At 66.9% G+C, this 48,119-nt stretch carries 39 protein-coding genes (1 of these 39 cut by a window edge); 17 read left to right on the forward strand and 22 right to left on the reverse strand.

Going from position 1 to position 48,119, the window contains the following annotated elements:
- Positions 1-26, reverse strand: partial view of a peptidyl-tRNA hydrolase gene (locus CVV68_RS07755; protein ID WP_110500420.1) — the 5' portion only. The gene continues 652 nt to the left of window position 1, outside the view; the window shows 26 of its 678 coding nt (coding positions 1-26); it begins with the start codon at positions 24-26; the stop codon falls past the left edge of the window.
- Between the two features lie 206 nt (positions 27-232).
- Between CVV68_RS07755 and CVV68_RS07760 the strand changes: the two genes are divergently transcribed.
- The 3 genes from CVV68_RS07760 (at position 233) to CVV68_RS07770 (ending at position 4,810) form a co-directional block, all read left to right on the forward strand.
- Positions 233-967, forward strand: a complete 735-nt coding sequence (locus CVV68_RS07760) for an HAD family hydrolase (RefSeq protein ID WP_110500421.1) — start codon at positions 233-235, stop codon at positions 965-967.
- Positions 968-1,039: 72 nt separating this feature from the next.
- Entirely contained in the window at positions 1,040-3,406 is a 2,367-nt protein-coding gene (locus tag CVV68_RS07765; RefSeq protein WP_110500422.1) for a glycoside hydrolase family 65 protein, read from the forward strand.
- 192 nt (positions 3,407-3,598) lie between these two features.
- Entirely contained in the window at positions 3,599-4,810 is a 1,212-nt protein-coding gene (locus CVV68_RS07770) for an aminotransferase class I/II-fold pyridoxal phosphate-dependent enzyme (RefSeq protein WP_110500423.1), read from the forward strand.
- A 636-nt stretch (positions 4,811-5,446) separates the two neighbouring features.
- On the opposite strand, the gene purB is transcribed toward CVV68_RS07770, so the two are convergent.
- Positions 5,447-6,889, reverse strand: a complete 1,443-nt coding sequence (gene purB, locus CVV68_RS07780; protein ID WP_110500425.1) for an adenylosuccinate lyase — start codon at positions 6,887-6,889, stop codon at positions 5,447-5,449.
- Positions 6,890-7,121: 232 nt separating this feature from the next.
- Between purB and CVV68_RS07785 the strand changes: the two genes are divergently transcribed.
- Positions 7,122-7,514 carry a hypothetical protein gene (locus CVV68_RS07785; RefSeq protein ID WP_110500426.1) on the forward strand — a complete coding sequence of 131 codons (393 nt, stop codon included), beginning with the start codon at positions 7,122-7,124 and terminating at the stop codon, positions 7,512-7,514.
- Positions 7,515-7,524: 10 nt separating this feature from the next.
- Positions 7,525-9,087, forward strand: a complete 1,563-nt coding sequence (locus tag CVV68_RS07790) for a PGAP1-like alpha/beta domain-containing protein (RefSeq protein WP_110500427.1) — start codon at positions 7,525-7,527, stop codon at positions 9,085-9,087.
- Between the two features lie 15 nt (positions 9,088-9,102).
- Here CVV68_RS07790 and CVV68_RS07795 read toward each other — a convergent pair whose 3' ends face one another.
- Positions 9,103-9,516 carry a phage holin family protein gene (locus CVV68_RS07795; RefSeq protein ID WP_110500428.1) on the reverse strand — a complete coding sequence of 138 codons (414 nt, stop codon included), beginning with the start codon at positions 9,514-9,516 and terminating at the stop codon, positions 9,103-9,105.
- A gap of 62 nt (positions 9,517-9,578) precedes the next feature.
- On the opposite strand from CVV68_RS07795, the gene CVV68_RS07800 reads away from it, so the two are divergent.
- The 4 genes from CVV68_RS07800 to CVV68_RS07815 all read left to right on the forward strand — a co-directional run bounded on the left by CVV68_RS07800 (position 9,579) and on the right by CVV68_RS07815 (position 14,496).
- The gene (locus tag CVV68_RS07800; protein ID WP_110500429.1) at positions 9,579-10,700 is read left to right on the forward strand and encodes a histidinol-phosphate transaminase; all 1,122 of its coding nucleotides are present in this window, start codon (positions 9,579-9,581) and stop codon (positions 10,698-10,700) included.
- 307 nt (positions 10,701-11,007) lie between these two features.
- Entirely contained in the window at positions 11,008-12,123 is a 1,116-nt protein-coding gene (pdhA, locus tag CVV68_RS07805) for a pyruvate dehydrogenase (acetyl-transferring) E1 component subunit alpha (protein WP_110500473.1), read from the forward strand.
- A complete protein-coding gene (locus CVV68_RS07810) occupies positions 12,120-13,094 on the forward strand; it encodes an alpha-ketoacid dehydrogenase subunit beta (RefSeq protein ID WP_110500430.1) in 975 nt (324 codons plus the stop codon). Before pdhA ends, CVV68_RS07810 begins: the two co-directional genes overlap by 4 nt.
- A 10-nt stretch (positions 13,095-13,104) precedes the next feature.
- A complete protein-coding gene (locus CVV68_RS07815; protein WP_110500431.1) occupies positions 13,105-14,496 on the forward strand; it encodes a dihydrolipoamide acetyltransferase family protein in 1,392 nt (463 codons plus the stop codon).
- Positions 14,497-14,573: 77 nt separating this feature from the next.
- Here the strand turns inward: CVV68_RS07815 and CVV68_RS24175 are convergent, their stop codons facing one another.
- From CVV68_RS24175 to ald, 6 genes are all read right to left on the reverse strand, one after another.
- Complete coding sequence (locus tag CVV68_RS24175; RefSeq protein WP_245933410.1) at positions 14,574-14,825, reverse strand: GNAT family N-acetyltransferase; 252 nt, start codon at positions 14,823-14,825, stop codon at positions 14,574-14,576.
- A 344-nt stretch (positions 14,826-15,169) separates the two neighbouring features.
- Positions 15,170-16,477, reverse strand: a complete 1,308-nt coding sequence (locus CVV68_RS07825; protein ID WP_438502619.1) for an aminotransferase-like domain-containing protein — start codon at positions 16,475-16,477, stop codon at positions 15,170-15,172.
- A gap of 100 nt (positions 16,478-16,577) precedes the next feature.
- Positions 16,578-17,234 carry a hypothetical protein gene (locus CVV68_RS24180; protein ID WP_245933411.1) on the reverse strand — a complete coding sequence of 219 codons (657 nt, stop codon included), beginning with the start codon at positions 17,232-17,234 and terminating at the stop codon, positions 16,578-16,580.
- A gap of 155 nt (positions 17,235-17,389) precedes the next feature.
- Complete coding sequence (locus CVV68_RS07835; protein WP_110500432.1) at positions 17,390-18,019, reverse strand: dihydrofolate reductase family protein; 630 nt, start codon at positions 18,017-18,019, stop codon at positions 17,390-17,392.
- Positions 18,016-18,807: an alpha/beta fold hydrolase gene (locus CVV68_RS07840; RefSeq protein WP_110500433.1), complete on the reverse strand. Its 792-nt coding sequence runs from the start codon at positions 18,805-18,807 to the stop codon at positions 18,016-18,018. Before CVV68_RS07840 ends, CVV68_RS07835 begins: the two co-directional genes overlap by 4 nt.
- 163 nt (positions 18,808-18,970) lie before the next feature.
- The gene (ald, locus tag CVV68_RS07845) at positions 18,971-20,083 is read right to left on the reverse strand and encodes an alanine dehydrogenase (protein WP_110500434.1); all 1,113 of its coding nucleotides are present in this window, start codon (positions 20,081-20,083) and stop codon (positions 18,971-18,973) included.
- Between the two features lie 236 nt (positions 20,084-20,319).
- Between ald and CVV68_RS07850 the strand changes: the two genes are divergently transcribed.
- On the forward strand, positions 20,320-21,549 hold the full coding sequence (locus CVV68_RS07850) for a PucR family transcriptional regulator (RefSeq protein ID WP_110500435.1): 1,230 nt from the start codon (positions 20,320-20,322) through the stop codon (positions 21,547-21,549).
- A gap of 87 nt (positions 21,550-21,636) precedes the next feature.
- On the opposite strand, the gene allB is transcribed toward CVV68_RS07850, so the two are convergent.
- From allB to CVV68_RS07875, 5 genes are all read right to left on the reverse strand, one after another.
- Entirely contained in the window at positions 21,637-23,013 is a 1,377-nt protein-coding gene (allB, locus tag CVV68_RS07855; RefSeq protein ID WP_245933412.1) for an allantoinase AllB, read from the reverse strand.
- The gene (locus CVV68_RS07860) at positions 23,006-24,160 is read right to left on the reverse strand and encodes a glycerate kinase (protein WP_110500437.1); all 1,155 of its coding nucleotides are present in this window, start codon (positions 24,158-24,160) and stop codon (positions 23,006-23,008) included. The genes allB and CVV68_RS07860 overlap by 8 nt, the downstream gene beginning before the upstream one ends.
- Positions 24,161-24,169: 9 nt before the next feature.
- On the reverse strand, positions 24,170-25,960 hold the full coding sequence (gene gcl / locus CVV68_RS07865; protein ID WP_110500438.1) for a glyoxylate carboligase: 1,791 nt from the start codon (positions 25,958-25,960) through the stop codon (positions 24,170-24,172).
- A 138-nt stretch (positions 25,961-26,098) separates the two neighbouring features.
- Positions 26,099-26,977: a 2-hydroxy-3-oxopropionate reductase gene (locus CVV68_RS07870; protein ID WP_110500439.1), complete on the reverse strand. Its 879-nt coding sequence runs from the start codon at positions 26,975-26,977 to the stop codon at positions 26,099-26,101.
- 34 nt (positions 26,978-27,011) lie between these two features.
- Complete coding sequence (locus tag CVV68_RS07875) at positions 27,012-27,803, reverse strand: hydroxypyruvate isomerase family protein (protein ID WP_110500440.1); 792 nt, start codon at positions 27,801-27,803, stop codon at positions 27,012-27,014.
- Between the two features lie 707 nt (positions 27,804-28,510).
- Between CVV68_RS07875 and CVV68_RS07880 the strand changes: the two genes are divergently transcribed.
- A complete protein-coding gene (locus tag CVV68_RS07880; protein WP_146238853.1) occupies positions 28,511-28,813 on the forward strand; it encodes a hypothetical protein in 303 nt (100 codons plus the stop codon).
- A 98-nt stretch (positions 28,814-28,911) separates the two neighbouring features.
- On the opposite strand, the gene CVV68_RS07885 is transcribed toward CVV68_RS07880, so the two are convergent.
- The 5 genes from CVV68_RS07885 to CVV68_RS07915 form a co-directional block, all read right to left on the reverse strand.
- Entirely contained in the window at positions 28,912-30,417 is a 1,506-nt protein-coding gene (locus tag CVV68_RS07885) for an AAA family ATPase (protein ID WP_110500442.1), read from the reverse strand.
- 1,002 nt (positions 30,418-31,419) lie between these two features.
- On the reverse strand, positions 31,420-32,235 hold the full coding sequence (locus CVV68_RS07900) for a bifunctional allantoicase/(S)-ureidoglycine aminohydrolase (protein WP_110500444.1): 816 nt from the start codon (positions 32,233-32,235) through the stop codon (positions 31,420-31,422).
- A 10-nt stretch (positions 32,236-32,245) separates the two neighbouring features.
- A complete protein-coding gene (locus CVV68_RS07905) occupies positions 32,246-33,517 on the reverse strand; it encodes a DUF6986 family protein (protein WP_211320754.1) in 1,272 nt (423 codons plus the stop codon).
- Positions 33,517-35,142, reverse strand: coding sequence for a malate synthase A (gene aceB / locus CVV68_RS07910; RefSeq protein ID WP_110500445.1), 1,626 nt, complete (start codon positions 35,140-35,142; stop codon positions 33,517-33,519). Before aceB ends, CVV68_RS07905 begins: the two co-directional genes overlap by 1 nt.
- Complete coding sequence (locus CVV68_RS07915) at positions 35,139-36,542, reverse strand: NAD-dependent malic enzyme (protein WP_110500446.1); 1,404 nt, start codon at positions 36,540-36,542, stop codon at positions 35,139-35,141. Before CVV68_RS07915 ends, aceB begins: the two co-directional genes overlap by 4 nt.
- A gap of 218 nt (positions 36,543-36,760) precedes the next feature.
- Between CVV68_RS07915 and CVV68_RS07920 the strand changes: the two genes are divergently transcribed.
- On the forward strand, positions 36,761-37,516 hold the full coding sequence (locus tag CVV68_RS07920; protein ID WP_110500447.1) for an IclR family transcriptional regulator: 756 nt from the start codon (positions 36,761-36,763) through the stop codon (positions 37,514-37,516).
- Between the two features lie 225 nt (positions 37,517-37,741).
- Here the strand turns inward: CVV68_RS07920 and CVV68_RS07925 are convergent, their stop codons facing one another.
- Complete coding sequence (locus CVV68_RS07925) at positions 37,742-39,115, reverse strand: 8-oxoguanine deaminase (protein ID WP_110500448.1); 1,374 nt, start codon at positions 39,113-39,115, stop codon at positions 37,742-37,744.
- 396 nt (positions 39,116-39,511) lie between these two features.
- Between CVV68_RS07925 and CVV68_RS07930 the strand changes: the two genes are divergently transcribed.
- From CVV68_RS07930 to CVV68_RS07945, 4 genes are all read left to right on the forward strand, one after another.
- On the forward strand, positions 39,512-39,997 hold the full coding sequence (locus CVV68_RS07930) for a nucleoside deaminase (RefSeq protein WP_110500449.1): 486 nt from the start codon (positions 39,512-39,514) through the stop codon (positions 39,995-39,997).
- 17 nt (positions 39,998-40,014) lie between these two features.
- On the forward strand, positions 40,015-41,517 hold the full coding sequence (locus CVV68_RS07935) for an NCS2 family permease (RefSeq protein WP_110500477.1): 1,503 nt from the start codon (positions 40,015-40,017) through the stop codon (positions 41,515-41,517).
- 142 nt (positions 41,518-41,659) lie between these two features.
- Entirely contained in the window at positions 41,660-42,565 is a 906-nt protein-coding gene (locus tag CVV68_RS07940; RefSeq protein ID WP_110500450.1) for an FAD binding domain-containing protein, read from the forward strand.
- 3 nt (positions 42,566-42,568) lie between these two features.
- Entirely contained in the window at positions 42,569-45,487 is a 2,919-nt protein-coding gene (locus tag CVV68_RS07945) for a molybdopterin-dependent oxidoreductase (protein ID WP_110500451.1), read from the forward strand.
- A gap of 180 nt (positions 45,488-45,667) precedes the next feature.
- Here the strand turns inward: CVV68_RS07945 and nboR are convergent, their stop codons facing one another.
- Both nboR and CVV68_RS07955 read right to left on the reverse strand, forming a co-directional pair.
- A complete protein-coding gene (gene nboR, locus CVV68_RS07950; RefSeq protein WP_110500452.1) occupies positions 45,668-46,279 on the reverse strand; it encodes a nicotine blue oxidoreductase in 612 nt (203 codons plus the stop codon).
- Positions 46,280-46,436: 157 nt separating this feature from the next.
- The gene (locus CVV68_RS07955) at positions 46,437-46,877 is read right to left on the reverse strand and encodes a winged helix-turn-helix transcriptional regulator (RefSeq protein WP_110500453.1); all 441 of its coding nucleotides are present in this window, start codon (positions 46,875-46,877) and stop codon (positions 46,437-46,439) included.
- A 43-nt stretch (positions 46,878-46,920) separates the two neighbouring features.
- Here CVV68_RS07955 and CVV68_RS07960 point away from each other — a divergent pair, with 43 nt between their 5' ends.
- Positions 46,921-47,817 carry an alpha/beta fold hydrolase gene (locus CVV68_RS07960; protein ID WP_110500454.1) on the forward strand — a complete coding sequence of 299 codons (897 nt, stop codon included), beginning with the start codon at positions 46,921-46,923 and terminating at the stop codon, positions 47,815-47,817.
- The last annotated feature ends 302 nt before the right edge of the window (positions 47,818-48,119 follow it).

Raw genomic sequence — 48,119 nt, forward strand, 5'->3', positions numbered from 1 at the left:
GACGGGGCGCCGGCGACTTCATTCACCGCACCAGCCTATGCCGCCGCGGGGGCCCGCTCCGGACCGCTGGGGAGTTGTGGGAAAGAATTTATCCTGCCCGGGACTGCCTGCCCGCAAAAATATGGCGTGGCTGGCCGGATCCGAAGGGCGCCGGCGGGCCCGTCCGGCATATGCTGGGAGTGTTGGACAATGAACGCAAGGCCAGCCCGCAAGCAATGAAGGGACCGCGACCATGACCGAAGCCACCGTCCACACGGACACCGCTTGGACCAACGCCACCGCACTGTTGTTTGACCTCGACGGCGTGCTGACGCCGACCGCCCTCGTGCACGAACAGGCATGGCAGCAACTCTTTGACGGCTACCTGGCAGAGACCGGCCATGCCGGCTACCGGGGAAGCGACTACTTTGACTTCATCGACGGCAAGCCCCGTTTTGACGGCGTCCGGGACTTCCTTTCCTCCCGGGGGATTACCCTGCCGGAAGGGCCCCTGGATGACGATCCGGCCCACAACACCGTCCATGGGCTGGGCAACCGCAAAAACCTCGTTTTCAACTCCATCATCGAGTCCAACGGTGTGGAACCCTATCCCGGATCGGTGAGGTTCGTGGAAGCCGCACTGGCCCGCGGCCTCAAACTCGCCGTCGTCTCCTCCTCGCGGAACGCACCCGCCGTGCTTAAAGCCGCCGGACTTGACCACCACTTTCCCGTGGTGGTGGACGGCCAGTTCGCGGCCGGCCACGGGCTGCCGGGCAAACCGGACCATGCCACCTTCAGCTACGCCGCGGAACTGCTGGGAGTGCCCACGCAGGACTGCATTGTGGTGGAGGACGCGGTCTCCGGCGTCCAGGCCGGGAGCGCCGGAGACTTCCGTTCCGTGATCGGCGTGGACCGGGGTGCCGGCCGCCAGACACTGCTCGACGCCGGCGCCACCGTGGTGGTCAACGACCTGGCCGAGCTCCTCTAACACCAGTACTGTCGCCCTGCCCGCCTTTGCAGATGCACCTGCCCAAAGAATCCCCCAAAAGGAGACCAATCCATGGCATTGATCAGCTCCGACCGCCAGCGCTTTCCCTGCGATCCCTGGAAGCTTGTGGAGGCGTCCCACCGGCCGGACGACGACGGCACACTGGAAACGCTGATGGCGCTGGGCAACGGGCATCTGGGAACCCGCGGTTCACATGCCTTTTCCGGCCCCGGGGTGCTGCCGGGCACGTTCATCAATGGCTTTTATGAAACCTGGGACATCCAACACGCCGAGAACGCCTTTGGCTTTGCCCGGACGGGCCAGCGCATTGTCTACGTCCCGGACGCCAGCAATTTCACTGTCATCATCGACGGTGAACACCTCCAGCTGGCCGAGTCCACGGTCCTGGACTACCGGCAGAGCATTGACTTCGCCACCGGAGTCCACGAATCCGCCATTGTTTGGGAGGCCCGCTCCGGTGCCAAGGTCACCACAGTGTTGCGGCGCGCCGTTGGCTTTCAATCCCGGGGATCCCTGGGCATTGAACTGACGATCTTGGCGGACCAGGAGGTCTATGTCGACGTGACGAGCGCTGTCGTGGATCGGCAGGACCAGCCTGCCACCGAGCCGTCCCTCAACGATCCCCGAAGGCCCGGCCGCCACGCGGACAGGATCCTGCAGCCGCTCTACCTGGAAGGGTCCGGCGGCGCCCTGGACTTGGCGTGGGAGACGGCATCCTCGCACCAGCGCGTGGCCTTGGCCGTCCGCCACCAGATCAATTCGGAGGAGCAGCCGTTTGAGACCCTGGTGGCCGAAGACGTTTCCACTGTCCGCTACGTCCTGGCCCTCGAGGAAGGCGGGACGTTCCGGCTGGAAAAGTCCGTGAGCTATGCGGTGGGCGGGGAAAGCAACGCTGAAGACCGGGGAGAGGTGCTTGCCGCCGAAGCAGGGGCCGCGCTGCTGGACGTCGAGGCCATCTTCGCCGACAGCGCCGACCATTACCGCCGCTACTGGGACGTGGCGGACATTGTCATCGGCGGCCAGCCGGAGTTGCAGCAGGCGGTTCGCTGGAACCTGTTCCAGCTGGCCCAGGCCACCGCGCGGGCCGGCGTCTCCGGCATCCCGGCCAAGGGCGTCACAGGTGCCGGGTATGAGGGCCACTATTTCTGGGACCAGGAAATTTATCTCCTGCCATACCTGACTTATACGAACCCGTTGGCGGCCCGGCAGGTCCTTGAATCGCGCCACCAGATGCTCCCCACGGCACGCCGCCGTGCCGCCGAACTCAGCGTGGACGGGGCATTGTTCGCCTGGCGGACCATCAACGGGCTGGAGGCCAGTGCCTACTATGCTGCCGGGACGGCGCAGTTCCACATCGCCGCCGCCATTGCCTTTGCCGCCAACCGCTACGAGTGGGCCACGGAAGATCCCGCCTTTCGCGACGAAATCGGCGCGGACCTGCTCATTGAGACGGCCCGCATGTGGGCGTCCCTGGGCTTCTTCGGCAAGGACGGCATGTTCCACATCCATGGAGTCACCGGCCCCGACGAATACACGGCTGTGGTCAACGACAACCTGTACACGAACGTCATGGCCCGCTTCAACCTGCGCAAGGCGGCCGCCGTCCGGGGACGCCCAGACGTCACCGAGCGCGAGCAGCAGGTCTGGCAGCAGGCCGCAGACCGCATGTGCCTGCCCTACGACACGCACCTTGAGGTTTTCAGCCAGGACGCGGACTTCATGACCTTGGAGCCTTGGGACTGGACCACGCCCAGGGACAAGTATCCCCTGCTGCTGCACTTCCACCCGCTGGTGATCTACCGCCACCAGGTGCTCAAGCAGGCCGACACCGTGCTGGCGATGTTCCTGCAATGGCGGGACTTCACGCCTAAGGAAAAGCAGCGCGCGTTCGACTTCTACGATCCCATCACCACCGGGGATTCCACCCTGTCAGCCTGCGTGCAGGGCATCATGGCGGCGGAGGTGGGTTACGGCCAAACCGCGCTGAAGCACTTCACCGAGGCGGTCTTCATTGATCTCGACAACACCCACGCCAACACCGTCGACGGGGTGCACATCGCCTCAGCTGGCGGGATCTGGAGTTCGCTGGTGTGCGGCTTCGCCGGCATGCGCGACCAGGCGGAGATGCTCCACTTTGACCCGCGCCTGCCTGCCAACTGGGACAGCCTATCCTTCAAGCTGAACGTGCGCGGGGCCCTGCTGTCCGTGTCCCTGGCCTCCGATTCGATCACCTTCAACCTGCAGGACGGCCACGAATTCGGACGGCTTGCCGTCGACGTTCGCGGCACCACGGTGCAGCTCAGCCCGGACGAGGACGTCAAGGTGGCCCTGGATCCGGCGCCCGTGGCAACGCGCGCCGTCTTCCCCAGTTCCTTCCCCACCACCGGCATCCCCATCATCGGAAAGGGGCTGTCCTAGGCGGCGGACACGGCATTCCTCCCCCGCGTCGAGAGTGCAGCTCAGCCGGCCCGCCAGAGCTGCACTGTCGGCGCGAGCAGGGATCCGCCGGCCCGCCGTTTCCGCGCCCTCAGGCGCTGATGGGCCCGTGTGGCAAGCTGGATGGTGCGGCACCGCCGCCGCACAGTCATTGTTTGCCGCCAGGAGCCCGCCATGTCCCGTCCACTCACCGTCGCCGCCCGGGCACAGGTGCCGCCGTTCCAAGTCATGGACATCCTGGGCCGCGTTTCGCAGATGCGCGCCGCAGGGCGCGATGTCATTTCGCTGTGTGCCGGGGAGCCGGGAGGTGGTGCGCCGTCGGGGGTCTCCGCCGCGGCCGCTGCCATCCACGCGGCCGGAACCCCGCTGACCTACACTCCCGCGCTGGGCATCGCCGAACTCCGGGAGGCCATCGCCGGGCACTACCGGCGCTGGTACGGACTCGACATTCCGGCCCGAAACGTGGCAGTGACCACGGGGTCCTCCGGCGCGTTCCTGCTGACGTTCCTCTCAGCCTTCAATGCCGGCGACCGCGTGGCGCTGGCCCGGCCGGGCTATCCCGCCTACAAGAACATCCTGCGAGCTCTCGGGGTCGAGGTGGTGGAGCTGGACTGCGGCCCGAACACCCGTTTCCAGCCCACACCTGAACTGCTCGACGCGGCCGTCCGGACACACGGTCCGCTGGCCGGGCTGGTACTCGCCTCCCCGGCCAATCCGACGGGCACGATGGTCTCGCGGGACGAGCTTTCGGCACTGACCCGATGGTGCGTGGATAATTCGGCGCGGCTCGTCAGCGACGAAATTTACCACGGGATCACCTATCCGGCCGCGGGTTCATCGGATCCCCAAGGGGTGTGTGCGTGGGAACTGCACCGGTCCGGCGTCGTGATCTCCAGTTTTTCCAAGTACTGGGGCATGACGGGATGGCGGCTGGGGTGGGCCCTGGTGCCGGACGACCTCATCGGAGTGGTCGACGCGCTCGCCGGGAACGTGGCGCTGTGCCCGCCGGCCCCGGCCCAGATGGCGGCCGTGGAGGCGTTCAGCAAGGAATCGTATGCCGAGGCGGATGCGGCCGTGGCGGAATTCGCCCGCACTCGCGCCTACGTGCTGGCGAACCTGGAACGGCTGGGCTGGGCCGATGCCGCCCCGGCCGACGGGGCGTTCTACTTGTACGCGAACCTTGGTGCGGCCATGGACGGCTTTGCCGGCTCGGCCGCCTACTGTTCGGCGCTGCTGGAGGGAGCCGGTGTGGCGGTGGTGCCCGGCCAGGACTTCGACGCCGTAGGTGGCCGGGCCACGGTCAGGCTCAGTTTCGCGGCCGGGTATGACGCCGTCCGCGAGGGCCTGGAACGGATCGTCGCCTTCCAGACGCCCCAGACCGTGTGAGGACTGCGCGCTTATTCCTCCACAGATGGGGGAGTGGGGCGCGTGTTCCACAAAACGGTGCCATGCCCTTTTGCAGGCGCCCCTGCGTTGCCATTGTTGTTCCATGGAAAGGAAAACCCATGGATGAATTTAGCGACCCCAACGATGACGGAACCGCGGAAGGTGAGGTGGATCGGCAGTTTTGGCAGCTGCCGAATTCGCTTGCGACCCCTTTTTACAACGAGTGCCTGGTGTGCTTCCTGGTTCGAGTCGTGCCCATGTTGGAGCCGGCGGGTTTCGCCATGACCCTTGTATTCCGGGAGACTAATGCTCCGCGTGCCACCAATCTTGGTCCCCGGTTACAGCAGTTGGGCATCCATGGTGACACGCAGCTCCTCCAGTGGGGTGTCGTGGCCAATGAGTCCTTCTGGGAGACAAGAACGCTGCGCCGATTGTGGAATTCCCCTGGGAGCACCGGATTGTCTCGGTGTCAGAAAAGGATCCACGCAACCTTGCGATTTGTGGTCTTGGCGGCGCGACCCGACGGCAGAACGTTTCGAGGACTGGCTGGATCGCAGATACTGAGACGGGCTTCACTGGTTTGATGATCAGCGGCACCCAAGCTGCGCTTCAAGCGCAAACCGGGTACCGCCGTAACTACTTTTGCAGGTGATCCACCAGGGACTCGGCGATGCCGATGTACGTGCCCGGGGTCAGGGCCAGCAGGCGGTCCCTGGCGCCGTCGGACAGGCCCAGACCGGAGACAAATTCCTGCATGCGGGCGCCGTCCACGCGGTGGCCACGGGTCAGGTCCTTCAGGCGCTCGTAGGGGTCTTCCATGCCGGGAACCCCGGCGACGGCCTCGGCGCGCATGACCATCTGGATGGCCTCGGCCAGCACCTCCCAGTTGTGGTCCAGATCTTCGGCGAGCACGGCCTCGGCCGTGTCCAGCCGGCCCAGGCCGCCGAGAACGTTGTTGATGGCCAGCAGGGAGTGGCCGAAGGCGACGCTGATGTTGCGCTGGCTGGAGGAGTCGGTGAGGTCGCGCTGCCAGCGGCTGGTCACCAGAGTGGCGCCCAGGGTGTCCAGAAGGGCGTTGGAGATCTCCAGGTTCGCCTCGGCGTTTTCGAAACGGATGGGGTTGACCTTGTGCGGCATGGTGGAAGAGCCGGTGGCGCCCGGCACGGGGACCTGGGCAAAGTAGCCGATCGAGATGTAGCTCCACACGTCTGTGCACAGATTATGCAGGATGCGGTTGAAGCGGGCCATGTCGGCGTAAAGTTCAGCCTGCCAATCATGCGACTCGATTTGCGTGGTCAGCGGGTTCCAAGCCAGCCCCAGGGACTCCACGAAGCCGCGGGCGACATCCTGCCAGTTGGCGGACGGAACGGACGCGTAATGGGCAGAGTAAGTGCCGGTGGCGCCGTTGATCTTGCCCAGGAATTCGGTGTTGGCGATGCGGTCCAGCTGGCGGGTCAGGCGATGGGCCGTGACGGCCAGTTCCTTGCCCAGCGTGGTGGGCGTGGCTGGCTGGCCGTGCGTGCGGGACAACATTGGCACGGCGCGGTTTTCCTGCGCCATTGCCGCGATCCTGGCCACGAGGGCCCGGGCTGCCGGGAGCCAGACGTCCTCCACAGCGCCCTTGATGCCGACGGCGTAGGAGAGGTTGTTGATGTCCTCGCTGGTGCAGCCAAAGTGGACCAGGGGCTTGAGGCGCTCCAGACCCAGGGCGGCCAGGCGGTTGCCGATGAAGTATTCCACGGCCTTGACGTCGTGGAAGGTGACCCTTTCAATCTCTGCCAGTTCGGTGATGGAATCGGCATCAAATTCGGTGACGATGCTGCGCAGCCCGGCCTGCTGTTCGGCGGTCAACGGCTCCGCGCCGGGCAGCACGTTGTTGCTGGTGAGGTGAATGAACCACTCCACCTCAACACCCACGCGGTCGCGGTTCAGTGCTGCCTCGGAGAGGTAGTCCACCAGCGGCGCCACGGCTGCTGCGTAGCGTCCGTCGAGCGGGCCCAAGGCGATGCGATCTGGGGAGGCGGCCAGGGACAGGCGGCCGGAAGGGATATGGGCAAGGGCGGGGGCGGAATCAGACATGGCCCAATTCTTTCATGAACCGCCGATTCTTCGTCCAGTGTGTCCCTGTTGCAATGTGGCCGCAGCGGCGGCCGGGCTGCTCGGCCGCGGGGTGAGGCCTGAACCGCCCGTCGGTCGCACTGCTTCCTGCACAGCGCGGGTCAGCCAACGCCTTGTCCCCGATCCGCGGCGGGGGCATGGCGTCGGCATTTGGCGGTGCTTAGTGTCGGAGGATGAGGAAGGAAAACACCGCATGGGCAACTCAATGACCGGACTGGCTGGGCAGGTCAGCGGGTCGGCGCAGCTGGCACCCCAGGTTCCGGCGGGGCCGTCGCCGGACGACGTGGACGTCGTCGGGCAGCGGGTGTGGGAAATCGCCCAGGAAATTGATGAGCTGCGGCGCGAACTTGCCAGCCTGCACGCCACCGAATGGCAGTCCGCCGCTGCGGACGCCTTTCAGGACCGGCTGGCCGAACGCACCACCGCCTTGGCTGCCGTGGTGCAGGATGTACAAGCCGCCGCAATGGCAGTTGTCGCCTATGCGGCCAGCCTGCGCGCTGAAGCCACACTCCGCCCGGGCCCGGTGTTCGTTCCGCTCCCCGGGGCGGATTTTGGTGCTGGACCCGGCTCGGGAGCACAAGGCTAGGAGAGCTGCCATGACACAGGACCACGAACCCGGGACATCGTTTACCACCACCGGCGGCGTTGGGTCCGTGCGCTACGTTCTGGGCGAGGTTTCCGCGGCCGGTGCCCGGCTTGGCCGCGTGGCATCCCGCCTGGAACCGCTGGTGGACCGACTGCAGTCCGAATGGGGGTTGCTGGGCTCGGCCACGGCCAACGCCCCCAACCACCCCTATGCCGCGCTTGACGCCATGAGGGCGTGCGTATGGTCGTCCATGCGCGGTCAGGCCGAGGTCGCAGACCTCGCACGCCGAACAGCCGATGCCGCCAAAAACTACGACGCCGCCGAGGCGCACAACGCTGCCGCGGCAGCCCAGAAGGCCCGGCTGGGGGCACTCGCGGCGGGAATCCAAACCTGGACGCTCGGCCCCTTCTCCGCATTCAAATTCTGGGGTGACACTGCCGCCACCTGGTCACATGCCCGGGAATATGGCCTGCGCGACGCCACGGAGGACCTCTTGAACAAGGGCGGCGGCTACGCGGCCGGCGTGCTGGGGCCCGGATTGGGCCTCTTCTATCTTTTGACGCATGCCGGACTCCCGGATCAGGCAGGAGCTGGAACCGCGGCGGCAAATGGCGCCCGAAAGTTCTTTGACTGGGCCGGACTGTCCAAACCGGGACACCTCGAAATGAGAAAAGTTCCGGCCGGTGAGTGGAACGCACAGGCCGGGGACTGGCGCCCGGGCCACGCAGTCCCGGACCCTTCCGAAGCCGTGGAGATGGAGGTGGGTCCGCAGGTGGCAGGTCTGCTGGCCGGAAGCCAGGATGCCTACACGTACCCTCCCGGTTCCATCATTGTTGACCGCCTGGAACGGGCCGGCGGCTCTCATGCCTGGATTGTGCATTTGCCGGGCACCGAGGACTGGTCACAGGTGGACAGCGAAAATCCGTGGGACCTCGAAGGGGACCTGGAAGGCATGACTTCCATGCAGCAGGCCCAGTTCAAGCAGCAACAAATTGTGGTGCAGGAGATGATGAAACAGGCACTCCAAGACGCAGGCGCGCTCCCCACAGAGGATGTGATGATCACCGGCCACAGCGGAGGGGGCATTCACGCGGCCGCAGCCGCTGCAAGCCCGGCTTTCCTGGCCCAGGTCAATGTTAAGATGATCATCATTGCCGGAGCCCCCGCCAAGAACCAGCCTGTTGCACCCGGCATCGACGTACTTGACCTTGAAAACGAAAACGACATCGTCCCCGCGTTGGACTACGGCCCGCCGCCGGACTCAGCGAACTGGGTGACGGTGACATCCCACCGGCCCGGCGCCACCGAAGGCGTGGGGCCGATCGGTACCATCAAGGACGCCCATGACCTGGGCAACTACATTGATGACGCCGCAGCGCTTGAGCGCAGCGATGACCCTGGCATCAAGGGCGCACGGGACGCAGCGGCAAAGTTCATGGGTGCCGGCGTGGGGAGTGTCGGGGCCATGCGCGTGGCCCGGACACTCTACCAGGGCCGCGACGTCAATGACCCGAAGCCCGCAAAGCCCAAGCCCCCGACGAAGAAGGAAAGCACGTCGCCGGGATACCGGTGATGCGGACGGGGCCGGCTACTGGCGTACGCGCGACCTGGTCAGCCCGCTCATCAGCATCGAGACAACGCTGATGATCAGGGCCGCGAGGATGGCCGTCCAGAAGAAGTGGTCAATGGTGAAGTGCACCGGTGTGTAGGAACTCAGCCACGAGGTCAGCCACAGCATGGCCGCATTGATGATGATGGTGAACAGTCCCAGCGTCAAGATGGTGACGGGGAGCGCCAGCACCTTCACGACCGGCTTCACCAGGGCGTTGACAACACCGAAAACCAGGCCGATGAAAATGAAGGCCAGCACCGTGTTGAGCGTTGCGTTGGACGTTTCCAGACCGCTGGTGCCGGTGGCCGTCACTGCCATGCCGGGAAGAATCCAGCCCGCAATCCACAGGGCAACAGCATTGACAAGCACCTGCAACACAATTCTCTTCATGCTGCCATGCTTTCACAGACCGCGTTCCGCTGGCAGCCCCCGCGCTGAATTAGGCTAGGGGCATGACCTTGAACAGCCACGCCCAGCAGCCCGGTGTCCGCCCCCGTCCCGTGGTGGGCCGGCTGCCCAAATATGCGGCGGGCAAGCCGCCGCTGACGATACCCGGGCTGGATAGCTTCAAGCTCTCATCCAACGAGAACCCGCTCGGCCCGGTTCCAGCGGTCCTGGACCTCCTGCGCGGGGGGCTGGAGGTGCACCGCTACCCGGACACCAGCTGCACCGCCTTGCGCCATGCACTAGGCACGTTCCTGGACATACCGGCCGACGACGTCGTCACGGGCGCCGGTTCCCTGGGGGCACTGAACCAGATCCTGGCGGCGTTTGCCGGAGCGAACGACGACGGCACTCTCGACGAGGTTCTCTACGCGTGGCGTTCCTTCGAGGCCTACCCCATCTGCGTGGGCCTGGCCGGCGCGCAAAGCGTCCAGGTGCCGGTGCGCGCCGACGGCACGCACGATCTTCCGGCGATGGCGGCGGCGGTCACCAAAAACACCAGGGTGGTGTTGCTGTGCACGCCCAACAATCCCACCGGTCCGGTGCTGCGGACCGCCGAGACGGAAGAATTCATCAGGCAGGTGCGCTCCGACGTTGTCATTGTCATCGATGAGGCGTACCAGGAATTCGTCCGTGCAGCCGACGCCGTGGACGGCATCGCCATGTACCGCAAGTACCCCAACGTGGTGGTGTTGCGTACCTTCTCCAAGGCCCACGGGCTGGCCGGTTTGCGGGTGGGCTACTCGGTGTCCGGCCCGGACATCACCGCATATCTTCGCTCCGCCGCCACTCCGTTTGCCGTCTCCGGCATCGCCGAGCAGGCTGCCGTTGCGTCCTTGGAAAATTACGGCCAGGTTGTGGAAAGGGTACAAAGCCTGGTGGACGAACGCGACCGGGTCACCGCGGGCCTGAAGGCGCTTGGCTGGGACATTCCGGAGGCGCAGGGCAACTTTGTGTGGCTCAACCTTGGCCCCGACACTCCCGAATTTGCCGCCCTCGCTGACAGTCATGCCTTGTCCGTGCGGGCGTTTGGCGCCGAAGGTGTCCGGGTCAGCATCGGTGAGGTTGAGGCCAACACGCGGTTCCTGGAGATCTGTGCGTCCTATACAAAAGCGCCACGGCGTTCCTAGCGATTAACAAAGGCATGAAAAGCCTGACTGTACCGATACAGTTGAAAATCGAAAATGGAAATATATGCACATGACGGAATGCATTCCCGTTGAGGCATATATCGACACCAACGAGCCGGCGCAGCGGGTCCTTGCGGAACTGCTGCGGCCCGGCAAACGAGGAGACGGTATGGGCTCTGCCCAGCAATCTGCCACCGGCACGCGGCCTTCCGGCGACGGCACCGAACGCACCGGCGAGGCTCAAACGGGCCGGTACGCCGGCGCTTCCACAGGCGTGCTGCAGGCCAACGGGGTGGGCGAGGAGGACATGGTCCAACTCCTTGACGCCGGCGGAACGCGCCACGCGGACGGCACGTTCAGTCCGTACATCGACGCCCTCGACGCGGAAACCCTGCGCGGCTTTTACGCTGACATGGCCACCGTGCGCCGCTTCGACGCGGAGGCCACGGCGCTGCAGCGCCAGGGCGAGCTGGCCCTGTGGGTTCCCGTCGTCGGCCAGGAGGCCGCCCAAATTGGCTCCGGCCGAGCCATGCGCCCGGCCGACTACGCCTTCCCGACCTACCGTGAGCACGGCGTCGCCCTGACCCGCGGCCTGGACCTGGCGGACCTGCTCGCCCTGTTCCGCGGCGTTTCCAACGGCGGCTGGGACCCCCGCGAAAAGAATTTCCACCTGTACACCCTGGTGCTGGCCGCCCAAACGCTGCACGCAGTGGGCTACGCCATGGGCATCCAGCGTGACCTGGTGGCCGATCCCGCGACCGAGCCGGCCGCCGTCGTGGCTTATTTTGGGGACGGGGCCAGCAGTGAGGGCGACGTCCACGAATCCATGGTGTTCGCCGCCTCCTACAACGCACCGGTGGTGTTCTTCTGCCAAAACAACAACTGGGCCATCTCCGTGCCCTTTGAAGTCCAGTCCAAAATTCCGCTGGTCAACCGCGCCGGCGGCTACGGCTTCCCCGGCATCCGCGTGGACGGCAACGACGTCCTGGCGGTGTATGCGGTGACCCAGTGGGCGCTCGAGCATGCCCGCGACGGCCGCGGCCCGGTCCTGATCGAGGCTTCAACGTACCGGGTCGGCGCGCACACCACGGCCGACGACCCCACCAAGTACCGCCTGAACGCGGAGGAGGAGTCGTGGAAGGCGAAGGATCCGCTGGCGCGCCTGGAAACGTACCTGCGCGCCGCGGACCTGGCCGATGACGCCTTCTTCGACCAGGTAAAGAACGACGACGACGAGCTGGCTGCCCATGTGCGCCAGGCGACGCTGGCCCTGGGCGGGGCGGACATCCGGCAAAAGTTTGCCACCGTCTACGCCGAGGCCCACCCGCTGGTGGCCGAGGAACTGGCCTGGTTTGAAAATTACGAGGCATCCTTTGCCGATGCGGACACGCAGGCGTCCACAACGCAGGGCGGTGCCGCATGAGCACAATGACCATTGCCAAGGCGATCAACGAAGGCCTGCGCGCCACCCTGGCCAACGACCCCAAAAGCTTCCTCATGGGCGAGGACATCGGTGCCCTGGGCGGCGTCTACCGCGTCACGGAGGGCCTGCAGGCGGAATTTGGCGGGCACAGGGTCATGGACACGCCGCTGGCCGAGTCCGGCATCATCGGCACCGCGATCGGCATGGCGCTGCGCGGGCACCGGCCGGTCTGCGAAATCCAGTTCGACGGCTTCGTGTTTCCCGGGTTCAACCAGATCACCACGCAGCTGGCCAAGATCCACACCCGTTCCGACGGCCAGCTCAGCGCCCCGGTGGTCATCCGCATTCCCTATGGCGGCGGCATCGGCTCGATCGAGCACCACTCCGAATCCCCGGAGGCGTTGTTCGCCCACACGGCGGGGCTGCGCATCATCACCCCGTCCAACGCGAACGATGCCTACTGGATGATCCAGCAGGCTGTTGCGTGCAAGGATCCCGTCATCGTCTTTGAGCCCAAGCGCCGCTACTGGCTCAAGGGTGAGGTGGACACGGAAAACTCCCCGGGGAATCCCTTCACGGCCCACGTGGTTCGCGAGGGCACCGACGCCACCATCGTTGCGTACGGCCCCCTCGTGCCGGTGGCACTGGCCGCTGCCAACGCCGCTGCCGACGACGGACACAGCGTGGAGGTCATCGACCTGCGCTCCATCTCGCCCATCGACTTTGACACGGTCGAGGCGTCCGTCACCAAGACCGGCCGGCTCATCGTGGCCCACGAGGCGCCGACCTTTGGCGGCATTGGCGGCGAAATTGCCTCGCGCATCAGCGAACGCTGCTTTTACTCCCTCGAGGCCCCCGCCATCCGCGTGGGCGGCTTCCACATGCCGTACCCGGTGGCCCGCGTCGAAGAGCACTACCTCCCGGACATTGACCGCATGCTGGAGGCGTTGGACCGCGCCTTCGCATACTAGGAAGGCCCACATGTCAGAGCTGTCCCTTTTCACGCTGCCCGACGTCGGCGAGGGCCTCACCGAGGCCGAAATCGTCTCCTGGAAAGTCCGGTTGGGCGACACCGTGGCCGTCAATGACGTCATCGTGGAAATTGAAACAGCCAAGTCCATCGTGGAGCTGCCCTCTCCCTACGCCGGCATGGTGGCCCAGCTGATGGTCGCCGAGGGCGACACGGTCGAGGTGGGCACGCCCATCATCGCCATTGGCTCCGACGCGCCCGCAGCTCCCGCGGCTCCGACGGCTGCCCCCGCCGGGCCCGACCCCGAAGCGCAGGACATGAAGCCCCTGGTCGGCTCCGGTCCCAAGGCCGACGCCGTCAAGCGCCGCCCGCGCGCGGGATCGGGCACCGCTGTGGTGGCGCACGCGGTGCCCGCAGCGGCACCGCCCGCTGCCGGCCCCGCACCTGCGGCGGCATCGGCACCCGCCCAGGTTCCGGCGTCGAACATCACCGGCGGCGGCACTGCGGCCAAGGCCAGCCGGGTCCTGGCCAAGCCTCCGGTGCGCAAGGCCGCCAAGGACCTGGGCATCGACCTTGCGGACGTTTCCCCTACGGGCCCGCGGGGCGAGGTCACGAAGAAGGACCTGCTCAGCCATCAGGACCAGCGCACGGCCGGCCGGGACGGCACCGGCGCGTTCTGGGCGCCGGCCGCCGGTTCCGGGCTGGCCGGGGACCCCCGGGTGGAGCGCATCAAGGTCAAGGGCGTGCGCAAGGCCACCGCCAAGGCCATGGTGGAGAGTGCCTTCTCGGCCCCGCATGTGAGCATCTTTGTGGACGTTGACGCGTCGCGCACCATGGAATTTGTGAAGCGGCTCAAGGCCTCGCGCGACTTTGAGGGCATCAAGGTCTCCCCCTTGCTGATCCTCGCGAAGGCCGTCATTTGGGCGGCGGCGCGCAATCCCTCCGTCAATGCGACGTGGACGGGGGATGAGATCATCGTCAAGCACTTCATGAACCTGGGCATCGCCGCAGCCACTCCGCGTGGGCTTATGGTGCCGAACATCAAGGACGCGCAGGACCTGTCCCTGAAGGAACTGGCGATTGCATTGAACGAGCTCGCCACCACGGCGCGGGCGGGCAAGACGCAGCCGGCGGACATGGCGGGCGGCTCCCTGACAGTGACCAACATCGGGGCCCTGGGCATTGACACCGGCACGCCGATCATCAATCCGGGCGAGGTGGCGATTGTGGCGTTCGGAACCATCAAGCAAAAACCGTGGGTGGTCGACGGGGAAGTTGTTCCGCGCTGGGTCACCACGCTGGGCGGATCGTTCGACCACCGCGTCGTGGACGGGGACCTCTCCGCCCGCTTCATGGCCGACGTCGCGGCGATCATGGAGGAACCGGCACTGCTGCTGGACTGAGCTAATTGTGTATCAGTAACTGCAAAAATCCGTGGCAATTCGCGGAATGTATGCAAATTCTGGTCCGCCGCTGACCGTCACGTGTTGATCCAGTAGCGGCGCTTGCCGTCGCGGCTGTCCTCGTGCACGCCGCCGTTCCCCTCGATGGTGGCACGGGAGGCGGTGTTGTCCTCGTCGCAGGTGACCAGGGCCCGGTCAATGCCGAGCTGCCGTGCGATAGGGAGGGCATCCTGCAGGGCCTTTTGCCGCGTGACCGCGCCGGCGCGCGGAAGGACGCACGCTGTAGCCGATGTGTCCGCCCGCGTTGAGCAGGAAGTCGTTGAGCACATGCCGGATGGCGAGCGAACCGAGCACGGTGCCGCCGTCAGCGATCCACAGGTAGGTGCACGGCACGTACCCCGGTTTCCGGGGGCTGTCCGGCAGTGCCTCGGCAACTAGCCCGTCCACAAAGCGGCCAAAGTCCCCGGGATCCTTCAGCTGGTCCAGCGGTCAGTCCTCGCCGCCGCCGCCATCCCTGTGGGCACCGTCGAATTCAAGGGCGGCCTCCAACCAGGAGGAGTGGTACTTCGTGTCGGGACGTTCCAGGGAGGCCATTGAAGCATCGTACCGGAACGCGCAGGCGGCGGCCGCAGGATGGCGGCCGGCTCCTACCGCCGCCCGAGGCGCGGGCTGGCTAGTTCGCGCCGATGGCGTCCGCCAGCACCGGTGCAAGGCGCCTGACGCCCTCGCGGAGCTCGGATGGCGGGACCGCGCTGAACGCCAGGCGCAGTTTGTTGCTGGGGCCCCGGGCCGCGGAGAAGGCGGCGCCGGGCACAAACACCACGCCCGCATCGATGCCCTTGTACAGCAACGGGTACGTGTCGATCCCCTCCGGCAGGGTGAGCCACACAAAGAAGCCGCCCTCCGGCGTCGTCCACGAGACACCCTCGGGCATGAACTCGTCAAGCGCTTCCAACAGGGCCATGCATCGTTCCCGGTACAGGCTGCGGTAGGTGGCGACCTGGCCCAACCAGTTGTAGTTGCGCAGATAGTCGCTGACCAGCAGCTGGTTGAACGTGGGCGGGCACAGTGTGACGGCCTCGCTGGCCAGGTAGTAGCGCTGTTTCAGGTGCGCCGGCACCAGGGCCCAGCCGATGCGCAGCCCGGGCGCAAAGATCTTGGAGAACGATCCCAGATACAGCACGTCCTCGGGGTTGGCCGCGCGCAGGGGGGCCGGCAGGACGCCGTCGAACTTCAACAGGCCGTAGGGGTTGTCCTCCAGCACCAGAATATTCGCCTCGCGGCAGATGTCCACGATTTCCTGCCGGCGTTCCGGGGCCAGCATCACCCCGGACGGATTGTTGAAGTTCGGGATTGTGTACAGCAGCTTGATGCGCTTGCCCTCGGCCTGCAGTGCGGCGATTCGCTCCCGCAGCAGGGAAGGAATGATCCCGTGTTCGTCGCCGGACACCGGCTGGACGTCCACCTCGTAGGCCTCGAAGGTGTTCAGTGCGCCGACGTAGGTGGGGTCCTCGAGCAGGATGACGTCGCCGGGGTTGCAAAACACCTTCGCGGCAACGTCCTGGGCGGACTGGGAGCCGGCCGTGATGACCACGTTGTCCGGATCCGCATCGAGGATGCCTTCGGCCGCCATCACCTCGCATATCTGCGTGCGCAGCTCCAGCGTGCCCTGGCCGCCACCGTACTGCAGCGCCTCCAGCCCATGTTCGGCAATGATTTTGGCCGCCGTGGCGCCCAGCCGATCCAGCGGCAGCGACTGCAGGTACGGGTTGCCGCCCGCCAGCGAAACGAGCCCAGGCTGCATGGAAATCTCAAACACGTCACGCACCGCGGACTGCTTGATGTTCGCGGCTCGGGCCGAGAGAAGGGCATCGTGGCGGTGGCCGGACTGGGGTGCCGCCTGGGCGGCAGAGCCTGCCCGGGCCAGTGCGTCCACGGCTTCCTCGGACAGTGTTTCCTGGGACTGTGTTTCTTCGGGCACGGTGTTGGCGGCAGCTTTGGCGCCGGAGTCTGGAGTGTTCACGGTGTCAGGATACAACCAATGTTGCTAAATAGGCATCAAAGGTTTTTCAAACAGGGCCTCATTTGAGACTCAAGGCCGAGCTCAACGTTTTTCCGTTGATGGTGATGGCCACCGGTGCGCCAGCCGCCTTCTCCGCCGTGAGGAGCAGCTGCTGCTCAACGCGCGGGATGTCGCACTCCCCGCCCAGCTTCAGCGTGCCCGCCAGGTGTGCCGTGATGACGCTCCCGGCGCGGTCCACGGACAGTACTTCCAGGCTGGACTGCCACAGCGCATTGTCCAGGCCGGACTGCCCAAGCTGCTGCGAGTGGTCCGCCAACAGCGTCCGCAGCGCGCCCTCCACCGGGTCGGTGAAGCTGATGGCGGCGCCGGTCACGGCCACGGCGCTGTCGCCGCAGCCGACGGTTGGCCCGGAGACGCCCGCGTCGCCCTGGGCAATGTAAAACAGGGTGGGGGAGGCCGTGACCGGCATGACTGTCGGGTCATCGCCCGCTGCAGGCTGTGCGGACGACGCCGGAGCCTGGCTTGGGCTGCCCTCCTGGGTTGACGGCTGGGCGGCCTGGGCGGTGCCACCGGTGGTGGTGCCCGGGGGAGTGGCACCCGGGGTCACCGTGGGCGCAGTGCTGCGTGCCGCCGTCGTTCCTCCGGAACAGCCCCCGAGCGCCAAGGCGGCACAGGCTGCCAGAACCAGAACCGGGTACCTCCGAATGGCAAACATGGCGTCCTCCCCGGGTGGTCCCCCACGTGGCCGCGGGCCGGATGGTCCGCGTGATTCCAGCGTAGACGGACCGCTGCGCAGGGCGCAGGGAAATGGCCGAAGGGGAGCCGAAGCGCAATGTCATTGCGCGGCGGTCACGGTGGGGTGTCCCCCGGTCACCGGCCAATCACGGACGCGCGGCGGTATGTCAGGTGCGTGACCAGTTCCGTGGCGCGGGCGCCAACTTGAACAAATTCCAAGCGGGGCAGCCCGGCAAACAACCGCTCGCCGGAGCCGAGGACCACCGGCGCCAGGTGCAGCCGCAGCTCGTCAATCAGGCCCGCGGCCAGGAACTGGTTGACCGTCGCGGCCCCGCCGGCAACGGCCACGTCCAGGCCCCCGGCGGCGGTGCGGGCCTGCTCCAGTGCTGCCTCAATGCCGTCCGTGACAAACGAAAACGTGGTGCCGCCCTCCATCACCAGCGGGTCCCGGGCATGGTGGCTGAGGACAATGACCGGTGCGTGGTAGGGCGGGTTCCCGCCCCACCAGCCGCGCCACGGTCCCTTTCCTTCGACATCCCAGGTTTCCCACGGACCGCGAACGGGTCCGAACATGTTCCGGCCCATGATGAAGGCCCCGGCATCGGTGATGGCCGCCATCTCGGGCGCATTGGCGTCGGGCTGGTCAAACATCCAGGTGTGCAGGATCGTGTCCGCCCCTTCACCCATGGGATGTTCCAGGCTTTGATGGGGACCGGCCACGAATCCGTCCAGTGAAAGCCCGATGTCGCAGTTGACCATGGTCATGGCAGGCGGGCCAGAAACTCGGCGATGCGGGCGGCCATGACCTCAGGGTCCCAGCTGTGGTTGGCGGCCGGCAGCGTCTCCTTGCGGGCGTGGGGCACGTTCGCTGCAATGGACTCGGCGGCCGGAGGCATGATCGGCAGCGTCTGCTCGCCCACCAGGGCCAGCGTCGGCGCCTCAATGGACGCCCACAATTCGGCGCGCGGGGCGGACTGGGTCCAGGCAAGTGACTCGGAATCGGCCTCCAGGGACGGGCCCATGGATGTCATGACCGGCCAGCCGGGGCCGTTCCGGGCTCCCTCCAGCCATTGAGGCGGCATGTCCTTCATGAAATAGGCAATGGTTCCGTCGGCATCCCCGGACGCGATCCTGGCCCGCAGCCCGTCCAGGAAATCGGCGCCGTCGTTGCCCAGCTCCTCCCGCAGCGGAACCTCCCACAGCACCAGGGCTGAAACGTCCAGCCCTGCCGCCGCGGCCGCCAGCGCTATGGCGCCCCCGGAGGAATTTCCGTACAGGGCCACCGGCCCACCCGCCACTGCGCTGAGCGCGCGGAGGTCGTCAATGGTGTCCGCGAGCGTGAACGACGGCGCCTCCATGCTTTCGCCGCGGCCCCTCCGGTCATAGTTGAGCACGGAAAAGCCGCGAGCTGCCAGCAGGCCTGCCATGGCCACCGTGGTGGGGTCGAAGCCGCGGAACTGCATTGCCCCCGCCACCAGGATGACGGGCGGACCCGATCCTTCGATGTCGTAGGCGATGCGCGTCCCGTCGCGGGAAGTGGCAAAGCTGCTCATGCGTGCCTCCTAGAGAGTTCTAGACGGCACGCTACGCGGATGCGGGCGTGCCGTCCAGAACTTTTTAAGATGCGGGTGCCTTGCCGGTCCGGGCGGGCCCCGGCGGGCGCGTCTCGCCCTGCCGAGCGCGTCTCGCCCGCCCGCCCGGACCGGCCGGGAGACCCTAGACCAGCTGCCGCCAGTCCTGCGCCAGGGGCAGGCCATGGGCGCTGGAGACCGAGTGGTGGGCCACCTGTCCGCCGGCCACGTTCAGGCCGGCCGCCAGTGCGGAATCGGCTTCGAGTGCCGCAGCCACGCCCTTGTTGGCCAGGGCCACGGCGTAGCGCAGGGTCACGTTCGTCAGGGCATAGGTGGAAGTGTTGGGGACGGCGCCGGGCATGTTGGCCACGCAGTAGAACACGGAGTTGTGGACCATGAATGTGGGGTTCTCATGGGTGGTCGGGTGGGTGTCCTCAAAGCAGCCGCCCTGATCCACGGCGATATCCACCAGCACGGAGCCGGGCTTCATCTTGGCCACGAGCGCGTTGGTGACGAGCTTGGGCGCCTTGGCCCCGGGAATCAGGACCGAGCCAATGACCAGGTCTGCCCCCAGCAGTGATCGCTCAATTTCCAGGGTGTTCGACGCCACGGTTTTGAGGCGCCCCTGGTAGAGGGCGTCCAGTTCCTGCAGGCGGCTGATGTTGATGTCCAGGATGGTCACGTCCGCCCCGGCGCCAATGGCCATGGCTGCAGCGTTGGTGCCGGACACCCCCGCGCCCAGGATCACGACGTTGGCAGGCCGGACGCCGGGAACGCCGCCCAGCAGAATTCCCTTGCCGCCGGCAGGTGCCGTCAGGCACTGGGCGCCAACCTGCACGGACAGGCGCCCGGCCACCTCGGACATGGGGGCCAGCAGGGGCAGGGTACGGCCCATCTGCACCGTCTCGTAGGCAATTGCAGTCACGCCGCTGTCCAGGAGAGCACGGGTCAGCTCCGGCTCGGCGGCCAGGTGCAGGTAGGTGAACAGCACCAGGCCCTTGCGGAAGTGGGAGTATTCGGTGCTGATGGGTTCCTTGACCTTAACCACCATGTCGGCCCGGCCCCACACCTCGGCCGCGTCCGTCACCAGCTCGGCACCGGCGCCCGCGTATTCCTCATCCGCGATGCTCGAGCCCAGGCCCGCCCCCCGCTCGACCAGCACGGTGTGGCCGTGCTGGATGAACTCGTGCACGCCGGAGGCCGTTATGGCCACGCGGAACTCGTTGTTCTTGATCTCCTTGGGAACGCCGATGATCATGATATTTTCCTTCTGTTCGTGCGGAGCTGGTGGGACGCTGCCGTTGCTGCGCCCGGAACGCGCATCTGATACGTTCCACCCTATGGTCGGAATGTGGGACAGCTCATGGTCCCGTGGGAGGGAAGCGGGGCGCCACCTCGCAATTCCGGGCCTTTTTCGCCCGCTCTTTCGACAAATGTCGAGCCGCACCGGGCCAAGTGTCGCTTGCTGTCTGTCCGGGGACGTACCCTGAATCCATGCGGAACCAGGAGATCGAAGACCTCGTCGAGCAACTCGCCGTCGAACTGGGCCGCGGGCTCTCCCTGGAGGACCTGGACGGGCTGCTGCTGGCCTACAGCGCCAACCAGTCGCATGCCGACCGGGTGCGCGTGAACTTCCTGTTAAGCAAGCGGGTCCCCGCGGACGTCAGCGCGTGGCAGCTGTCGCATGGCATCGCAGCGGCGGTCCGGCCCGTGGTGGTGCCCGCCAATGCGGCGCTGGGCATGCTGGGCCGGGTGTGCGTGCCGCTGCTGGTCCGCGGCTTCCGCGTCGGCTACCTCTGGGTCCAGCAGGATTCCCAGGATCAAAGTGCGACGGCGATCCTCGCCCAGCTGCCCCACGTGCGGGATTCGGTGGAGCTCCTGGCCACGCTCCTGCTCGACTCCAACACTGCCGAGTCAAGCCAGCGCCGCGCCCGCGAACAGCAGTTCCTCGCCGCCGTCGACGGTGACAGGCACGCCATCGATGTCATTTCCGAGTGGCCCAAAGTCCGCCAGCGCGGGCCATGGCAGGCGGCAACGGTGTATTCGGCACCAGGTCCGGGCCCCGCGCCGGATCCCGATCGGCGAACCGCCCGGGATCCCCTGGCCGCGGTGCTGGTCCACCGCAGCGCCGGGCTGCAGGCGAGCGTGGGCGTCGACGACGCGCTGTTCAGCGCCGGGCTCGGCACGCACACCGTGATGTTGTTCCGGGCCGTGCAGCGCCGCACCGCCCACGCCGACGTCCTGGCGCGCTACGCGGCTGAGCTGTCGAAGCGGACGGGGGCCCCGGCATCGAACGCGGTGATGGGCATTGGCGAGCCATTCAGCTCGCTGCGACAGCTGCCCGCGGCGTGCCGGGAGTCGCGGATTGCGGCGCAGGCGACCGCCGTGGATCCCGGGCTGGGAGCCATTCTCGACGTTCGCGGCGCCGGCGTGTACGAGGTCCTTGCCGGCGGCGCGGCCGACCCGGACGACAGCGTGTACTACCGGCTGCTGCGTGACCGGGACGACGCCGCCGAGCTCTTTCCCGTGCTGGAGCTCATGTATGACAGCGACGGTGCCGTGGCCGGGATCGCCGGGCAGCTGCACCTGCACCGCTCCACCGTCTACAACCGGCTCTCGCGGGTGCGTGGGATCATCGGTGCCGATCCGCTGGCCGGCCGTGTCCGGCTGGAACTGCACCTGGCCCTGAAAGCGGCGCGCTGGGCGGGCCGGCCGCGCCTCTGAGCTGAATCTATATTGCAGTTGTTGGACGAAAAACGCCGAAAAACCGCGATTTCGGTCCAACAACTGCAACACAGTTTGTCCACCAGCTCAGGCACGCGACCCCTCGTGGACAGCGTGGCGCAGCAGCCTGCCCGTCGGCGTGACGCCGTCGATCTCGGCACCGGCCAGGAAGGTGCGCCGGACCACCCCGGTCAGGGATGCGCCGTCGTACGGGGTGATGGCGTTCTTGTGCAAGAGCTGGGTCGCGTCCACCACCTGCGCCTCGTCGGCGGCGAAGATGGAGAAGTCGGCGTCGGCGCCCACGGCCAGCCGTCCCTTGCCGGAAAGGCCAACGAGATCCGCCGGGGCGGAGGACATCCAGCCCACCACTTTTTCCAGCGGGATGCCGCGCTTGCGGGCTTCGGTCCAGATCAGCGGCAGACCCAGCTGGAGCGAGGACACCCCGCCCCAGGCCACGGCGAAGTCGCCGTTGGCCAGGTCCTTCAGGTCAAGGGTGCTGGGGGAGTGGTCGGAGACGATGCAGTCAATGGTGCCGTCCTCCAGGCCCTGCCAGAGCAGTTCCCGGTTGCCGGCCTCGCGGATCGGAGGGCAGCACTTGTAGGCGGTGGCGCCGTCCGGGATGTCCTCGGCCTGCAGGGTCAGGTAGTGCGGGCACGTCTCCACGGTGATCCGAAGGCCCTCGGCCTTGGCAGCGGCGATGAGCGGCAGGCCCTCGGCGGAGGACAGATGCAGGATGTGGGCGCGGGCGCCGGTGCGCCGGGCCGCGTCAATGACCCGGGCAATGGCCGCGTTCTCGGCGGCGCGCGGACGCGAGGCCAGGAAGTCCGAGTAGTGCCGACCGGGCACGGCCGTGATCTCCTCGATGGTCCGGGAATCCTCGGCATGGACGATGAGCAGGGAACCGAAGGAGCCGATCTCGGCCAGATCGCGTTCCATCTCCTCGGACTCCAGATGCGGGAATTCGTCCACGCCTGAATGGATGAGGAAGCATTTGAAGCCGAAGACGCCCTCTTCGTGCAGGGGGCGCAGGTCCGCGGTGTTGCCCGGGATGGCGCCACCCCAGAAGCCGACGTTCACGAACGTCTGGCCGGCGGCGGCCTCGCGCTTGAGCTCAAGGTGGGGGACCGTCGTCGTCGGCGGGATGCTGTTCAGCGGCATGTCCACCACGGTGGTGACGCCGCCCGCCGCCGCGGCACGGGTGGCCGAGGCGAAGCCCTCCCAATCGGTGCGGCCGGGCTCGTTGATGTGGACGTGGCTGTCCACGAGCCCCGGCAGCAGTGTTTCCTCCGGGCCCAGCTCGATGGTCTCCCGGCCCGCCAATCCGGTGCCGAGGGGCTCGACGGCGGCAATCACTCCGGCGTTGATGCCCACCTCGTGCGCGGCGGAGCCGGCTGGGGTGAGGACGCGCGCGCCGCGGATGACAAGGTCAAAGGTGTTCGTGTCAGACGGTGTTGCTTTAGACAAGGGAAATCTCCTCTTCCAGGGCCGCAGCCAGTTCCATTCCAATGGTTGCACCAATCCGTTCCAACAGCTCCCCCGCATGGCTCATGCAGCGGGAGATGTCCGGTTCCAGCTCGGCGAGGGCGAACGTCCGGGCGAACCCGGCGTCGCGAAGTGTGGCGTCATCGAGTGTGGTGCGCCCGCAGACCGCCAGCACCCGGACCCCTGCCATTTCCGCCGCGGCGGCGACCCCCAGGGGGGCCTTGCCGCGCAGGCTCTGGCGGTCCAGGCTGCCTTCACCGGTGATGACCACGTCCGCGCCCTGCAGCTTTTCCGAGAGCTGTGTCAGCTCCATGACGACGTCGATGCCAGGACGGCGCACGGCGTTCAGCACGGCCAGGGCCGCGTAACCGGTGCCGCCGGCGGCCCCGGCGCCCGGGTGGTTGCTGGCGTCCACCGACTGCATGCCGAGTTCGTTGGACAGCACCCGGAAGTAGCGCTCCAGGGCGTCCTCGAGCTGGTCGACCTGGGCGCTCGTGGCACCCTTTTGGGGCCCAAACACGGCCGCAGTGCCATCCGGGCCCAGCAGCGGATTGTCCACGTCGCTGGCCAGGGTGAACCGGGTGCCGGCCAGCCGTGGGTCCAAGGTTTCCAGGACAATCCGGGACACTGTGGCCAGGGCCGCGCCGCCGGGGGCTACGGGCCGCTCCCGGGAGTCCAGGAGCTTCGCGCCCAGGGCTGCCAGCATGCCGGCGCCGCCGTCCGTACAGGCACTGCCGCCCACCCCGAGGACAATGTCGGTGCAGCCCTTGTCCAGGGCGGCGCGGACCAGCTGGCCCGTGCCAAAACTGGACGCCGTGAGCGGAACCAGGGTGCCGCCGTCGAGCACGTGCAGGCCGGATGCGGCCGCCATCTCGATGACTGCGCGGGTTCCCTGGACGGCGAAGTCCGCGTCAACCGGCCCACCGGTGGGCCCCTCCACCGACGCGGTGACCCGGGTGAACCCGGCGGCGACGGCAGCATCTACGGTGCCCTCGCCGCCGTCGCCCAGCGGGACCAGTTCGATCTCCAGCGCCGGGTTGGCGGAGCGGATCCCCGCGGCCAGGTGCCGGGCCGCCTCGGGTGCGGACAGGGACCCCTTGAACTTGTCCGGGGCCAGGATGACGCGCATGGCAGGTGCCTAACCCTGCAGGGCCAGGATGGCGGTGGGGGCGTCGGCGGAGGATTCGGCCAGGCCCTCGAACTCGGTCATGTTGTCCAGCTCCGAGCCCATGGAAATGTTGGTCACGCGCTCCAGAATGGCCTCGACGATCACGGGAACCTGGAATTCCTCCATCATTTCCTTCGCCTTGGCAAAGGCGGCCGGGAATTCCTCGGGGCGCTCCACGCGGATGGCCTTGCAGCCCAGGCCCTCGGCCACCTTGACGTGGTCCACGCCGTAGCCCGCTGCAGTGGCAGAAGAATCAGTCGAGTTGATGTTCTCAAACGCCAGCGACACCTCGAAGTCCATGTCGAAGCCTCGCTGCGACTGGCGGATCAGGCCCAGATAGGAGTTGTTGACCACCACGTGGATGTACGGCAGCTTGAACTGCGCGCCCACGGCCAGTTCCTCGATCATGAACTGGAAATCGTAGTCTCCGGACAGCGCCACGACGGTCTGCCCGGGCTTGCCGCGGACCACGCCCAGGGCGGCGGGGACGGTCCAGCCCAGCGGGCCGGCCTGGCCGGCGTTGATCCAGCGGCGCGGGCCAAAGACGTGCAGCATCTGGGCGCCGGCGATCTGGGACAGGCCGATGGTGGAGACGTAGGTGGTGTCCTCGCCGAAGGCCGTGTTCATTTCCTCGTAGACGCGCTGCGGCTTCAGCGGCACGTTCTCGAAGTGGGTCTTGCGCTGCATGGTGCCCTTGCGGGCGGTGCATTCTGCGGCCCAGCCCGTGTAGTCAGGTGCCGTGCCGGCGGCCTTGCGCTCGCGGGCCACGTCCAGCAGGATCTCCAGCGCGGCGCCGGCGTCGGAGGCGATGCCCAGGTCCGGGGCGAAGACGCGGCCGATCTGCGTCGGGTCGATGTCCACGTGGATGAAGGTGCGGCCCTTCCGGTAGGTGTCCAGGCCGCCGGTGTGGCGGTTCGCCCAGCGGTTGCCGATGCCGATGACGGCGTCGGACTCCAGGAAAGAGGCGTTGCCGTAGCGGTGGGAGGTCTGGATGCCGACCATGCCGGCCATCAGCGGGTGGCTGTCGGGGATGGAGCCCCAGGCCATCAGGGTGGGGATGACGGGGATGGACAGCAGCTCGGCCAGTTCCACCAGCTTGGCTGAGGCGCCGGCGTTAATGATGCCGCCGCCGGCCACGATCAGCGGGTGCCTGCCCGCGAACAGCATGTCCAGGGCCTTCTCGGCCTGCTGGCGCGTGGCCTTCGGCTTGGCAGCTTCCAGCGGCTCGTACAGGTCAATGTCGAATTCAATCTCCGCCATCTGGACGTCAAAAGGCAGGTCAAGCAGCACGGGGCCCGGACGGCCGGAGCGCATCAGGCCGAACGCCTTCTGGAACGCCCCGGGAACCTGGCCCGGCTCCTTGACGGTCATGGACATCTTCGTGACGGGGGTGGCGATGGACTCGATGTCCACGGCCTGGAAGTCTTCCTTGTGCAGCTTGGCCAGCGGTGCCTGGCCGGTGATGCACAGGATCGGGACGGAGTCGGCCCAGCTGGCGTACAGCCCGGTGATCATGTCCGTCCCGGCGGGGCCGGAGGTGCCCAGGCAGACGCCGATGTTGCCGTCCGCGGCGCGGCTGTAGCCGTCGGCCATATGCGAGGCGCCTTCAACGTGGCGGGCCAGCGTATGCCGAATGCCGCCGTGGGCCTTCATGGCCGAGTACAGCGGGTTGATGGCGGCGCCGGGCAGCCCGAAGGTTTCGGTGGCGCCTTCCTTTTCCAGTATTGCAACGATCGCGTCAACTGCGCGCATCTTGGTCATGGTGTGCTCCTTGGGAGAAATTTTTGGGGTGTTTTTGGGTGTACTGCAGGCGCCGGCGCCGCTTTTTGGCGGACGACGCCGGTTCCTGCGTGGGTGTCTGGCCGGCGGTTGGCCGGGCGGCTGGGTGTGTTTCGGCGGCTACTTGCGGCCGGAAAGTGCGGCAGCCTGCTTGAACAGGCCCGAGTGGTCCAGGCCGCCGTCGCCCTGGGCCACGAGCGAGCCGACCAGCTGTGCAACGGCCGCTCCGAGCGGGACGGCGACACCGGCTTCGCGGGCTGCCGCGGTGACGATGCCGAGGTCCTTGTTGTGGAGGGCCAGGCGGAAGCCGGGGTCGAAGTTGCGGTCCAGCATCTTCTGGCCCTTCTGCTCGAGGACCTTGGAACCGGCCAGGCCGCCGCCGAGGACCTTGAGCGCGGCGTCGGTGTCCACGCCGTAGGCCTCGAGGAAGACGATGGCTTCGGCGAGGGCTTCAATGTTGACGGCCACAATGAGCTGGTTCGCTGCCTTGACGGTCTGGCCGGAGCCGGAGGGGCCTACATGGACAATGGTCTTGCCCACGGCGCCAAGGATGTCCGCCGCGTCGGCGAAGTCCCCAGCCGTGCCGCCCACCATGATGGAGAGGACGGCGTCGATGGCTCCCTGCTCCCCGCCGGAGACGGGTGCGTCGAGGGGGCGCAGCCCGGCGGCCGTTGCATCGTCGGAGAGGCGCTTGGCCACGTCCGGGCGGATGCTGCTGGCGTCAATCCACAAGGTTCCCTTGCAGGCGTTGGCGAATACGCCGTCGTTGCCGCTGACCACCGCCTCGACGTCGGGGGAGTCCGGGACCATGGTGATGACGGCGTCGGCGTCCTTGACGGCGTCGGCAATGCTGGTGGCGCCGCGGCCGCCGGCGGCCGCGAGCTTGTCGGTGGCGGCCTGGCTGCGGTTGAAGCCGGCGACCATGAACCCGGCGTTGACGAGGTTGACCGCCATGGGCAGGCCCATGATCCCGAGGCCGATGACTGCGATGTTTTTCATGAGGGGTCCTTAAGGGAAAGCGTTGTCGGGTTGCTTAGTTGTTGGCGGCGGGTTCGCGGATGGCCCAGGTGAAGGCGTCCGCGGCGGCGGCCTTGTACTCAAGCCCGATGTGGCCGGTGTAGCCCAGTTCGCGGCTGCGGGCGATCCATTCGCCAAGGGGGAGCCCGCCGGTGCCGGGGGCGCCGCGGCCGGGGTTGTCGGCAATTTGGATGTGGCCGAAGTCCTTGGCGTGGCTTTCAATGACGGCGGCGACGTCGTCGCCGTTGACGGCCAAATGATAGAAGTCGGCCAGCAGCTTGATGTTGTCCGCGCCGGCCTTGGCAATGACGTTCAAGGCGTCCTGGGCTGTCTTCAGGGGGTAGGCGGGGGTGCCGGAGACCGGCTCCAGCAGCACCGTGCCGCCGATCTTGGCGACGCCCGCGGCGGCTGCGCGGAGGTTTTTCAAGGCTGCCTCGTCCTGTTTCTCCGGCGTGGCGCCGTCCTGTCGGTTCCCGTAGAGGGCGTTGAAGCCCTTGCAGCCGAGACGGCCGCCGATCCCCGCCACAACGTCGATGTTGTCCTTGAATTCCTGCTCGCGGCCGGGCCAGGAGACCAAGCCGCGGTCACCGGCCGGCATGTCCCCGGCGTTGAAGTTCAGACCGGTGAGCTGAACGCCGGCGTCGGTGATGGCGCGCTCAAAGGCGGTGACCTCGGCGTCGGCAGGGACGGAGGAGGCGAAGGGCCACCAGAACTCGACGGCATCGAAGCCCGCGGCCTTGGCGGCTGCCGGGCGTTCGAGCAGGGGCAGCTCCGTCAGGAGGATGGAGCAGTTCACTGTGTACGTCATGGTGGGTCCTTCCCGTGGAACGTCGGCGTTCCGGTTGCGGTCATTCCACAGTTTCAGTGCGGTTGTTTTTACCGCTTCATATTTTCACTGTGAGAATTTCGTAATGTGGAATTTAGATTCTGCTTTATGAAAAGTCTAGGCATGGCGCGGCGCGGAGTCAAGGGGGTTGGCAGGCTTTGATGTGTGCCACGGCATATTCCGCGCCCATTGAGGCACCATCATGCGCAACGCTGCGACCGTGTGCCGCGTATAAGTCATGGGAGGGACTTCCATCATGCGCAGCCGTGGTGCCTGGCGTTGCGCAGGAAGGCAAGCTGCGCAGGGTTGGAGGGTAGGCCTTACGCATAATGTAAGCCGGTTTCCGGCATGCGCAACGCTGCGTCCGCAAGCCGCGTATAAGTAGGGCGTCCAGCCCTGCGCATGATTCATGGCGGCTTGTGCGCAGCGTGACTCATGTCCTCTATTCGCGGAGAATGCCGCGCAGGTGCGAAGCGACGTTTCATCATGCACTGCGCCGGTGTACGGGTTGTTCCCGTGGCAGATGGCTTCGGCCCGCCGGCACCCCGAAGGGGGTTCGCTGTTAGCGCCGTCGCGGCCTCCCAACACTCGCTTCGTCCCCGGCGGCTCGCACCGTTCGCAAGCTTGCGGCGGGGCCCCCGCCGCCGTGGGCCCACGTGCGGGGCCCCTCGGCTGTTAGGCTGGCGCGCATGCACTCTGCGGGGGAACGGAACAGGCCGGAACGCTCGTGGGTGGTGGCGGCCGTTGTGCCCGGCCTGGCGCTCGCCGCCATCGCGGCGGGAATCCTGATGGCGGCCGGGGCTGGCGGGACGGGCGAATTCGGCTGGTTTGCCTATGCGCCGTTATCCGGAGAAGCATACGTCCCGAGCGCTGTGTTGTTTCTTGGCCCGCGGACATATGCAGGCTTCGCGAGCCTGGTCGTTGGCCTGCTGGCACTCGCGTTCTGGTCCGGCTACCGCACCGGCAGCGCGCGCTCGACGGGCAGGTCCTGAGGGCCCAGAGCCAAAAATGCCGCCGTTGCCGCACTTTCGCCATGGTTGGACCGGTGGCAGAAGTCCCGTGACTGGCCGCGGCTGCCCGTGCGGCGGGGTTACTGGCCGGTCATGGGTCGGTATGAGGCACTGTAGCGGACCGTCGCGCCCTGCATGCCGGGGTGCGGTCCGGCGAATTCCACGTGCCCATCAGCGCTGCTCTCATTCTCACCGCTCTCGCCTGCTCCGGCACCACTGCTGCCGAGCAGGCTCCGAGTGAGGGATTCGCCGTCGGCCATGAGCTCGTCAACGGCCGCGGCCAGGTGGGAATCGTCGGGGCTTTCGCCGCCCAGTGAGGCCGCAAGCACGCAGCGCCGGATGAGTTCCTTGGCAAAGGAGGCCGTGGTGCCTGCGACCCGTGCTGCGGCGGCCTGAAACGCCGGATCCGAGAAGGACAATCCGCGCGAATAAAGGCGCAGCAACGCCAGGCGTTCCGGCTCCGAAGGCAGCGGGATCTCCACGGCCAGGTCAACGCGGCCGGGCCGCTGGGCCAATGCGCGTTCGAGCATGTCCACGCGGTTGGTGGTGAGCACGAACGCGACGTCGGAATCGCTGTCCAGCCCGTCCATGGCGTCCAGGACCTCAAACAGCAGCGGCTGCGGGCCGTGGCCAAAGCTGCGGTCCTCCGCGATCAGGTCGACATCCTCCAACACCACGACTGACGGCGCCAGGGCGCGGGCCAGCTTCGCAGCTTCCGAGATGCGGGCGAGCGAGCCGCCGGAGAGGAGCACCGCCGTTGTGCCTTCGCTTTGGCTCAAGAGGTAGCGGACGGTGTGCGTCTTGCCGGTTCCGGGCGGACCGTACAGCAGCAGGCCGCGCTTGAGGTGCTGGCCGTGGGCCTTAAGTGCCTGCGCCTGCCGGCCGATGCCGAGGCTGTGGTCCTCCACCCGGCTGAGCACGCCGTCGGGCAGGATGACGTCGCTGCCGGGTAATTCGGGGCGCCGGATGAACGTCACCCCGCCCACGCCGGGGCCGTAGTCGCTCACGGCCAGGGAGATGACCTGGCCCTTGAACACACTGTTGCTTTGCAGGTGGCGGCGCACTTCGGCCAGGAAGACGGCGGCCGACGGCGGATCCGCCGACAGGACCTCCAGCGAGGCAAAGTTGCTGCCGAATTGCGGGTTCGCGTCGCGCTGCAGCACAGCCAGCGGCGATCCGTCGTACGCGAAAATCCACAGGCCCAGCGCCACCACCTGGCGCTGCTCGTCAGGGCCCACGGCTTCGTTTTTGTAGTCGGGCCGGGAGAGCGGGAAGCGCGGGTACATCAACGACTGCTGGATGATCTCACTCAGTGACATGTGGTTGCGCTGGTCCCCGCCGCCGACGCCCACCAGGCGGCTGTCAGGGTCCCGTGCCGCGATGGCCTCCATCAGGATGTCCAGGTCCACCAGGCGGTGCGCCGGTAGTTGCTCCACCACCACGGAAAGCTCGGCGGCCGGCATCCCCATGTGTGCGTTGAGGACATCAAGGACCTGCCTGCCGTTGGGCACCGCGTCCATTCCGGCCTGCGCCAACTGCACCAGCGAACCAAAGTCCTTGACGAACATCCCCAATTTTTCATCCATGGGCAGACACTAGCAGAGCGCCCACGCAGAACTGCGGAAACCGCGGTGACCCCTGGGTGTTGCTGAAGCTGGCGTTGAGCCAGGCGGGGGACGCGGCGTGCGGCCGCCTGGTCAAGGGTCGCCGCCATCCTTGTTGAATGCACAGTGTGCTACCTATGGCGATGAACCGAGCTAATTGCTGGAGGAACGGACAATCGCAGGGGCTAGATGAACGAGTGGTCTCGAGCTGAGCATCTGCATGACGCTGAAGTGAGCGCGTCGGCCCACCTGTCTGCGCCGGCACGTCGCTTCGGGCTTGACCGTCCTGAACGAAAGTAATCAGGATGTCGGTCCCCCACTCAAGGACCGACCCTGTGGAAGGACCTTGGGCAGTCACCCTGAACAGCCCCAGCCACGTACGCGAGCCGAGCCCCGGCCCGTCAGGGTCCCCGCTTGCGAGAAAAAGCCCACTGTTCGCCGCCATCTCGCGGGCAATATGCACAGGCTGCCCGAGAGGGTCGGGAACAGTCACGTTTCGACGTTCAACCATCTCTGCATCTCCAATGGGCCAGTACGGCGGGAATGGAGGAACCGGCCCTTTCTCCGAGAATATCCGTGACTGGACAATAGCGGCTGGTTTGAACGGCCAGAGCAGCCACTACTGCCCAGTGAGCACCGTCTCGTGCGGACCGCCGTCGTGCCCTGACTGGCGGTCGTCGCCGTGATTGCCGGAGCCGTGATGACGGCAGGGGCCGGCGGAACAGGCGAATTTATAACGGTTGGGTATGCGCCGTTGTCGGAAGGAGTGTTCTTCCCCAGCTCCGTGTTGTTTCTTGGCCCGTGGACATACGCAGGCGTCGCGACCCTGGCCGCTGGCATGCTGGCGCTCGCATTCTGGTCCGGGTACCGCACGGCCAGGCGGCGCTGGGCGGCCCCCAACGCAAAATGCAGCCGTTTCCGCACTTTCGCCATAGTTGCAACTATGGCGAAAGTGCGGAAGCGGCGGCAGAAACCGCAGGAGCCCTAGGTCAGCTTGATCTGGCGGTTCATGTCCTTGTACAGCAGGTAACGGAACTGGCCGGGACCGCCGGCGTAGCAGGCCTGCGGGCAGAACGCGCGCAGCCACATGAAGTCGCCGGCCTCCACCTCAACCCAGTCATTGTTGAGCAGGTACATGGCCTTGCCCTCCAACACGTACAGGCCGTGCTCCATGACGTGGGTCTCCGGGAACGGGATGACCCCACCCGGCTGAAACGTCACAATGTTGACCTGCATGTCGTGGGCCAGGTCGGACGAATCCGTGAAGCGGGTGGTCTTCCAGGCGCCGTTCGTATCGGGCATCGCGGTGGGCTCCACCTCGGCGTCACTGGTGACGAAGGACTCGGCCTCGTAACCGTCGAGCCGCTCGTAGGCCTTGCGGATCCACTGGAAGGAGACGATGCTGTCCGAGACGTTTTCCAAACCCCAGATGGCGCCGGCGGCCAGGTAGGCGTAACTGCCTTCCTCAAGCGCGTGCAGTTCGCCGTCCAGCGTCAGGTTGACCTTGCCCTTGGTGACAAAGATGACGCCTTCAACACCGGGCTCAAATTCGGCCTTGGGTGCGCCGCCGCCGGGACCGATCTCCACGATCAGCTGCGAGAAGGTGGTGGCAAACCCGGAGATCGGGCGGGCCAGGATCCAGGAACGGGAGTGGGTGAAACCCGGCAGCGTGCTGGTCACGATGTCGGTCATGACGCCCTTGGGAATGACCGTGTAGGCCTCCGTGACGATGGCCCGCTCGGTGGTGAGGTGCGTCTGCGGCGGGAGTCCGCCGGTGGGGTGGTAATAGTTGCCAGTCATCTTTGGCTCCTTACTTCGAAGTGGATACTGCCAGCCGCGGGTGTGCCAGTGCGGAAAGCTGGGATTGATCGAGTCCGGCAAGTGCCTGGACCTCGTCGGCGCCCACGGCCCCGCACACTACGCCGCGCAGGACAAAGTTGGCCAGCGCGCGGGCTGTGGCCGGTTCGTCCATGACGGCCCCTTCGGTGCGTGAAACATAGTTGGCGAGCCTGGCCGCCGCAGCCGGCAGGCCCTGGCGGTAGAACGCGTAAGTGGCGGAGAAGCGGCTGGGCAGGTGGGCCGGGTGCATGTCCCAGCCCTGGTAGTAGCCGCGCTCCAGGGAGCGCCGGACCAGCCGGCCGTGCAGCCGCCAGGCGTCCTCCGTGCCGTCGCCCATGGGGATGACGTTGCTGGAGCCGTCCGAAAGCCGGATGCCCGTGCCGGCAACCGCCAGCTGCATGACTTCCTTGGCGAAATCGGCGACCGGGTGCTCCATGGACTGGTACTGCGCCGCGATTTCCAGCGAGGCGCTGTAGTCGTAGGTGCCGTAGTGCAGCGCGCTGATCCGGCCAGGAATCTCATGGGCCAGCCGGGCCACCGGCGAGGTGCCATCGGCGCCGAGGATCAGCTGCGGGGTTTCCACCTGCACCTCAAAGCGGAGCCGCCCGGCGGGCAGGGAGTGCGCGGCCTCGAGACGGCCGACGGCGAAGTCCATCGCCTTAACCTGGTCCACGGTGGTCACCTTGGGCAGTGTCAGGACAAGACCGAATGGCAGTTCGCCGGCGTCGGCCAGAGTGGAGACAAACAAGTCCAGCGTGCGCAGGCCGCGGGCCCGGGTGGCTTCCTCAAAACATTTGAACCGGATGCCGATGAACGGCGGGGCGGTGCCGGCCGCAACAGCGGTGGCCACGGACCGGGCGGCTGCGACAGCGTCCGCGTCCTCGGTCTCGTCGCCACGGTTTCCGTAACCGTCCTCAAAGTCCAGGCGCAAGTCCTCGATGGGCTCCGCGGCAAGTTTTGCGGCAACGCGCGGGGCCACGGCGGCGGCAAGGCCGCCGTCCTGGCCCAACAGCGTGCCAAGCCGTTCGAGTCCGCCGTGGGCCTCGGCCGCTGCCAGGGCCTGGCGGCCCCAGTCGGCGGCAAGGTCCGGGGTGAACCTGTCCGCCGGGACGTAGACGGTGTGCACGGGCTGGCGGGAGCCGTCGTCGCCCGGGTAGTTGCGGTCCAGTAGCTGGTCGGTGGCCTGCAGGGACGCGTCTATCCGGGCGAGGTCGGCCGCCGATAGTGACGGCACGGGGCTCATCAGCCGGCCGCCAGTTCGTAGGCGGGGACGGTCAGGAAGTCCGCGTAGTCCTCCGACAGGCAGATCTCGGCGATCAGCTCACTGGCCGGCTTGTAGTACTTGGCAAAAGCGTGATCGCCGACTTCGCCGTGCAGTTTGGCTGTTTCTTCGGACAGGATTTCCTTAACCAGCTCGCGGGTGACCGTCTTGCCGGAATCGGCCAGCGTCACCGCGTTGTGGATTTGCTGCCACACCTGGGAGCGGGAGATTTCCGCGGTCGCCGCGTCCTCCATGAGGTTGTGGATGGCCACGGCGCCGCTGCCGGAAAGCCAGACTGCGGTGTAGGCGACGGCCACGTAAAGGTTAAGGCGCAGCCCGTCCTCGGTGACGGTGCCCTTGGCCGAGGCGATGTCCAGCAGCTGGTCCGCCGTAACGGAAACTTCGGGGCGCTGCCTGTCCAGCTGGTTGGGGCGCGCGCCGAGGACGGCGTCGAACACTTCCTGGCAGACGGGGACCAGGTCGGGGTGGGCCACCCAGGAGCCGTCGAAGCCGTCGTTCGCTTCGCGGGTCTTGTCCGCGCGCACCTTTTCAAACGCGGCGGCCGTGACCTCGGGCTCGCGCCGGTTGGGGATGACGGCGGCCATGCCTCCCATGGCGAAGGCGCCGCGCCGGTGGCAGGTCTTCACGAGAAGTTCGGTGTAGGCCCGCATGAACGGCGCCGTCATGGTGATCTGGCCACGGTCCGGGAGCACAAAGGCGGCCCCGGCGTCGCGGAAGTACTTGATGATGCTGAACAGGTAGTCCCAGCGGCCGGCGTTCAGGCCTGAGGCGTGGTCGCGCAGTTCGTAGAGGATCTCGTCCATTTCAAAGGCGGCCGGGATCGTCTCGATGAGGACGGTGGCCCGGACGGAGCCCTGCGGGACGCCAAGGTAGTCCTGGGCAAACACAAACACCTCGTTCCAGAGCCGTGCCTCCAGGTGGCTTTCCATCTTCGGCAGGTAGTAGTACGGGCCCTGGCCGTTGGCGAGCAGGCGCTTGGCCGTGTGGAAGAAGAGGAGGCCAAAGTCCACCAGCGCGCCCGAGGCGGGTTCGCCGTCGACCATCACATGGGTCTCCTCCAGGTGCCAGCCGCGGGGCCGGGCGACGACGACGGACAGCGGCGCGTCCGCGCGCAGCCGGTATTCCTTGCCCTCGGGGGAGGTGTAGGAAAGCGTTCCCAAGGCGGCGTCGCGCAGGTTCGCCACGGCGTCGACCACATTGGACCAGAGCGGGGTGCTGGCGTCCTCGAGGTCGGCCAGCCATACCTTGGCCCCGGAGTTCAGGGCGTTGATGGCCATCTTGGCAGGGGACGCCGGTCCGGTCATTTCCACGCGGCGGTCCGTCAGGGCGGCCGGGGCCGGGGCAACGTGCCAGTCGCCGGCGCGGATGTCAGCGGTCTCCGGCAGGAAGTCCAGGCCCCCGGTGGCGGCGACACGCTCGCGCTTGAGGGCACGCTCGGCCAGGCGGTCCTTGCGGGCCGGGTTGAAGCGGCGGTTCAGTTCGGCAACGAAGTCCAGGGCCTCCGGGGTCAGGATTTCCCCGGCGCGGGGGATCGGGGTGGGGTCGGTGACGACCACCGATGCGGTGGGGAGGGAGGCGTTGGTCATGACTGCGTCCTTTCGTTCGATGTTGCTGCGGCGGCGGCCACTGCGGAGGCGACGTCGGCGGCCACGTGCGGGTCAAAGACGCTGGGGATGATGAAGCTGGCATTAAGTTCGGAGGCATCGACACGGTTGGCAATGGCAGAGGCCGCTGCGACCAGCATATCGCCGGTGATATCCGACACGCCGGCGTCGAGCAGTCCGCGGAAGAAGCCGGGGAAGGCCAGGACGTTGTTGATCTGGTTCGGGAAATCGCTGCGGCCCGTGGCCACGACGGCGGCGTGCCTGGAGGCGAGGACCGGGTCCACCTCGGGAGTGGGGTTGGCCATTGCAAACACGATGGCGTCCTTGGCCATGGCGGCAATCTGCTCCTCGCCGAGGACATTGGGACCGCTGACGCCGATAAAGACGTCCGCCCCGTCCATGGCCTCGTGCAGCGTGCCGGTGAAGTTGTCGGGGTTGGTGTTTTCCGCCAGCCAGGCACGGTGCGCATCCGTGTGCTCCTCGTTGCGGTGGACGGCGCCGCTGCGGCCGCACGCCACAATGTTGGTGGCACCCTGGGCGATGAGCAGTTGGATGATGGCGTTGCCCGCGGCGCCCACGCCGGCCACCACGATCTTGACGTCGTGGATCTTCTTGTCCACGACCTTCAGCGCGTTGGTCAGCGCCGCCAGGGTGACGATGGCCGTGCCGTGTTGGTCGTCGTGGAAGACGGGAATGTCCAGTTCCTCGCGGAGGCGCCTTTCAATTTCGAAGCAGCGCGGTGCCGCAATGTCCTCCAGGTTGATGCCGCCATAGACGGGGGCAAGTGCCTTGACGATCATGATGATTTCTTCGGTGTCCTTGGTGTCAAGGCACACCGGCCAGGCGTCGACGTTGGCGAACTGCTTGAACAGTGCCGCCTTGCCTTCCATGACGGGCAGGGCCGCGGCCGGGCCAATGTCGCCCAGGCCCAGGACGGCGGTGCCGTCGGTGACGACGGCGATGGTGTTGCGCTTGATGGTGAGGTTGCGGGCCGCGGCGGGATCCTCGGCGATCGCCATGCAGACGCGGGCGACACCGGGGGTGTACGCCCGTGAGAGGTCGTCGCGGTTGCGCAGGGCCACCTTGGGGACGACCTCAAGCTTTCCGCCGAGGTGCATGAGGAAGGTGCGATCCGAGACGTGGAGGACGGAGACGCCGTCGAGCGCCTCAAGGGCGTCGCGGACGCGCTCGGCGTGGGCGTCGTCGGTGGTGTTTGCGGTGATGTCCACGATGATGCTCTCGTGGTGGGATTCGGTTACATCCAGGGCCGTGACGGCGGCACCGGCCGCGGCCGCGGCGGCTGCCAGTTCACTGGTGACAGTGAAGTTGGAGGGTGCGCTGACACGCAGGGTGATGGAGTTTCCGGGGCTGGGGTTCGCCATTGAATGTCCTTTGTGTGGGCCCGGAGGGGCTGCCGGAGTGCATATTAGTTTTCGTATGATGGATATTATTATCTATCTAGCGGAAATACAAGCCCCGTTGGCGGGGCGGGCCAAAATCCCACAATGTGATGTATCTTTAGGAGTGAAACGCAGTTTTCACGATGTGGATAAATTGCAGCATGGGAGTGGTTGGCCCCAGGGAACCAGGAGCGACGGCAATGGCGGCAAAGGCAAGCGGCGGGGTGCAGTCCGTCGAGCGGGTGTTTGAACTGCTCGAACTCATTACGGATGCCGGCGGCGACGTGACGCTGAGCGAACTGTCCGGTTCCACGGACCTGCCGCTGCCCACGATCCACCGCCTGCTGCGCACACTGGTGTCGCTGGGCTACATCCGCCAGCTGCCCAACCGTCGCTATGCACTGGGGCCCCGGCTCATTCGCCTGGGTGAAGGCGCCAACAAGCAGCTGGGGGCCCTGGCGCGGCCGCAGCTCAAGATGCTGGTTGACAGGCTGGGTGAAACCGCCAACATGGCCGTCCTGGAATCGGACATGGTCATCTACATCGCCCAGGTCCCGTCGCCGCACTCGATGCGCATGTTCACCGAGGTGGGCCGCCGCGCCCACACCCACGACACCGGAGTTGGCAAGGCGCTGCTGGCCCAGCTGGACAATGACACCGTGCGCGGCATCATCGCCCGCCAGGGCATGCCCACGCCCACCACCAAGAGCCTGGGCACCATCGAGGGACTGCTGGCTGATCTCGAGCTGATCCGGGCACGCGGCTACTCCATCGACGAGGAGGAGCAGGAACTCGGCGTGCGGTGCTTCGCCATGGCCGTCCCCAATGCGCCCACGCCCACGGCCATTTCCGTCTCCGGCCCCGTCACGCGCGTCGACCAGGCGTTTGCCGACCGCGCCGTGCCCATGCTCGAGGCAGCAGCGGCCATCATTTCTTCGGATATGAACAGCAACTAGCCACCGCTGGTGATTGATCCCCACCCGCTCCCCGGCCTCGCACCTCGGCCGGGGCCCCTCGCGGCCGCGGGCCCCTGTCGAAATCCGGGGCCTGCGCGGGCCGGCTGAGCTGTTCTGCGCTGGATTCGGAACGACGGCGGCGCATGGCACTGCTCTGCGCATCGCTCGCATTGGCGGCCGCGCGCAACAGGTCGGAGTGCGGGGCTCGCTGCTCGACCACCGGCATCAATCGCCGTTCACGAGCCTGCGGGCGGCCATGCTGTGTTCCGCGATGAGGCCCCCCAGGTCAAAGCCGGGGATCTGCCCGTCGACCACCCGCCAGGCCCCGCCCACCATGACCCTGTCGGCGCGGTCGGCGCCGCACAGGAGCAGGGCGGCCACCGGATCGTGGGAGCCGGAAAAGCGCAGCTCGTCCAGGGTGAACATGGCCAGGTCCGCCTGCCGTCCGGGGGCAATCTCGCCCAGGCTGTCGCGCCCCAGCACCCGGGCCGACCCGCGCGTTGCCCAGCCCAGTGCCCGTTCAACGCTGACGCCGGCGCCGTAGCGCAGCCGTTGCAGGTACAGGGCCTGCCGGGCCTCCTGGATCATGTTGGAGGCGTCGTTGGACGCGGATCCGTCCACTCCCAGGCCCACCGGAGCGCCGGCATCCTCCAGTTCCAGGATCCGCGCGGTGCCGGACGCAAGCCGCATGTTCGACGTCGGGCAGTGGGCTATCCCTGTCCCGGCGGCTCCCAGCCGGGCGATCTCCGCGTCGTCAAAGTGGATGCCGTGCCCCAGCCAGGTCCGTTCCGTCAGCCATCCCACGCTTTCCAGATAGTCCACGGTGCGCAGGCCAAACATCTCGCGGCAGAAATCCTCCTCATCGAGGGTCTCCGCCAGGTGTGTGTGCAGCCGGACATCCAGCCTTTCGGCCAGCTGGGCGCTTTCCTCCATGACCTCGCGGGTGACCGAAAACGGTGAGCATGGGGCCAGCGCGATCTGGATGACGGCGTCGTCACCGCGCTCGTGGTACGCGGCAACCAGCCGTTCGCTGTCCGCCAGAATCACTTCCGGGTCCTGCACTGTGGACTGTGGCGGCAGCCCGCCGTCGTTCTCGCCCAGCGACATGGAGCCGCGGGTCAGGGTGGCACGCATGCCCAGCTGCCGCACCACCTGGACCTGGATGTCGATGGCATCCTCGAGGCCGTCGGGAAACAGATAGTGGTGGTCGGCCGCCGTCGTGCAGCCGGAGAGGAGCAGCTCCGCGAGGGCGGCCGTGGTGGCGAGCTCCAGGTCCCGCGGTGTCAGACGCGCCCACACCGGGTACAGCGCCTTCAGCCAAGGGAACAGTTCCGCGTTCGCCACCGGCGTCCAGGCCCGGGTGAGCGTCTGGTAAAAGTGGTGGTGGGTGTTCACCAGCCCGGGCGTGAGCACGTGCCGGCCGGCGTCAAACACCTCGTCGCACGGCTCGGCGGGAACCATGCCGGCGCCGATGACCTCGGCGATGGTGCCGCCGGAGACGACGACCCCGCCTCCGGCGTCAAGGTTGTTGGCCGTGAAGGCGGCCAGCGGGTTCTTCAGCCACAGGCGGTGTGGCCGGACTGGCGATGTGGTTGGCATGGGGATCCTCGTTAGGGCTGGATGGACTGTCCCGGGCGGCCCCGGCCCAAAAGCAAAAAGAGCCGGCACCGCAAGGGTGCCAGCTCAGTGTTGTCCTGTCTGCTGATCCAGGTTGGATCCGCGGAAGCGGACCTGCGACACAATCTAGGCCACACCGCTAAATATGTCAACGGGGCAGGTCATTTCATGATGCGAAAACAATTTTCCAAAAAAGTGTTGCCCAGCTCACAATCCGGTGTTAGTGTCATCATCAAGTCTATGGCGGGCGCCCATCCAAGGGCCGCTATCTACCGGGCGTATCTTGAATTAAAAACCAAGTGCACACCGGTATGTGGAGGCCCCCCGGCATCCCGCAAGACAAGAATGGCCGGTTGCCCCAGTGACAAGGAAGTCACCATGAAAACCAGTAATAATGGCCAGGAGTACCTGGCCAGGGCGGTCGAGTTGGCCACGGCCAACGTCCTGGACAGCGGCGGGCCCTTCGGCGCCGTCATTGTCACCGCTGACGGAAGGGCCTTCGACGGCATCAACCGCGTCACGGCCAGCAACGACCCCACCGCTCACGCCGAGGTCACGGCCATCCGGAACGCCTGCACGGCGCTGGGCACCTTCGACCTCACCGGCGCGACCCTGTACACCAGCTGCGAACCCTGCCCCATGTGCCTGGCCTCGGCACTCTGGGCCCGCGTGGATCAGGTGTTCTTTGCCGCGGACCGGCACGACGCCGCCCGCGCCGGCTTCGACGACGCCGTCTTCTACGACTATTTCGACACCCCCGTGGAACAGCGGACCATGCCGGTGCGCCAGCTCGCTCCCGGCGCCACGGATCCCCTTGACCCGTTCAACACCTGGAACAGCCTCGCCACCCGGATTGACTACTAGGACGGGTGGCAGCAGAAATGTCACTTCTGAACCGGACCGGAAAAGACACAGTGTCCTCCGAAAACGCCGAACAACCAGCGACCAGGCGCGGCCTCGCGCATTCCATCGACAACTACTTTGAAATCACCGCACGCGGCTCCAACGTTCTGCGCGAATTCCGTGGCGGGCTGGCCACGTTCTTCGCCATGTGCTACATCGTGGTCCTGAACCCGCTGATCCTCAGCTCGGCGGACGGTTCCGGGCACACGCTGGGCATCCCCCAGGTGGCTGCCGTGACCGCCGTCGTCGCCGGCGTCACCACGATCGCGATGGGGGCATGGGCAAAGTACCCCTTCGCGCTCGCCGCCGGGCTGGGCGTGAACGCCTTCGTCTCGGCCACCATCGCCACCACCAAGAACCTGACCTGGCCGGAGGTCATGGGCCTGGTGCTCATCGCCGGCATCGTCATGTTCCTCTTGGTCCTCTCGGGGCTCCGGGAGGCCGTCATGCGGGCCGTGCCGGCCGGGCTGAAGACCGCCATCGTCGTCGGGATCGGCCTGTTCATCGCCATCATCGGGCTCGTGAACGCCGGGTTCGTCCGCCGCATCCCGGACGCCGCGCACACCACCGTGCCGCTGCAGCTGGGCCAGGACGGGAAGCTGCTGGGCTGGCCCACGCTGGTGTTCGTCTTCGGGCTGGTGCTGACCATCATCCTGGTGGTGCGCAAGGTCAAGGGCGGCATCCTGATCGGCATCGTCGCCTCCACGCTCTTTGCCATGGGACTGCAGCTTTTCACACACACGGCCTCCAGCCAGAACGACCCCTCAGGCTGGTCGCTCATGATCCCGGCCGTGCCCGGCACCTTCTTTTCCCTGCCGGATCTTTCCCTGATTGGCAAGGTGGACCTGTTTGGCGCCTTCGCCCATCTGGGCATCATGTCCGCACTGCTGCTGACTTTCACGATCCTGCTCAGCGTGTTCTTTGACGCCATGGGCACCATGACCGGGCTGGCCAGCGAGGCCGGACTGGTTGACGAGAACAACAATATGAAGAACGCCAACCGGGTGCTGCTCGTCGACGCCGCGGGTTCCATGGCCGGCGGTTTCGGCTCCGTCTCCGCCAATGAGATCTTTGTCGAGTCGGCGGCGGGCATCGCCGAGGGCGCACGCACCGGCCTGGCCAGCCTCGTTACGGGCGCGCTGTTCCTGTTGGCGGCGTTCTTTGCCCCGCTGGTGGCTATCGTGCCGTTCGAGGCGGTGGCCCCGGCCCTGGTCATCGTCGGGTTCATGATGGCGTCCCAGGTCCGCAAGGTCGACTGGAGCGATTACGGCATCGCCATCCCGGCGTTCCTGACCTTCATCCTGATGCCGTTCACGTACTCGATCGCCAACGGCCTGGGAGCCGGTTTCATCGCCTACGTCATCATCCGGATAGCGCAGGGCCGGGCCCGGGAGGTGCACGTGCTGATGTGGGGCGTCGCCGCTGCCTTTGTCGTGTACTTCGGCATGGGGACCATCCAGCAGATCCTCGGCATCGGCTAGCCGCAGGATCGGCTAGCCGCAGGATCGGCTAGCCTCAGCATCAACCAGCCACGGCCGGGCCCCTACGCTACGGGGGCCCGGCCCCCTCAATCCGCCCAGTCAACAGTCCGGCACAGGCCCCCAAATCGCACAGGAGTTTTTCGTGGACATGAACACGATCGAAGAGGTGGTGGCCACCGCCGACCCCGCGGCCTGGCGCCCAGGGGATGCCTGGCTGGCCGGGGGAACCGTGCTGTTTTCCTACGGCAGCAGCACGTTGCGCCGCCTGCTGGACATCACGGAGGCCGGTTGGGAGCCTGTCACCATCACCGCTGACGGCCTGGAACTGGCCGCCACCTGCAAGGTCGCCGAGCTCTACGCGCTGCCGGACAGGGGCGATCTGCCCACGAGGTGGACGGCCCTGGAACTGGTGCGGCTGTGCTGCGACTCCTTCGTGGCATCCTTCAAGATCTGGAACGCCTCCACGGTGGGCGGCAACATTTGCACGGCCCTGCCCGCCGGGCCCATGACGTCCCTGTGTGCTGCCCTGGACGGGGTTGCCACGGTCCTGGAGCCCGGCGGCGCAAGCCGGCAGCTGCCGGTGGCGGAACTGGTGGTGGGCGACGCCCGCACCAGCCTGGCCCCCGGCGAACTCCTGCGCAGCATCCACCTGCCCGCGGCCGCCCTGGAATCCCGCGTGGCGTTCCGGCGGCTCTCGCTGAGCAACCTGGGCCGCTCCGGCGTCCTGCTGATCGGCCGCCTGGCGCACGACGGCGGACTGGTCATCACCGTGACCGCCTCCACCAGACGCCCGGTACAGTTGCGCTTCGCGGCCGCCGCCGTGCCCGGGCCAGGTGCGGCCGGGCCGGGCGCCGTGGTGCCGGGTGCCCCGGGGCTGGACGCCGCGGCCCTGCGCAGTGCCCTGGACAAAGCCATCCCGGCGGAGCTGTACCACAACGACATCCACGGCCTGCCCCAGTGGCGCCGCGACATGACCTACCGGCTCGCCGAGGAAATCCGTGCCGAACTGCTCGGCACCCCGAATCAAACCGCAAGCGAAAGGGCCTGAACCATGGCCATGGACATCAACGGCACGCCGCACGGCAACGAGCCACGGCCCGGAGCGTGCCTGCGCACCTTCCTGCGCGAGGAAGGCATGCTCGGCGTGAAAAAGGGCTGCGATGGCGGCGACTGCGGCGCCTGCACCGTCCACGTTGACGGCGTGCCGGTGCACAGCTGCATCTACCCGGCAGTCCGTGCCCGGGGAAAGGCCGTCACCACGGTCGAGGGCCTGGCCGCCGACGGCACGCTGCACCCCCTGCAGGAGCAGTTCCTGGCCGCGCAGGGCTTCCAGTGCGGCTTCTGCACCGCCGGCATGCTCATGACCGCGTCCACCCTTGACGACGCCCAAAAGGAAAACCTGCCCCGGAACCTCAAGGGGAACCTGTGCCGCTGCACGGGCTATCGGGCCATCGAGGACGCCGTGCTTAGGGTGTCCACGGAATCAATGTCCGCGGACAGGGCGGGAGCCTGCGGTGACGCGGCCGGCGGCCATGCCGCGGGCAGACTGTCTGCCGCCAGCAACCCCGCGGCCGACAGTCACGCTGCCGCCAGCAACCCCGCGGCCGACAGTCACGCTGCATCCGGCCACGCTGCACCTGTTCAACCGGTGGCGGGCCAGATGGGAGCCAATCCGGGCGCCCCGGCCGGACGTGCCGTGGTGACGGGCACCGCCCGGTACACCCTCGATGTCGACCCTGCGGACTACCCCGGGCTGCTGCACATGAAACTCCTGCGCTCCCAGCACGCCCACGCCAGGATCGTCTCGATTGACACCGCGGCGGCCCTCCGGTTGCCAGGTGTCCACGCCGTCTTCACCCACAAGGACTCCCCGCGGCAGCTGTTTTCCACCGCGCAGCACGAGCTGTACACGGACGACCCCGATGACACGCTGGTGCTCGATTCCGTTATGCGGCATGTGGGTCAGCGGGTGGCCGCCGTCGTTGCCGATTCGGTGCATGAGGCCGAGGCCGGGGTACGCGCCCTCGTGGTCCGCTACGAGGTGTTGCCGGCCGTGCTCGACCCCGAGGAAGCGCTGCGCCCTGGCGCCCCGGCCGTCCACGGCGACAAGGATGCCGCGGCCAGCCGCATTGCCGATCCCGCGCGCAACACCGTCGCCGAACTTCACTCCGAGCTCGGCGACGTCGCTGCGGGACTGGCTGCGGCCGACGTCGTGCATCAGGAAACGTACACCACCCAGCGGGTGCAGCACACGGCGCTGGAGACCCATGCGTCCATCGCCCGCGTCGACGACGCCGGACGGCTGCACGTGCGCTCCTCGACGCAGACGCCGTTCCTGACGCGGCGTGCCCTGTGCCGCGTATTCGGCTTGGCGGAAGAGGATGTGCGCGTGGTGGCCGGCCGGGTGGGCGGCGGCTTCGGGGGCAAGCAGGAGATGCTCACCGAGGACATTGTGGCCCTGGCCGCGCTGGCGCTGCGGAGGCCCGTGCAGCTGGAATACACGCGCACCGAGCAGCTCATGGCGTCCACCACTCGGCACCCCTTCACCATCGCGCTGCGCGCTGGGGCGAGACGCGACGGCACGCTGACGGCGCTGGCCGTGGACGTGCTGGTGAACACCGGCGCCTACGGCAACCACGCCCCCGGCGTCATGTTCCACGGCTGCGGGGAGTCCCTGGCCGTGTACCAGTGTGCCAACAAGAAGGTTGACGCAAAGTCCGTCTATACGAACACTGTGCCGTCGGGAGCCTTTCGTGGCTATGGGCTGAGCCAAATGTTCTTTGCGGTGGAGTCGGCCATGGACGAACTGGCCGTGGGCTTGGGCATGGACCCCATGGAATTCCGGCGGCGGAACATGATCCGGCCGGGGGATCCCATGTTGTCCACCTCTCCCGAGCCCGAAGAAGACGTGCACTACGGCAGCTATGGGCTGGACCAGTGCGTTGCGTTGGTGGACGACGCACTGCATCGGGGCGCTGAGCGGTACCGCGACGCCGGGCTGGCGGATCTGGGGCCGGACTGGGCTGTTGGGTCGGGGACAGCGCTGTCCATGATCGACACTGTCCCGCCTCGCGGGCACTTTGCCCACACGGTGCTGGAGCTTCTTGCGGACGGCACGTTCCGGGCCAGCGTGGGGACCGCCGAATTTGGCAACGGGACGACGACGGTGCACGCCCAGTTGGCGGCGACGGCGCTGAACAGCCGGGCCGAACTGGTGTCGGTGCGGCAGTCGGACACCGCGCTGACAGAGCACGACACCGGGGCGTTTGGCTCCACCGGCACCGTGGTGGCCGGCAAGGCGACGCTCCTCGCCGCGCAGGACCTGGCGGGGGAGATCCTCAAGGTTGCCGCGGATGGTTCCGGCGCGGCCGCCGCGAAGTGCCGGCTGGTGCCGGGGGCGGTGGACTGCGCCGGAACGCTGATGCCGCTCGCGGACGTGTTTAAGTTGGCGCCCACGTTCGGGCGGACGTTGCGGACGGAGGGCCGCTGGGGCGGCACGCCGCGTTCGGTGGCGTTCAATGTCCACGGCTTCCGGGTGGCCGTCAACACCGGCACCGGCGAGCTGAAGATCCTCCAAAGCGTGCAGGCCGCGGACGCTGGCGTGGTGGTCAACCCGCGGCAGTGCCGCGGCCAGATCGAGGGCGGCATTGCCCAGGCACTGGGCGCCGCCCTGTACGAGGAAGTGCGGGTGGGGCCCGACGGCGCCGTGGAGACGGACATCCTGCGCCAGTACCACATCCCCACCTTTGCGGACGTGCCGCGCAGCGAAGTCTACTTTGCCTCCACGCATGACTCCCTGGGTCCGCTCGGTGCGAAATCGATGAGTGAGAGCCCGTTCAACCCGGTAGCGCCGGCTCTGGCCAATGCCATCCGCAACGCCACCGGCGTGCGGTTCACCCGTCTGCCGCTGGCGAGGGACGTCATGTACTTGGGCCTGAAGGCCGCGGCCGATTCGGTGGGTGCCGGGTAGCCGGACGCCGATGCGCCGGCCGGTTACGAGCCCGCAATGGAGCCGCACCGGTAATACGGCAGCTCTGAATACACTCTGGATTCTGAAGAGCCCCATAACCACCGATCCAGCGGCTAGTACCGGCCCACAATAGACGGATCGCCAGTGAGATTTTTGCGGGATTCCGGCTGCGACGTACCGCTATCCTGAGGGACCATCCAGCAGGTACAGCTCCGCGTCGGTGTCCAGGTCCGCGCCGTCGGACAGGTCACGGCAGTCCACCAGGTCGATGAGTTCGGGGTTGGCGCGCAGGAACTCCCGAGCGCCGGCGTCACCCGTTGACGTGGCAGCCGCCCGAGCAGCCAATTCCGAGTCGAAGATGATCGGGTGGCCGCGGTGCAGGCCGCCGGGCTGGTCATGGGTCCCGTATCCGGCGGCCGTGATCCGGCCAGGGCGGTGCGCGGTGATCAGCCTCGCCACGAGCGCTGCTGACATGCCCGGCTGGTCCACCAAGGCCACTAGGACATTGTTCCCTGCAGCGGCCGCTGCAACGCCGAGGCGGAACGATCCGCCCATGCCGGACGCCCAGTCATCGTTGGGCACGAGCCGGCAGCCGGCAAGGCCCGACAATTCAGCGACTTCCCCGGCTCCCGCGCCCACAACAACGGCGACGCCACTGCAGCCGCCGTCCCGCAGGACGGCGGCAGCGTGCTCCACGAGCGTGCCGGCGCGATAGACCAGCAGGGCCTTGGGTCCGCGTCCTAGTCGGGTCCCGGCCCCGGCGGCCAGCAGGACCGCCGTCGTGTTCACCATGGCACCAATGTAGCCCCGCCCGGTCCCACAGCTCGCAAGCTCGCTGTGGGTTCTTCGCGGACGTGGTGCTTGTCGAAAGGCAAATCTCGACAGCTTCGATGAGCCGCTGATGTGTCCAGTGCGGCGGGTCCGCTGCGTCGTAGTCCGGCCCAGGACGTCACGGTCCAGCCGTCCGCGGCGACGAGGGCTGGTCAATTTGATTCATGTGCTGCTCGGCCCAGTCCCGCAGGATTGCGAGCGGTCCTTGCAAGGAAAGGCCAAGATCGGTGAGGCGATAGAACACACGAGGCGGCACGGAATCCTCTACACGGCGGCTAACGAGCCCGTCGCCACCCAGCCGTTTAAGTTCCTGCGAGAGCATCCGATTTGAAATCCCCACGGCTCGGCGTTGTAGTTCCGCGAAGCCGATCTCCTCACAGCCGTCAGAGGCGAGCGTCGTCACGATCATGACGACCCATTTGGACCCGAGCCTGTCGAGTAGATCGCGGGTCGGACACGAGGGATCGAACAAATCCCCACGGCGCGGTGCCGACACGGTTACCCCGTGGTCACCAGGTGGGGCAAAAGTGCCTTCTTCCGAAAAGACAGTCGGTTCCATACGGTAACTATGTAACTATTCTGCAATCGACACAAGGAACCCCATGACCACAACAACGCTCATTCGGTCCAAAACTGTCACGCTGAACGTCGCAACGGCTGGGCAGGGGCCGGCCATCGTGCTGCTGCATGGCTTCCCGCACACCTGGCAGGTTTGGGAACCGATCATGCCGACGTTGGCGAAGACACACACGGTGATAGCACCGGATCTCCGAGGTCTCGGTGGATCATCCCGGCCCCCCGCGGGTTACACCGCAGCGGACATCGCCGGCGATGTCGTCACTATTCTCGACGCGTTAGGCCTTGGAACAGCGGTGGTCGTCGGAATGGATCTTGGTGTCCAGGCCGCGGCGCTCCTCGCGCTGACCCGTCCGGACAGGATCCGATCACTGGTCCTCTCCGAAGGGGTCATCGGTGGCCTCCATGGTGCCGAGGAATTCCTGGCCAGCCAGCCATGGTGGTTTGGCTTCCACGCCGCCCCTAGACTGGCTGAGTTGGTCCTTGCCGGCAATGAGCGCGAGTACGTAGACTTCTTTCTCCGCACCGGCACCCTCGGTGCGGGTGTATCAGAGAGTTTTCGGGCGGCGGTACTTGACGCGTATGCCGCGCCCGGGGCGTTCGAATCAGCGTTTAAACATTACCGATCTCTGCCCGAGAGTGCGCAGCAGATCGTGGCTGCCGCTGTCGGCAATCGATTCAAAATGCCCGTCCTGACGATCGGTGCGTCGACGCTGCGTGACATCACCTACTTGCAGATTGCGTCGTTGGCGGACGACGCCGAAAGCGCCGTCATCGAGTCGGCTGGCCACATCATCCCGCAGCATCAACCCGAGGCTTTCCTTAACGTTCTCCAAAGTCACCTCCGATACGTGGCTGATGCGCCACCCTACCGTGTGTCAAAAAGCTGCGTTCGGAACACGTTTTCAAAGAGATTCATCTAGTTTTGGACCCTCCGTTGCCGGAGCTGGTCTTTTGTTCATGGGTTTGCCGAACGGGCAGCCAATGACGGTGTTGGGGTGCAACGTTGTCATTAACTGCCCGTTCGGGTGTGGCTGGGTGGGGCCACGGTCGCGTGGGTCCCGGGGCGAGCTTGCCCGTTCGGGTGTGGCTGGGTGGGGCCACGGTCGCGAGGGTCCCGGGGCGAGCTTGCGAGGTCGGGGTGTGGCTGGGGGTTAGCTGTCGCCGCCGGTGTTGCCGGTGGTTCCTGCGTTGATGTTGTGGAGGTCGTACTTGGCCGCGGCCT

Source organism: Arthrobacter livingstonensis (genome assembly GCF_003219815.1).
Classification (GTDB): domain Bacteria; phylum Actinomycetota; class Actinomycetes; order Actinomycetales; family Micrococcaceae; genus Specibacter; species Specibacter livingstonensis.

Coding starts and splice junctions, on each gene's coding strand:
- CVV68_RS07790 (WP_110500427.1), top strand. CDS start 7,525: ATGACACAGGACCACGAACCCGGGACATCGTTTACCACCACCGGCGGC.
- CVV68_RS07875 (WP_110500440.1), bottom strand. CDS start 27,803: ATGACGTACACAGTGAACTGCTCCATCCTCCTGACGGAGCTGCCCCTG.
- CVV68_RS07785 (WP_110500426.1), top strand. CDS start 7,122: ATGGGCAACTCAATGACCGGACTGGCTGGGCAGGTCAGCGGGTCGGCG.
- CVV68_RS07960 (WP_110500454.1), top strand. CDS start 46,921: ATGACCACAACAACGCTCATTCGGTCCAAAACTGTCACGCTGAACGTC.
- CVV68_RS07905 (WP_211320754.1), bottom strand. CDS start 33,517: ATGAGCCCCGTGCCGTCACTATCGGCGGCCGACCTCGCCCGGATAGAC.
- CVV68_RS07840 (WP_110500433.1), bottom strand. CDS start 18,807: ATGAGCAGCTTTGCCACTTCCCGCGACGGGACGCGCATCGCCTACGAC.
- CVV68_RS07955 (WP_110500453.1), bottom strand. CDS start 46,877: ATGGAACCGACTGTCTTTTCGGAAGAAGGCACTTTTGCCCCACCTGGT.
- nboR (WP_110500452.1), bottom strand. CDS start 46,279: ATGGTGAACACGACGGCGGTCCTGCTGGCCGCCGGGGCCGGGACCCGA.
- CVV68_RS07935 (WP_110500477.1), top strand. CDS start 40,015: ATGTCACTTCTGAACCGGACCGGAAAAGACACAGTGTCCTCCGAAAAC.
- CVV68_RS07810 (WP_110500430.1), top strand. CDS start 12,120: ATGAGCACAATGACCATTGCCAAGGCGATCAACGAAGGCCTGCGCGCC.
- CVV68_RS07800 (WP_110500429.1), top strand. CDS start 9,579: ATGACCTTGAACAGCCACGCCCAGCAGCCCGGTGTCCGCCCCCGTCCC.
- CVV68_RS07860 (WP_110500437.1), bottom strand. CDS start 24,160: ATGCGCGTCATCCTGGCCCCGGACAAGTTCAAGGGGTCCCTGTCCGCA.
- CVV68_RS07915 (WP_110500446.1), bottom strand. CDS start 36,542: ATGGCGAACCCCAGCCCCGGAAACTCCATCACCCTGCGTGTCAGCGCA.
- CVV68_RS07795 (WP_110500428.1), bottom strand. CDS start 9,516: ATGAAGAGAATTGTGTTGCAGGTGCTTGTCAATGCTGTTGCCCTGTGG.
- CVV68_RS07770 (WP_110500423.1), top strand. CDS start 3,599: ATGTCCCGTCCACTCACCGTCGCCGCCCGGGCACAGGTGCCGCCGTTC.
- CVV68_RS24175 (WP_245933410.1), bottom strand. CDS start 14,825: ATGTGCTCAACGACTTCCTGCTCAACGCGGGCGGACACATCGGCTACA.
- pdhA (WP_110500473.1), top strand. CDS start 11,008: ATGGTCCAACTCCTTGACGCCGGCGGAACGCGCCACGCGGACGGCACG.
- aceB (WP_110500445.1), bottom strand. CDS start 35,142: ATGACCAACGCCTCCCTCCCCACCGCATCGGTGGTCGTCACCGACCCC.
- CVV68_RS07850 (WP_110500435.1), top strand. CDS start 20,320: ATGCGGAACCAGGAGATCGAAGACCTCGTCGAGCAACTCGCCGTCGAA.
- purB (WP_110500425.1), bottom strand. CDS start 6,889: ATGTCTGATTCCGCCCCCGCCCTTGCCCATATCCCTTCCGGCCGCCTG.
- CVV68_RS07925 (WP_110500448.1), bottom strand. CDS start 39,115: ATGCCAACCACATCGCCAGTCCGGCCACACCGCCTGTGGCTGAAGAAC.
- CVV68_RS07760 (WP_110500421.1), top strand. CDS start 233: ATGACCGAAGCCACCGTCCACACGGACACCGCTTGGACCAACGCCACC.
- CVV68_RS07765 (WP_110500422.1), top strand. CDS start 1,040: ATGGCATTGATCAGCTCCGACCGCCAGCGCTTTCCCTGCGATCCCTGG.
- CVV68_RS07815 (WP_110500431.1), top strand. CDS start 13,105: ATGTCAGAGCTGTCCCTTTTCACGCTGCCCGACGTCGGCGAGGGCCTC.
- CVV68_RS07885 (WP_110500442.1), bottom strand. CDS start 30,417: ATGGATGAAAAATTGGGGATGTTCGTCAAGGACTTTGGTTCGCTGGTG.
- CVV68_RS07920 (WP_110500447.1), top strand. CDS start 36,761: ATGGCGGCAAAGGCAAGCGGCGGGGTGCAGTCCGTCGAGCGGGTGTTT.
- CVV68_RS24180 (WP_245933411.1), bottom strand. CDS start 17,234: ATGTTTGCCATTCGGAGGTACCCGGTTCTGGTTCTGGCAGCCTGTGCC.
- gcl (WP_110500438.1), bottom strand. CDS start 25,960: ATGACCAAGATGCGCGCAGTTGACGCGATCGTTGCAATACTGGAAAAG.
- ald (WP_110500434.1), bottom strand. CDS start 20,083: ATGATCATCGGCGTTCCCAAGGAGATCAAGAACAACGAGTTCCGCGTG.
- CVV68_RS07930 (WP_110500449.1), top strand. CDS start 39,512: ATGAAAACCAGTAATAATGGCCAGGAGTACCTGGCCAGGGCGGTCGAG.
- CVV68_RS07835 (WP_110500432.1), bottom strand. CDS start 18,019: ATGACCATGGTCAACTGCGACATCGGGCTTTCACTGGACGGATTCGTG.
- CVV68_RS07880 (WP_146238853.1), top strand. CDS start 28,511: ATGCACTCTGCGGGGGAACGGAACAGGCCGGAACGCTCGTGGGTGGTG.
- CVV68_RS07900 (WP_110500444.1), bottom strand. CDS start 32,235: ATGACTGGCAACTATTACCACCCCACCGGCGGACTCCCGCCGCAGACG.
- CVV68_RS07870 (WP_110500439.1), bottom strand. CDS start 26,977: ATGAAAAACATCGCAGTCATCGGCCTCGGGATCATGGGCCTGCCCATG.
- CVV68_RS07945 (WP_110500451.1), top strand. CDS start 42,569: ATGGCCATGGACATCAACGGCACGCCGCACGGCAACGAGCCACGGCCC.